Genomic DNA, 56840 nt, shown 5'->3' with positions numbered 1-56840 from the left:
TGTCGCGCCCAAGGCGCTGACCGGGAAACTTTTGCGTAATGGATCGGGCGATGCCGGCTTCGACACGGCCATGAAAAAATTCCGCCGCGCGCCGGGGACGATGATGATCCATCTGGCACTCGACGATCTGCCGGACTGGCGCGCCGGTGCCGAGCTTCGGCAGTTCGCCTATGTGCATCTGTCGCCGTCGCTCGATGCCATGTCGCGGACCTATCAACAGGCGATGTCCGGCATGCTGCCGGATGAACCGGTGCTGGTCGTCGGCCAGCCGACCGCGGTCGATCCCTCGCGTGCGCCAGACGGCAAGCACGTGCTGTGGGTGCAGGTGCGCATGCTGCCGGCCGAGATTGTGGGCGATGCGGCGGGCACGATCGCGGCGGCTCACTGGGACGAGGCTAGGGAGCACTACGCCGAGCGCGTCCTCGACATTATCGAGCGCTATGCGCCCGGCCTTCGCCGGAAGATCCTCGGCCGCGCCGTGTTCTCGCCCGTCGACCTCGAACGCGAGAACCCGAACCTCGTCGGCGGCGACCAGATCTGCGGCAGCCATCATCTGGCGCAGAATTTCCTGTTCCGGCCGGCGCGCGGTTACGCCGGCTGGAACACGCCGGTCGGCAATCTGCACCTGACCGGGGCGGCAACATGGCCGGGCGCCGGCACCGGGGCGGCGTCGGGCTTCATGCTCGCGCAACAACTTGGCGGGAGGTAGGCACCATTTTTCATCCAGGGGTGAAGGAGGACAAGGCGCGGTTGCCCAAGGAGCCTGAACCCACGAAACGACAACGACACCGCGCATAAAAGCAACAGGGGAACGACCATGACAATCAACAGACGAGAATTGCTCGGATATGGCGCGGCGGCACTTGGCGCAACGGCGCTCGGCCTGCCGCAAATCGCCAAGGCTGCCGGCGAACTGACCATCGCCTACAATGTCAACCTGCCGTCCTGGGACCCGACCACCGGGCCTTCGGCCGTCAACCCGACCATCCAGGGCCTCTACCAATCGGTGTTCGACCAGTTCATCCCGCAGAAGCCGGATCTTTCCTTCGCGCCCGGCCTGCTCACCGAATGGGGCTGGAACGAAGATCGCGGCAAGATCATGATGACGGTGCGCGAGGGCGTGAAATGGCATGACGGCTCGCCATTTACGGCCGAAGACGTGGTCTGGTCGCTGCAGCGGGCGGGCGACGAAAAGACCGGCAACCCGATCCAGTTCGTCTGGAAGAACGTCAACAACTTCAAGATCGACGGCAACAAGATCACCGGCGATGTCGTGCAGTTCGACCCGGTGTATTTCAAGTGGATGTCGTTCCTCACCGGCTACATCATGCCGAAGGCCTATTACGAGAAGGTCGGCGCCGAAGGCTTCGAGAAAGCTCCGATCGGCACCGGACCCTATATGGTCGACAAATTCGAGCGCAACGCCTTCCTGCGGCTTAAAGCCAACCCGAACTACTGGGGCGGCAAGCCGGCCTTCGAAAACGTGACCATCAAGTTCGTCACCGATGCGGCGAGCCGCGTCGCCGAGATCGAGTCCGGTTCCTCGCAGGTGACGCTGGAAATTCCTTACGAGGAATATGACCGCCTGATCGCCAAGGACGGGCTTGCCGGCTCGTGCAAGAATGTTTCCGACATCGGCATGATCTTCTTCAACGACATCGACGTGATGCTGGACAAGAACGTCCGCCAGGCAGCGGTGATGGCGGTCGACAAAAAGCTTTTGGTCGATCGGTTGCTGCGCGGCTACGGCCAACCCATAGATACGCTGGAGACACCGGAATACGCCGCCTACGATGCGTCGATCAAGGTCGAGCACAATCCGGAAAAGGCCAAGGAATTGCTGGCCGCATCCGGCTATTCGCCGGAAAAGCCGGTCAAGTTCACGATACAGACGACCAAGGGCTTCAAGCCCAAGGATTACGAGATGATCCAGGCGATCGTCGGCATGTGGCGCAAGGTCGGTATCGAGGCGAAGATCGAGGTCTACGAGATCGCCAAGCACTACGAGCTGCGCGCAGCCGACAAGCTGGCGCCGGCGGCCTTCTACAATTGGGGCAATGCCATCGGCGATCCCACGACGTCGACCGGCTTCGCCATGTATGGCCCAAGCCCGCATTCGGTATGGGACAGTCAAGACCTGATCGACATGATCAACCCGCTATGGGGCGAGAAGGACGAGGCCAAGCGCATCGCCGGCTGGAAGGCCGTCGACAAATACATCGCCGAACAGGCCTATGTGCTGCCGCTGATCCAGTATGCGCAGCCGATCGTGCATGCCAAGGGCGTCAACGTCGTACAGCATGTGTCGGGCGCACTTCTGCCGGCGCTGATGAGCCCGGCCTGAGATCAGCGCGAGGAGGCCCGCGGTCGCAAGATAGCGTGCCTCCTCTGCTTGCGCAGGCCCCCTCATCCGGCCCTTCGGGCCACCTTCTCCCCAGCTGGGGAGAAGAGACTGGCTCAGCCGTCAGCGACCTCTTCTCCCCTCGGGGAGAAGGTGGCCGCGAAGCGGCCGGATGAGGGGGCCTGTTCGTTCCATCAGTCACTGAAACGCATTAGGCTTAAGCCAGAATGCTGCTGCAAAGATTCCTGATCCGTCTTCTGACGATGGCGATCACGCTGTTCGGTGTGGCCGTCGTCGTCTTCGTCGTCATCCGCGTCGCGCCGGGCGACCCAATCGCGATGATGCTGCCGCCCGGCGCGACCGATGCCGACATCGCCCGGCTGCGCGCGCTTTACGGGCTCGACAAGACCATCGTCCAGCAGTTCTTCATCTGGCTGGCCGGTGTCGTCAGGGGCGATTTCGGCACGTCGATCTCACTGCGTCAGGACGTGCTTGGGTTGGTCTTCAATCGCCTCCCGGCGACGCTGGAACTCGCCACCGTCGCGCTCCTGATGGCGGTGGCGATCGGCGGCACGACGGCGATCCTCGGCGCGCGCGAGCGCGGCACAGCGGTCGAAGCCGGCATCGACATTGCGAGCGGTGCGGCGCTCTCGATTCCCGATTTCCTGTGGGGCCTGGTGCTGATCCTGCTGTTCGGCGTGCTGGTGCCCATCTTCGACATTTCCGGCCGGGTGTCGCCGCAGCTCGACCTGCCCTTCGCCACGCAATTCTATCTGTTCGAAAGCATCGTGCGACTGCGCTTCGACCTGACCAAGGATTTGCTGGCGCACGTGCTGATGCCGGCCGTGGCCTTGGCGCTGCCGCTGGCCGCCATCATCTCGCAGTTGCTGAAACAGTCGCTCAAGGAAGTGCTCGACCTCGACTATGTCGTGCTGGCGCGGGTAAAGGGCTTTTCGGAAACGCAGGTCATCCTGCGCGAGGCGCTGAAGAACGCGGCGCTGCCGACGCTGACGCTGGTCGGCGTGCAGTTCACCTTCCTGATCGGCGGTACGGTCATCGTCGAGCGGCTGTTTTCCTATGAAGGCCTCGGCAATATGGCGATCGATGCCGTCATCAACCGCGACCTGCCGCTGATCCAGGGCATCGTGCTGGTGTTCGCGCTGTTGTTCGTGCTGATCAACCTTGCCGTCGACATGATGTATGCGCTGCTCAATCCGAGGCTGCGCCATGGATGAGGCCCGTATTTCAAGACATGGCTCGCGGGCACGCCTGTGGCTGGCCGGCGGCTGGCTGCTGATTGCGCTGCTGGCCGCAATTTTCGCGCCGCTGGTCGCACCGCAGGACCCGCTGGCGCAGGATTTGATGCTGGAGCGGCTGCCGCCGATCTGGCTGACCGGTGCAGAGCCCGGCTACTGGCTCGGCACCGACAGCCTCGGCCGCGACCTGCTCTCCCGGCTGATCTTCGGCGGCCGCATCGCCTTCATCGTCGCCTTCGCCGCCGCGATCGCCGCCTGCCTGGTCGGCTCGACGCTCGGCCTGATATCAGGCTATTTCGGCGGCTGGGCCGACCGCATCATCTCGCGCATCGTCGATGTCTGGATGGCGTTCCCGCCGGTGCTGTTTGCCATCCTGCTGGTCGCCGTGCTCGGTACCGGCTTGAGCTCGGTCATCATCGCCATCGCCGTCATCGACTGGACGCGCTTCTGCCGGGTGATCCGCGCCGAGGCGATGGGCCAGTCGCGAATGGACTATGTCGAGAACGCCCGCATCGCCGGCTATGGCCGCATCGGCATCATGCTGCGCGAGGTGCTGCCCAATGTGGTGCCGTCGATCGTCGCACTGCTGTCGCTTGAGATGGGCATTGCCGTCATCGTCGAGGCGATCCTGTCCTTCGTCAATCTGTCGATCTCGACCGACGATCCGACCTGGGGCGGCATCATCGCCGAGGGCCGCCTGTCGATCCATCAGGCCTGGTGGGTGCTGGTGTTCCCGCTGGTCACCCTGATCCTGACGGTGCTGTCGTTCAGCCAGTTCGGCGAAGGTCTCAGGGCACGTTTCGATCCGGTGCTGCGATGAACGCGCCCGCGAAACCCTGCCTGGACATACGCAGCCTTAGCGCGGTGCTGCCTAATGGCTTGCGCGTGCTGCGCTCGGTGTCGCTAGCCGTCGGGCCCGGAGAAGTCCGGGCGCTGGTCGGCGAGAGCGGCGCCGGCAAGACGATGATCGGCAAGGCGGTGCTCGGCGTGCTGCCACCCAGCGTACGCATCGTCGAAGGCGATATGCTTTTCGAGGGCGAGGACCTCGGCAAGCTCCAGCCCAGGGCACGGCGCACGCTGATCGGCGCGCGCACGGCGCTGATCCCACAGGATCCCTTGACCGCGCTCAATCCGTCGCGCCGCATCGGCCCGCAGATGACCGACCGGCTGGTGCGCATCCTGCGCTGGAGCGGCGAGAAGGCCGATGCACGCATCCGGCAATTGCTGGACGAGGTGCAGATCCGCGATCCCGAGCGTGTCCTCAAATGCTATCCGCACGAGCTGTCCGGCGGCATGCGCCAGCGCGTGCTGATCGCCGCGGCGTTCGCAGCCGAACCAAGGCTGATCGTCGCCGACGAGCCGACCACGGCGCTCGACGTAACCGTGCAGAAGCAGATCCTGCGGCTGATCGCGCAATTGCAGCGCGAGCACGGCACGGCGATCCTGTTCGTCACCCACGATCTCGGCGTCGTCGCCAAGATCAGCCAGAAAGTTTCCGTGCTCTATGCCGGCAAGGTGGTGGAGGAGGCCGAGACGGCTGTCCTCTTCGCCGCCCCGCAGCACGCCTACACACGGGCGCTGATGGCGGCGACGCCGCGCTACACCGATCCGCTTGCATCGCTGAAACCGGTGGACGAGGCGGTATTGGCCGGGCTTGCTGCGGAGATCGCTTCTGCCGATCAGGCCTGGAGGCGACCGCATGACTGAGCCGCTGTTTTCCGTACGTGGGCTGAAGGTCGCGCTGCCCGACATGACGCGCAAGCCGCTGATCGGTCGCGCGCCAATGGCCGAGATCCTGAAAGGCCTCGATTTCGACCTGCCAAGGGGATCGGTAACCGGCATCGTCGGCGAATCCGGCTCCGGCAAATCGACGCTTGGCCGCGCGCTGGTGCGGCTTTTGGAGCCGAGCGCCGGCACCGTCACCTTCGACGGCCGCGACATCACGCATCTGGCGGAGAATGAGCTGCGGCCGCTGCGCCGCAATCTGCAGATGATCTTCCAGGATCCGATGTCGTCGCTCAACCCGCGCCGCACCATTGCCAGCATCATCGCAGCACCCCTCAAGCAGAACGGCCTTGGCGATAATCTCAAGGCGCGCGTCGCCGAGGCGTTGAAGCGCGTCGGGCTGCCGCAGAGCTTTGCCAGCCGCTACCGCCACGAATTGTCGGGCGGCCAGCGCCAGCGTGTCGGCATCGCCCGCGCCCTGGCGCTGTCGCCGAAATTCGTGCTGGCCGACGAGATCGTCTCCGGCCTCGACGTCTCGACCCAGGCGCAGATCCTCATGCTGCTGGAAAAACTCGCCGCCGAGATGGGCCTCACCATTGCCTTCATCAGCCATGATCTGTCGGTGATCCGGCGGCTCTGCAGGCAAGTGATCGTCATGCGCGAAGGCGCGATCGTCGAAGCCAGCGCGACGGATACTTTGTTCGAGAAGCCTCAGCAGGCCTACACGCGCGACCTCCTCGCCGCCATTCCGCTGCCCGAGATCGATGACGCTTGGTTGCTGCCCGCCGCAAAGGCGCCGGCATGAAACACAATCCTATTCGCACGCCGAAGGGCGGGCCTCGGACGTGCGTCGACAAGTCAGCTCGCGAAACGGAGGAGAACTGGAATGAAATACGCGATCAGAAACACGATGCTTGCGGCAGCTCTGCTCGGCTCGATGGGGACAGCCTCGGCTGATTCGATACCCGGCATGCGTGGCCACGACCACACCGGGGTCACCGTCCCCGACATGCAGCAGGCAGTCGAGTTCTTCACCGAAGTGGTTGGCTGCAAGAAGGCGATGTCGTTCGGCCCGTTCGCCGACGACAAGGGCACGTTCATGCAGGATCTGCTGGGCGTCGATCCCAAGGCGGTGATCGAGGAGATCACCCTGGTCCGCTGCGGACACGGGTCGAACATCGAGCTGTTCAAATACACTGCGCCGGACCAGAAGGACCTGACGCCTCGCAACAGCGACATAGGCGGCTTCCATATCGCCTTCTATGTCGACGACATCGCCGCCGCAAAAACCTATCTTGACGGCAAGAGCGTCAAGACGCGGATGGGGCCGCTGCCGGTTACCGAAGGCCCGGCCGCAGGCCAGACCATCCTCTACTTCCAGGCGCCTTGGGGCTTGCAGTTGGAAGCGATCAGCTATCCCAATGGCATGGCCTATGAAAAAGATGCGGAGACGGTGCTGTGGAGCCCGAAGAACCCGGAAAAATAGTCCGGGCGTCCCTGGCCTGCGCAAGCCGATTGCCGGCAAGCTGGGTTTCCGAGGCGGATTGTTTCAATCCTGAAACTTCAAGCTTGAATTAATCCGCCTCAGGCGTAAACTCGACGGACAGAAGCGAAGAGGAGATCGCACGATGAAAGTTGCGGTTCTCGGCGGCGGACCAGCCGGGCTCTACTTTGCCATCTCGCTGAAGCTCAGGGATGCCGCGCATGAAGTGACGGTGCTCGAGCGCAACCGTGCCGATGATACGTTCGGCTGGGGCGTCGTGCTGTCGGCCGAAACGCTGGAGAACCTGACCAAGAACGACCCGGTCAGCGCCGTCTGGATCCGCAAGCACTTCGCCTATTGGGACGACATTGCCGTCATCCATGACGGCGTGCGCACGGTCTCGACCGGCCACGGCTTTTGCGGCATCGGCCGCAAGCGGCTGCTCACGCTGCTGCAGCGGCGGGCGCGCGAACTAGGCGTCAAGCTGGTCTTCGAGACCGACATCGCCGATCCCAAGCCGTATATGGAGACGCACGATCTGGTCGTCGCCGCCGATGGGCTGAACTCGAAAGCGCGGGGCGCCTTCGTCGACGTGTTCAAGCCCGATATCGACATCCGTAAATGCAAGTTCGTCTGGCTCGGCACCCACCAGAAATTCGACGATGCCTTCACCTTCATCTTCGAAAAGACCGAGCATGGCTGGGTGTGGGCGCATGCCTACCAGTTCGACAGCGATACCGCGACCTTCATCGTCGAATGCAGCGAGCAGACCTGGCAGCGCTTCGGCTTCGGCGCGATGTCGCAGCAGGAATCGATCGCCGTCTGCGAGCGCATCTTCGCCAGGCATCTGGGCGGCCACGCGCTGATGACCAACGCCAATCATATCCGCGGCTCGGCGTGGATCAATTTCCCACGCGTCTTGTGCGAACGCTGGTCCTACAAGAACCTGGCGCTGATGGGCGACGCGGCGGCGAGCGCGCATTTCTCGATCGGCTCCGGCACCAAGCTGGCGCTGGAAAGCGCGGTTGCGCTGGCCGACTATGTCGAGTCCGAGCCGGGCCTCGATGCGGCCTTCCGCAAATATGAGGATGCGCGGCGCACCGAAGTGCTGAAGCTGCAGTCGGCGGCGCGCAATTCGCTCGAATGGTTCGAGGAGGTCGAGCGCTATCTCGGCCTCGATCCAGTGCAGTTCAACTATTCGCTGCTGACCCGCTCGCAGCGCATCGGCCACGAAAATTTGCGGCTGCGCGATGCCGAATGGCTGGCCGGCGCTGAAGAATGGTTTCAGCGCCAGGCCGGAGCCGGCGGCAACAGTCTTCGTCGCGCGCCGATGTTCGCGCCGTTCCGGCTGCGCGACATGACGCTGCAGAACCGCATCGTCGTCTCGCCGATGGCGCAGTACAAGGCCGTCGACGGCTGTCCGACCGACTGGCATTTCGCCCATTACGCCGAACGGGCCAAGGGCGGCGCCGGCCTCCTCTACATCGAGATGACCTGCGTCAGCCCGGAGGGCCGCATCACGCCTGGCTGCCCCGGTTTCTATGCGCCCGAGCATGAGGTCGCCTGGAAGCGGCTGGTCGAGTTCGTCCATGGCGAAACCGAGGCCAAGATCTGCGCCCAGATCGGCCATTCGGGTGCCAAGGGGTCGACCAGGCTCGGCTGGCAAGGAACCGACGTGCCGCTGCCCTCGGGCAATTGGCCGGTCATGGCAGCGTCTTCCGTGCCGTGGTCGCTGGAAAACCAGGTGCCGAGGGCGATGAACCGCGCCGACATGGATATGGTGCGCGACCAGTTTGTCGCCTCGGCCGAGATGGCGGCGCGCTGCCGCTTCGACATGCTCGAAATACACGCCGCGCACGGCTATCTCCTGTCCTCCTTCATCACGCCCCTGACCAACCGGCGTACCGATGCCTATGGCGGCTCGCTGGAAAACCGCATGCGCTATCCCTTGGAAATCTTTCATGCGGTGCGCGCCGTGTGGCCGGCCGAGAAGCCGATCTCGATGCGCATCTCCGCCAATGACTGGCTCGGCATCGAAGGCGTGACGCCGGCCGATGCCGTCGAGATCGCGCGGCTGCTGCATGAGGCCGGCGTCGACATCTGCGACGTGTCGGCCGGCCAGACTTCGGCCGTGGCAAGACCGGTCTATGGCCGCATGTTCCAGACACCGTTTTCCGACCGCATCCGCAACGAGGTCGGTATGGCGACGATGGCGGTCGGCAATATCTACGAGCCGGACCATGTCAACTCGATCCTGATGGCGGGCCGTGCCGATCTCGTCGCACTGGCTAGGCCGCATCTTGCCGATCCCTACTGGACGCTGCACGCGGCCGTCACGCTTGGCGATCGCGGCGTCAAATGGCCGGATCCCTATCTGCCCGGCCGCGACCAGCTCTACCGGCTGGCCGAACGCGAAGCGGCAGCGGGGCTGAAAGTATGAGTGCCGCGACGACGATTTCGGGGCGTCATGCGCTGGTCACCGGCGGCGGCTCCGGCGTCGGCCGGGCGATCGCGCTGGCGCTTGCCGGCGCGGGCGTTAACGTGACCATCTGCGGCCGGCGCGAAGCGGCGCTGGCTGCGGTTGCCGCCGAGAACAAGCGCATCTTCGCCAATGCCGCCGACGTCGCCGACGAGGCATCGATGGCGTCGCTCTACGAGGCCGCGGAAGCGGCACGCGGACCGTTCGACGTCGTCGTTGCCAATGCCGGCATGTCCGGCAGCGCCCCGGCGCAGCGGACCTCGCTGGCAGACTGGCAGCGCACGCTCGACGTCAACTTGACCGGTGCGTTTCTGACTGTGAAGCCGGCGTTGGCCGGCATGGCAGTGCGCAAGACTGGCCGTATCATCTTCGTCGCCTCCACCGCCGGACTGAAAGGCTATCCCTATGTTGCAGCTTACGTTGCCGCCAAGCATGGCGTCGTCGGCCTGATGCGGGCACTCGCCGTCGAGACCGCCAAGTCCGGCATAACAGTGAATGCCGTGTGCCCAGGGTTTGTCGAAACCGAGATGCTGGAGAGCGCCGTCCAGCGCATCGTCCAAACGACCGGCCGCTCGTCCGAGCAGGCACGGACAAGCCTTGCCGCGACCAACCCGCAAGGCCGCTTCATCCAGCCGGAAGAAATTGCGGCCGCGGTACTTTATCTGTGTGGCGACGCCGCCCGGTCGATTACCGGGCAGACGATTTCGATCTCCGGAGGTGAGACATGGTAGCCGGTCCCCTGCCTGCCCCGTCCGGACCCGGCAAAGACCGCCTGCGGCTGTGGATACGCCTGCTGCGCGCCTCGCGCACCATCGAGGCCGAGCTGCGCGAACGCTTGCGGCAAGAGTTCAACACGACGCTGCCACGCTTCGACGTGATGGCCGCGCTCTACAGGGCGCCTGAAGGCATGCTGATGAGCGACCTGTCGCGCTTCCTGCTGGTGTCCAACGGCAATGTCACCGGCATCATCGACCGGCTGGTCTCGGAAGGGCTGGTGATGCGGGCCCGACGCAATGGCGACCGCCGCACTTCGATGGTGCGGCTGACCGAGGAAGGGTCGAGGACTTTCGCCGTAATCGCCGCCGCGCATGAGAAATGGGTCGGCGAGTTGCTGGGCAATGTGAGCGAGGACGAGGCGCGCCGGCTGACCGGCATGCTGACCTCCTTCCGCAGCAATTGGGAGGGACGGGAATGACGAAGATGGCGGGCCGCAAGCCGAAGCATTTCCAATGGCAGGTCGAAGGCAAGGTCGCAAAGATCCGGCTCGACCGGCCCGAACGCAAGAACCCGTTGACCTTCGACAGCTATGCCGAATTGCGCGACACTTTTCGCGACCTCGTCTATGCCGACGACGTCGATGCAGTGGTGTTCCTGCCCAATGGCGGCAATTTCTGCTCGGGCGGCGATGTCCATGAAATTATCGGCCCGCTGGTCAAGATGGACATGAAGGCGCTGCTCGCCTTCACTCGCATGACCGGCGATTTCGTCAAGGCGATGTTGAATTGCGGTAAGCCGATTGTTGCGGCGGTCGACGGCGTGGCGGTCGGCGCCGGCGCGATCATCGCCATGGCTTCCGATATCCGCATCGCAACGCCACAGGCCAAAACGGCTTTCCTGTTCACCCGCGTCGGCCTTGCCGGCTGCGACATGGGCGCCTGCGCGATCCTGCCGCGCATCATTGGCCAGGGCCGCGCCGCCGAGCTGCTCTATACCGGCCGCACGATGAGCGCCGAGGAAGGCGAGCGCTGGGGCTTCTACAACCGGCTGGTCGATGCCGCAACGCTCGAGACCGACGCGCTCAACATGGCCGCGCGCATCGTTTCCGGCCCGACCTTCGCCCATGGCATGACCAAGACGCAGCTGAATCAGGAATGGTCGATGGGGCTTGACCAGGCGATCGAAGCGGAAGCCCAGGCGCAGGCGATCTGCATGCAGACCCGTGACTTCGAGCGGGCGTACACGGCTTTCGTCGCGAAGGAAAAACCGGTGTTCGAGGGGGATTGAGAATGATCGCTTCCATGGCCACGCTGGCGGGACAGCACCCCCCTCTGGCCTGCCGGCCATCTCCCCCTCAAGGGGGGAGATCGAATGTCGCTGCGGCTTTCGCCAATCGCCACCGCCGCAAGATAGGAGCCGACGCCGGAGCTGCCAATCTCCCCACTAGAGGGGGAGATGTCCGGCAAGACAGAGGGGGGCGCCGTGGAGCGGCAGGGCCGGAGAACTGTGGAGGCAGAAATGCCTGACCGTTCCTTCCTCTCCTGGCCGTTCTTCGAGGATCGTCACCGCGAACTGGCAGAGCGGCTGGAGGCATGGTGCGCCAAGAACCTGCCGGTCGCGCATGACGATGTCGACGCCGCCTGTCGCGAGCTGGTGACCAAGCTCGGCAAGGACGGCTGGCTGAAGCCGACGGGGCTCGATTCCGACAACCCTGCAGCACTCGACGTGCGCACGCTCTGCCTCACCCGCGAGACGCTGGCCCGGCATGACGGGCTGGCCGATTTCGCCTTCGCCATGCAAGGGCTCGGCACTGGTGCGCTCAGCCTGTTCGGCTCGCCCGACCAGCAGAGCTGGCTGGCGAAAACACGGGCCGGCAAGGCGATTTCGGCTTTCGCGCTGTCGGAGCCGCGCTCGGGCTCGGACGTTGCCAATATGGAAATGACGGCCACGCGTGACGGCGACAGCTATCTCCTATCGGGCGAAAAGACTTGGATCTCCAACGGCGGTATCGCTGACTTTTATGTTGTCTTTGCCCGTACCGGCGAGGCGCCCGGCGCCAAGGGGCTTTCCGCCTTTGTCGTGCCTTCCGAAACCGAGGGGCTGATCGTTGCCGAGCGGCTGGAGGTGATTGCGCCGCACCCGCTCGCCCGGCTGTCCTTCGACAATGCACGCATTCCAGCCTCGGCGCTGATCGGCAAACCCGGTGACGGTTTTCGCATCGCCATGTCCGTGCTCGACGTGTTCCGTTCGACCGTCGGCGCAGCGGCGCTCGGCTTTGCCCGGCGCGCGCTGGACGAAAGCATCACAAGAGTGGCCGAGCGCAGCCTGTTCGGTGCGCCGATGGCCGAGCTGCAGATGGTGCAGGGCCACATCGCCGACATGGCGCTGGATGTCGATGCCGCCGCGTTGCTGGTCTATCGTGCCGCCTGGACCAAGGACATGGGCGCGGCTCGGGTTACCCGCGAAGCCGCCATGGCCAAGCTGTTCGCTACCGACAAAGCGCAAGAGGTGATCGACAAGGCTGTGCAGCTGCATGGCGGCGACGGCGTCCGCAAGGGCCATATCATCGAAAGTCTGTATCGTGAGATCCGGGCGCTGCGCATCTACGAGGGAGCGTCCGACGTGCAGAAGGTGGTGATTGCACGGCAGGTGATGGGGGCGGCCTGAGACCGGAGTTGTGTGGAAGAATTGATTGTCTTTGAGTTTTAAGCGACCGGATTTGAGCATTGGGAGGTTTTGACATGCACACCATCCTGCAGCCGGAAGGCTGGGCGAAACCCGTCGGCTACGCCAATGGCGTTACCGCGCGTGGGCAGCTTGTCTTCGTCGGCGGGCAGGTCGGCTGGAACGGACAGGGCCGCTTCGAGACCGATGATCTTGTCGGCCAGGTGCGGCAGACGCTGGCCAATATTGTTGCCGTGCTCGCCGAGGCCGGCGCCACGCCTGATCATATCACCTCAATGACCTGGTACTTTACCGACAAGGCGGAATATCTGGCCAATCTCAAGGGGATCGGCGAGGTCTATCGCGAGGTGATCGGCCGGCATTTTCCGGCGATGGCCGCTATGCAGGTGATGGCGCTTGTCGAGGATCGCGCCAAGGTTGAGATCCAGGCCACGGCGGTTATTCCGGAGTGACGGCAACACGCGGCAATTTTTTAAGCTTAAAACTTTCGCCTTGAAAAGCACGGTACTTTGGATAGCATCGATCTTACGACTGCCGTGCCGGGAGGGCTTTCCGGCAGTCCGGTCACTTGGCGTATCAAAGCCGTGCGGGGCCAACCCGTCCGATCACAACCAGAGGGAACGAAAATGAACTTCACCCGTCGCAACCTGCTGCTTCTTGCTGCCGCCATCGGCATCGCCGGCGGCCCGGCCTATGCCGAAGGCACGCTGAATGTCGGCGCCTATCCGACCAATCCGCCTTTTGAATACAAGAACGAGAGCGGCACGTTCGAGGGTTTCGAAGTCGACATCATCAATGAGGCGGCAAAGCGTATCGGCATGACCACTGATATCGCCGACCTCGGTTTCCAGGCGCTGTTCGCTGCCACCACCTCGAAGCGCATCGACGTCGCCATCTCGTCGATCACCATCACGCCGGAGCGGCTGAAGTCTCAGTCGTTCACGCAGCCCTACTATGATTCCGACATGGGCATCGCCGCGAAGGCCGACAGCCCGATCAAAGCCGAGGCCGACCTCAAGGGCAAGATCGTCGGCGTGCTGTCCGGCTCGACCGGCGAAGCCTGGGTCAAGGCCCACCAGGAAGCGGACGGGTTCAGTGACGTCAAAGGCTACGACACGCAGCAGAATTTGCTGCTCGATCTCAGCTCCGGCCGCGTCGATGCGGCGGTCAGCGATATTCCGGGCCTGGAATATTCTTTCACCAGGATGAAGGATCTCGCCGTAAAAGAGCGCATCAAGACCGGCGAGCAGTACGGCCTGATGATGACCAAAGACCACCCGCTGCTCGGCAAGCTGAACGACGCGCTGACCGCGATGAAGAAGGACGGCACGCTGGCCGCGATCCACAAGAAGTGGTTCGGCAGCGACGCACCTGCCGAGTCCTCGACCGTCAAGGAAATGCCTATGCCGAAGGCCTGAGCGGCAGTTCGCGCTTAAATGTCGTGCCGGCTTTCGTGCCGGCACGATTTTCGGATTTCGGGCTCGGGCTCGAGCGTCGCGGGACGCCAAACGTTTCGGGAATGCTGCGATGTCGCTGCTGGACACCTTCTTCAACGCCGACGTCATGGTCTCCAGCCTGCCGGCGCTGCTGCGCGGTTTCCTGAACACGCTGTTGCTTGGAATCATGAGCATCGGCATCGGTATTCCCGTCGGCCTCGCGATCAGCCTGGTGCGGCTCTATGCGCCGAAGCCGCTTCGGTTACTGGCTGTCGGCTACATCGACATTTTCCGGGCGATGCCGGTGCTGGTCGTGCTGATCCTGATCTACTATGCGCTGCCGTTCCTCGGCATTCGCCTGTCATCGTGGACGTCCGCGGTGATGGCCTTCGCCATCATCATGGCGGCCTATTCGGCCGAGGTGTTCCGCTCCGGCATAGAGAGCATTCCGCGCGGCCAGTTCGAGGCGGCGCAGGCGCTCGGCCTGCCGTTCTTGCTGACATTGCGCAAGGTGGTACTGCCGCAGGCGATCCGCGTGGTCATTCCGCCAATGACGAGCAATTGCGTTTCGATGTTCAAGGATACTTCGCTCGCATCCACCGTGGCGCTGCCCGAACTGCTGAAGGAAGCGACCAACGCACAGTCGCTCTATGCCAACCCCTCACCGCTGATCGGCGCGGCGCTGGTCTACCTCATCTTTCTCTGGCCGATGGTCCGTCTCGTCAGCCTCCTTGAACGCCGCTTCCAAACCGAAAAGACCCGCTGAATCTGTCAGCGCACTTCGCAGGAGACGACCTTGAACCAGCATCAGATTTCGAAAACCGGCGATGCCGCAGCTTTCCCGGTCGAGACGATCCGCGCCATGTTTCCCGCCTTGCAGCAGGCGGGCGACTTCGTCTTCATGGACAATGCCGCCGGCGCGCAGATCCCGCAAAGCGTACTCGATGCGGTCACCAACCATTTGGTCGCGCATAATGTGCAGCGCGGCGGCCGCTATGGCCGCAGCGTCACCGTCGACCAAGCCGTCGCCGGCGCGCGCGAAAGCGTGGCCTTGCTGATCAACGCCGCCAACCCGGCGGAGATCTGTTTCGGCATGAACGCCACTTCGTTCATCCGCCTGGTCAGCCTCGGCATCGGCCAGATGCTTTCCGAGCGACCAAACGAGGAGCGTGATGAGATCGTCGTCACCGACATGGACCACGACGCCAATATCGCGACGTGGCTGGCGCTGGCGCCCGCCGGCGCCAAGTTCAAATGGTGGCGGATGCGCGAGGACGGCAATCTGCATGTCGACGATTTGCGCCCGCTGGTCTCCGAGCGCACCCGGCTCGTGGCCTGCACGGTGACGGCGCATTCGATCGGCTCGATTGTCGACGTTGCCTCCGTGGCTGGGATTGCGCATGCGGCAGGCGCTGAAGTGTTCCTCGACTGCGTGCATTACGGACCGCACGGGTTGATCGATGTGCAGGCTTGGGATTGCGACTATCTGGTCTGCTCCGGCTATAAGAATTTCTCGCCGCATATGGGCTTCCTGTGGGGCCGCTTCGAAACGTTGAAGCGCTTGCCGACCTTCCGCGAGGATTTCATCCCCGACGAGCCGCCCTACAAGATCGAGGCCGGTACCTTCATTTACGAGAACGTCTCCGGCATGGATGCCGCGGTGCGCTACCTCGAATCGATCGGCCGCAATTTTGCTCCAGCCAATAACCGGTCGCGCCGCGACAACATCGTCGCCGGCATGAATGCCATCCGCGACTACGAGCAGGTGCTGGCGCGCGAAATGCTGGCGGTGCTCAAAGATTGCGGCGCTACGATCTACGGCGTTGCCGAAGAGGCACGCCTCGGCGAGCGCGTGCCGACCTTCTGCTTCAACATCGGCACGCTGTCGCCGCAGAGGATCGTCGAGGAGATGGCCGAGATGCAGATCGGCATCCGCGACGGCCACATGTATGCGCCGCGCCTGATGAAGCGGCTCAATCTCAGCATGGACAGCGGCGCCGTGCGCGCCTCGCTGGTGCATTACAATACGATCGAGGAAGTCCGGCGCTTCGGCGAGGCGCTGCGCACCATCATCGCCCGGCTGTCCTGATCGGGCTGGCCGGCGGCGCCGGCGCGGTTCTCGTGAAGCGCGAAGGCGGTCGCACCCGGGTTCTCCAGGCCCGGGCGCAATTGCATGCTTGGGATCAAGTAATCGCCGCCATTCTGCTGCCGATAAGGAATGGGCCGGATTGTCTCGAGCGTCCGCATCCTCTCGCGCAGTCGCTCCGCGGCAGGCTCGAAATCGGCCTCCCCGAAACGGTCCACCCTGTAGACCACGAACGGCGGAAGCACGTCGTAGCCCGGATAGTAGAGAATCCCGTGATTGATCGGGAACAGCAGGTCGTCGATCGGGCCGTTGACGCCGCGGGCGGAATAATGCTCCTCCCAGCCGCCGGTGGTCACGATCAGCATTGCGCGCTTGCCGGCGAGCGTTCCCTCACCAAAGCGGTCGCCCCACCGCTTGTCGCTGTGCTCGCCGACGCCATAGGCGAAGCCGTAGGCGTACACCCGATCGACCCAGCCCTTGAGGATCGCCGGCATGGCGTACCACCACAGCGGGAACTGGAGGATCAGGGTGTCGGCCCATAGCAGCTTGCCGATCTCGGCTTTGACGTCATTGGTCAGAGTGTTCGTCGCGAAAGCCTTTTTGGAGGCGCCGGCCGGCAGGAAACGTGCTTCGGGCGGCCACGACGGAAAGTCGGCACGGTCTACCTCGGATTTCCAGCCATCGGCATAGAGGTCGGACACCCGCACCTCGTGGCCCTGGGCCTCGAGTTCCCTGATGGCGACGTCACGCAACGCGCCGTTGAGCGAACGCGGTTCAGGATGAGCAAAAACAAGCAGGACTTTCATGGGTCTACTCCGAAGAAGGGACGATAGACACCAAAAGTAGCCAGCCGTGGGCTGATCCACTATATGCAGGAAATGTATAATATAATGCCGAATAATGGATAGATCGGACGTCACTCTCGAGCGCATGCGCACCTTCGTTCGGGTTGCCGAGCGCGGTAGCCTCTCGGCTGTGGCGCGCGAACTCGGAGTTGGGCAGTCGACAATCACACGGCATTTGCGGGAACTCGAGGAGGCCGTCGGAGTACCCTTGCTCAGCAGGACCACCCGGCGCGTCACGATGACCGACGAAGGCAGCCGTTACTATGCCGACAGCGTCCAGATCCTGCGCCTCGTTGAGCAGGCCGGCGACGAGGCGCGAGGCACGCGCGGCGCATCGGCCGGCACGATCCGGATATCCTGCACGGCGGCGCTCGGGGTCTTGCATGTCAGCCGGCTGATCTTCGCCTTTCAGGACCGCTATCCCGACATCGGCATCGATCTCAGCCTCACCGACGACCGCATCGATCTTGTGCGGGAGGGCGTCGATATCGCGCTTCGCCTCGGTCCGCTCACCGACAGCTCGATGAAACTGCGGGCGCTCGGCCAGTCCCGACGTCTGCTGGTGGCGGCGCCGGCCTATCTGGCGGCGCGCGGCAGACCGGCTGTCCCGCAGGATCTGCCTGGCCATGAAGGCATCCGGATGTCGAACATCGCGGGAAGCGACATGCTCGTCCTGCAGGGGCCGGGCGGCGAGACCTTTGCGGTGCCCTTTGGCGGGCGATTTCGTGTGGACCATGGGCTTGCCGCGCGCGAAGCCCTTGTCGCCGGACGCGGCATCGCACCCGCGCACCACTGGCTTGTCGACGATCTCCTGGCGGCCGGCCGGCTGGAGGTGGTCATGCCGGGCTATTTTCCGCCTCCGGTCCCGCTGAGCATGCTGATCGTTCCGGAGCGTGCGGGCATTGCCCGGGTGCGGCTGCTGGTCGACTTTCTCGTCGAGCAGATCTCCGGCATTCCGGGGATCGAGAAGCGGTAGCCGGCCGGCAAACCTCGCCGGATCAGGCGGCCTTCTTTTTCGCCAACCTTGCCTTGATGCTGGCAACGTCGGCACGCGGCGTCGCCGCGAACAGCGTCCTGGTGTAGCTGTGCTTGGGGTCGGCGAAGACCTCGTCGCGCGCGCCGTATTCGACCGCTTCGCCGAAATACATCACCATCACGTCGTCAGCGATATAGCGCACCACCGACAGGTCGTGGCTGATGAAAACATAGGTCAGCTGAAACTCGTCCTGCAGGTCGGCGAGCAGGTTCAGCACCTGCGCCTGCACCGACAGGTCAAGCGCCGAGACCGGCTCGTCCAGCACCAGGAGGCTGGGGTTGAGCATCAGCGCGCGGGCGATGGCGATCCGCTGGCGCTGGCCGCCCGAAAACATATGCGGGTAGCGATTATAGTGCTCGGGGCCGAGACCGACCTTCTTCAGCATCTTCATGGCAAGATCGCGCCGCTCGTCAGCCGTGCTGTCGGTGTTGATGAGCAGCGGCTCGCCAAGCACGTCGCCGATCTTCTGGCGTGGATTGAGCGAACCATAGGGGTTCTGGAAGACGATCTGCACCTTGCGACGCATTTCCTTCGACAGGCCGTCCCTGGCGATGTCCACCTTCTTGCCGTCGATGAAAAGCTCGCCGGAGGTCGCCGGATCGATCAGGGTGATGATGCGGGCAAGTGTTGACTTGCCGCAGCCGCTCTCGCCGACGATGGCCAGCGTCTTGCCCTTGTTGACGCTGAACGAAACACCCTTGACCGCATGAACCGTACGGGAAGGGCGGAAAAGCCCGCCGCCGACATGATAGTCGCGCACGATGTTCTTGCCTTCGACTACCGTCACGCTCATGAGGCGGTTCCTCCTGCGGACCGGGCTGCGACTACAGATGGGGCCGGCTCGAACAACATGTCGGAAACAGTAGGCAACCGGTCGCCGACGGCGTTTTCCGGCAGCGCCGACAGGAGCGCGCGCGTGTAGTTGCTCTTGGGGGACTCGAACAGCGACAGCACGTCGGCCTCTTCCATCTTGCGGCCCTTGTACTGGACGATGACACGGTCGGCGGTCTCGGCAACCACCCCCATATTGTGGGTGATCATGATCAGGCCCATGCCATATTTGGCCTGCAGGCCGACCAGCAGATCGAGGATCTGCTTCTGGATGGTGACGTCGAGGGCCGTGGTTGGCTCGTCGGCTATCAAAAGCTTGGGATTGCAGGCGATGGCGATGGCGATCATGACGCGCTGACACTGACCACCCGACATCTGGTGCGGGAAGGAGCCCAGCCGTTCCTCGGGGTCGGCGATGCCGACGAGCTTCATCAGTTCAATGGCGCGCGCCCGGCGCTGGGCGCGGTCCATACCCATGTGGAAGCGCAGCACCTCCTCAATCTGGAAGCCGACGGTAAAGCACGGGTTGAGGCTGGCGACCGGCTCCTGGAAGATCATCGAAATGTCCTTGCCGACGATCTTGCGCCGCTCGGATGGGCCGAGCTTAAGCAGGTCGATGCCGTCGAAGGCCATGCGGTCGGCCCTCACCGTCGCCGTGTTGGGCAAAAGCCCCATCACCGCCAGCATCGCCACCGATTTGCCGGAACCGGATTCGCCGACGATCGCCAGCACCTCGCGCGGTTCGATCGACAGGTCGATGCCTTGTACCGCCATGAATGGTCCGGCGGCGGTGTCGAAGGAAACGGTCAGGCTCTTGATCTCGAGAAGAGGCATTGGATCATGACCTCTTCAGCTTGGGATCGAAGGCATCGCGCAGACCATCGCCGATCAGGTTGATGGCAAGCACAGTGATCAGGATGGCAAGGCCGGGGAAGGTCACCACCCAAGGCGCGCGCAGGATGAACTCGCGCGCCGAGGCCAGCATCGTGCCCCATTCCGGCGTCGGCGGCTGCGCACCGACACCGAGGAAGCCGAGCGCCGCAGCCTCGAGAATAGCGTTGGAGAAGGACAGCGTCGCCTGCACGATCAGCGGTGCCAGGCAGTTCGGCAGGATCGTCCTCACCATCAAGCGAAGATGACCGGCGCCGGCCACCTTGGCGGAGATGACATATTCGCGGTTCTTTTCGGCCATCACAGCGGCGCGGGTGAGGCGTGCGAAATGCGGCTGCAGCACCAGCGCGATCGCCAGCATGGCGTTGAACAGGCCCGGGCCGAGGATCGCCACCAGCACCAGCGCCAGAAGCAGCGACGGGAAGGCCAGGATGATATCCATGATGCGCATGATCAGCGTGTCGACCCAGCCGCGGAAATAGCCGGCGAGCACGCCAAGCACGATGCCGCTGGTGAGTGAGAAGACGACGACCACCAGGCCGATGAACAGCGAAAAACGCGCCCCGAAGATCAACCGTGAAAGCATGTCGCGACCGACGGCGTCGGTGCCGAGCAGGAACATCGATTTGCCGCCTTCCTGCCAGGCAGGAGGTGCCAGCAGCGCATCGCGAAACTGCTCGTCGGGCGAATGTGGGGCGACGAACGGCGCAAAGATCGCCACCAGCACCAGCGCCGAAAACACGACAAGGCCGATTACCGCGCCGGTGTTCATCGAGAAATAGTGCCAGAACTCGGCGAAAGCCCGTTGCCTGCCGCCTGTCGGGATGGAGGCAGCGGTGGCTTCGGCGGCGGATTCGTCGGTCATCTCACTGCACCCGGATGCGCGGATTGATGACGGCGTAGAGCACGTCGACGATCAGGTTCACCGCCATGACGATCAGCGCGATGATCAGCAATCCGCTCTGGACGACGACATAGTCGCGCTTGCCGATGGCGTCGATCATCCATTTGCCGATGCCCGGCCAGGAAAAAATGGTTTCGGTCAAAATGGCGCCCGCCATCAATGTGCCGACCTGCAAGCCAATGGTGGTGACCACCGGGATCAGCGCGTTGCGAAAAGCGTGCAGACCGATGACGCGGCGCGGCGCCAGGCCCTTGGCGCGCGCGGTGCGGACATAGTCCTCGCCCAGCACCTCGAGCATCGCCGAGCGCGTCTGACGCGCTATGACGGCAAGCGGGATCGTCGCCAGCACGATCGACGGCAGGATCAAATGGCTGACGGCGGATTTGAAAGCGCCGCTCCTGCCGGAGATCAGGCTGTCGATGAGCATGAACCCGGTCGTCGGCCTGAAGAAATACTGCAGGCCGATGCGGCCGGAAACCGGCGTCCAGCCGAGATAGCCGGAGAAGAAGATGATGAGCAGCAACCCCCACCAGAAGATCGGCATCGAATAGCCGGTCAGCGCGACACCCATCGTCGCCTGGTCGAACCACGAGCCACGCTTGACCGCGGCGAAGATACCGGCAGGAATGCCGAGCAGGACGGCGATGATCAACGCCACTGTCGCCAGTTCCAGCGTGGCTGGAAACAGCGCCTGGAATTCGCCGAGCACTGGCCGCTTGGTGGCAATGGATATGCCGAAATCGCCGGTCAGGACCCTGCCGATATATTCCAGGTATTGGATGACATAGGGCCGGTTGTAGCCGAACTGCTCGATGAGCCGGGCGTAGCGCTCGGGGCTGACGCCGCGCTCGCCCGCCAGGGCCAGGATAGGATCGCCAGGCAGAAGCCGGACGAAAGCGAACGCCGCCAGCGATATGCCGAACACGGTCGGGATGATCAAAGCGAGCTTGTGGAAGAGATAACGGAGCATCTTGCTTCATAGAACGGCGGCGCGGGAAGTCCAGCGCCGCCGTTCAATTTCTCAGGACTTATTCGGTGACGTCGACGCCGTCAAACCGATGAATGCCGAGCGGGTCCATAACGAAGCCCGACACCTTCTTGTTCATCGGCATGAAGACCTTGGAGTGGGCGATGGTCAGCCACGGAGCCTCACGCTTGAACACCACCTGAGCTTCCTCGTAGATCTTGGTGCGCTCGGCGACGTCGGTCGTCGCCTTGCCCTTCTTCAGCAGATCGTCGAACTCCTTGTTGCACCAGATCGCATAGTTGGACTGGCCGATAGCATCGCAACCGAGCAGGAACAGGAAATTGTCCGGGTCGCCATTGTCACCGGTCCAGCCCAGTTCAAAGGCGCCGTCACGATCCTTGGCCTTGCCGCGCTGGCGGTATTCGGTCCATTCGTAGCTGACGATCTCCGCCTTGACGCCGACGGCGGCATAATCGGCCTGGATCAGTTCGGCCACGCGCTGGGCGTTCGGGTTGTAGGGACGGCTGACCGGCATTGCCCAGATCTTCATCGACAGATCCTTGACGCCTGCATCGGCCAGCATCTTCTTGGCCGCCTCGGGATCATAGGGATCGTCCTTGATGTCCTTGTTGTAGGACCACATGGTCGGCGGAATCGGGTTGACGGCAACCTGGCCGGCGCCCTGATAGACGGCGTCGATGATCGCCTTCTTGTTGACCGCCATGTTGAGGGCCTTGCGGACCTCGACCTTGTCGAAGGGCGGCTGCGTGGTGTTGTAGGCGAGATAGCCGATGTTGAGGCCTTCCTGCTCGTCGACCTTGAGGTTCGCGTCACCCTGCAGTCCGGCAATGTCGGCCGGCGCCGGGTATGACATGATATCGCACTCGCCTGCCTTCAGCTTCTGCGCGCGTACGGCGGGATCGGGTGTAATGGCGAAGATCAGATCGTCGATCTTCTGGCGGCCGCCAAAGTAGCCGTCCCATGCCGCATAGCGCACGACCGCATCGACCTGATAGTCGACGAACTGGAACGGACCAGTGCCGACCGGCTTCTGGGTGAACTGCTGCCTGGTGCCGGCCTTGTCGAGCTGGTCGGCATATTCCTTGGAAACGATCGAGGCGAAATCCATGCCGAGGTCCGGCAGGAACGCGACTTCAGGCTTGTTCAGCACGAATTTCACCGTCAGGTCGTCGACCTTGACGATTTCCTTCAGGAGATCGGGGAAGCCCATGCCGGTGAAATATTCCCAGCCGGTGCCTTCCAGATAGCTGTACCACGGGCTTTCTTTCTTCCACTGGCGTTCGAAGGAAAAGATCACGTCGTCGGCGTTGAGGTCGCGCGTCGGCGTGAAATAATCCGTCGTCTGGAATTTCACACCCGGGCGAAGCTTGAAGGTGTATTCGAGACCGTCGTCGGAAACCGTCCAGCTCTCGGCCAGGCCGGGCGAGATGGTGGTCTTGCCATGCTCGAACTCGACAAGGCGCGAATAGATGGTGCGCGACGAGGCGTCGAAGTCGTTGCCGCCGCTCCATGGCGACGGGTCGAAGCCGGCCGGCGAAGCCTCCGAGCAATAGACCAGTTGTTTTGCATTGGCCATGCCGCCGAGGACGCTTGCAGCCAGCAACGCGGCTGCAAAAGTCAGTTTCTTTTTCATTGAGCACTCCCTGATGTTCTTCCAAGCCCCTCTGTCAGGCTCGCGAAGGCCGCATATAAGCACCGTTTTTCTAGCTTTGGAACTGCTTGTTTGCCTAACCCACGGGAAGCAGAAAAAGAATTCCGGCACGCAGCAAATTGTGGAAAAAACGAGCCGAATCCGCAGATCACGACATTATTAGCGACTTCAATTTTTTGTTGATCTGCGATGCCGCCAATTGGGGGAATCGAGCCGTTCGGTTCAAGAGATGCGCGTCCAAAAACCGGTCGCGGCCGAGAGGTTTGACAGCAAGTCTTGCCGCACTCCAGGTGGGCGAGGCTTGCACGGCCGCCGCGTGTGGCAATACATAGATAGATGGACAGCGTGCTGGATTTCCCAGGTTCCGGACATGGCCGCAAGCGTGGGATACCTTTGTTCGTCAGGGGCGGCGGCGCGCAAGCGTACCGACACAATAAGAACGATTGAGGGAGCGACAGGTGGCAAAACCGGCAAAGACAACCAACGCGGCGAAAGCAAAGGCCGAGGCAACATCGAAAGCGGTCAAGCCAAAAGCGGCCGCCGCCAGGCCGACGGCTACCGCGAAGGCAAGCGCGAAGCCGGCGGCGAAGACCGGGGCTGGAACGGCTGCTAAACCGGCAACCGGCAAGACGGCGTCTGCAGCAAAATCTGCCGCCAAGCCGGCGGCGAAGGCAGTGCCGACAGCGCCACGACCGCCGGCAGGTCCGGCCAAGAGATTACCGAAGGCGATCACCGCACTGGCCGCCGGCCTGCCTGAAAAACCATGGCTCCAGAGTTACCCAAAGATCGTGCCGGCCGAGATTGGCGCCCTGCCCTCCAGCTCGATCGGCGACTTTCTCGTCGCCGTGTGCAAGCAGTTTGCGAATCGGCCGGCCTTCGTCTGCATGGGCAAATCGATCACCTATGCCGACCTCGAGCAACAGTCGGCCGCCTTCGGCGCCTATCTCCAATCAACGGGGCTGCAGAAGGGCGCGCGCGTCGCGCTGATGATGCCGAATGTGCTGCAATATCCGGTGGCGATTATGGCAGTGCTTCGCGCCGGCTATGTCGTGGTCAACATCAATCCGCTCTACACGCCGCGCGAGCTGGAGCACCAGCTCAAGGATTCCGGCGCTCAAGCCATTGTCATCCTCGAAAATTTCGCCTGCACCCTGCAGGCGGTGATCGCCAGGACGGCGGTCAAGCATGTCGTGGTCGCCTCGATGGGCGACATGCTCGGCGGGGTCAAGGGACCAATCGTCAACTTCGTTGTACGCCGCGTCAAGAAGATGGTGCCGGCATGGTCACTGCCCGGCCATGTCAAATTCAACGCCGCATTGAAGGCCGGCTCCGGCGTGACCTTCAAACCCGCCGAGGTCGTGGCCGACGACATCGCCTTCCTGCAATATACGGGCGGCACGACCGGCATCTCCAAGGGCGCGATGCTTTTGCACAGCAACATTTTGGCGAACGTCGCGCAGAACGCGTTATGGGCCGAAGACGCCTTTACCGTCAAACCGAAGCCGGCCCATATGAACTTCCTCTGCGCGCTGCCGCTCTATCACATTTTTGCGCTGACGGCGAACGTGCTGGTAGGCATGCAGCAAGGCGCGCAGAATGTCCTCATCCCCAATCCGCGCGACATTCCCGGCTTCGTCAAGGAGCTGCAGAAATACCCGATCCACATCTTTCCGGGCCTCAACACGCTGTTCAATGCGCTGCTCAACAATGAGGATTTCCGCAAGCTCGATTTCAAGCCGCTGATCCTGACGCTGGGTGGCGGCATGCCGGTGCAGAGGGCCATCGCCGAACGCTGGAAGGCGCTGACCGGCTGCCCGATCAGCGAAGCCTACGGGCTCACCGAGACCTCGCCGGGGGCAACCATCAACAAATTCAGCGACGGCGTTTACACCGGCACGATCGGCCTGCCGCTGCCCTCGACCGAGCTCGCCATCCGCGACGACGACGGCAACAATTTGCCGCTCGGCGAAGTTGGCGAAATCTGCATCCGCGGACCGCAGGTGATGGCCGGCTACTGGAACCGGCCGGACGAGACCGCCAAGGTGATGACCGAGGACGGCTTCTTCAAGTCGGGCGACATGGGCTTCATGGACGAGCGCGGCTACACCAAGATCGTCGACCGCAAGAAGGACATGATCCTTGTTTCCGGCTTCAACGTCTATCCGAACGAACTCGAGGAGGTGGTGGCGCAGCATCCGGGCGTACTCGAAGTGGCGGCGATCGGCGTGCCGGACGAGCATTCGGGTGAAGTGCCGAAGCTGTTCGTCGTCAAAAAGGACCCGGCACTGACCGCCGAGATGCTGACGGCTTATTGCCGCGAGAACCTGACCGGCTACAAACGCCCCAGATATATCGAGTTCCGCACCGAACTGCCGAAGACACCGGTCGGCAAGATCCTGCGCCGGGCGTTGCGGGGCTAGGCGCAGCTTGAGTCATTGCATCGCCGACGCCCACGCCATGGATACAGGTGCGCGTCCGGACCCGGCAGAGTTCATCCGGGCGAACATGCGGATCGCGGCAGTGCCTGCGATTCCCGATATTCGGCTTTACACCGCCCATCCGGGAAGCGGACTCAGGCGGCTTGTCGAGTGGAGCCAACACGCGACCGAAGAAGACGGGCCTGAACCGGAGCCACCGTACTGGGCCTATGTCTGGGCCGGCGGCGCGGTGCTCGCCCGCTACATATTCGACCGGCCGGAGACCGTGGCCGGCCGTCGCGTGCTCGACCTCGGCGCCGGTTCGGGTCTGGTCGGCATCGCAGCGGCAAAAGCCGGCGCCAGCGAGGTCGTCGCGGCCGAGATCGATCGCAATGGTGTGGTTGCGCTCGGCCTCAACGCCGCGGCGAACGGCGTCGTGATCGCGACGATCGGCGAGGACATCACCAACGGTCCGCCGCCACCTGTGGATGTCGTGGTGGTCGGCGACCTGTTTTACGCCCATGATCTTGCGGGCCGGGTCGTTCCCTTCCTCGACCGCTGCCTTGAGGCCGGCATCGCCGTGCTGGTCGGCGATCCGGGCCGCGCCTATCTGCCCCGCTCGCGGCTTCGCCTGCTGGCCGAATACGAGGTGCCGGATGTCGGCGAAGGCAGGAATGCGGCGATGAAGCCGAGCGGCGTGTTCTCGTTCGGACCAGCCAGCTGCGAGTCTAGACCGTCGCGCTGACTCGGGCGGAAAGAAAATCGGGCAGATCGGCAACTGAATCCAGGATGACGTCGGCGATCTGCGACAGCGATTCACGTGTGCCGGTGCCGGACAGCACGCCAATCGCCAGGCCACAGCCGCCGGCCCGCGCCATCTCCAGATCGTGGCGATTGTCGCCGACCATTGCGATCGTCGCCGGCCTGAGCCCTGTCAGGTCCGAGAAGGCAAGGATCGTATCCGGCGCCGGTTTTGGATTGGCCACCGCATCGTAACCATAGGCGGCGTCGAAAAGCTGCGCGACGCCCAGCGTGACCAAGGTCTTTTCCGCACCGCTGGTCGAGTCGTTCGTGGCGACGCCAAGCCGGTAGGATTTTCTGTGAAGCAGGCCAAGCGTCTCGACCACACCCGGCAGCGCCACCGCCATTGCCGATCCCTGCGCCGAAGTGATGGCGTTGAAGCGGGCAACGGCAAGCATCTGGTCCTCGTCGGACAGCCGTGGAAACCACAGCTCGACGACGTCCATGTTGGTACCGGAGGCAAAAATCGAATCCGGCTTGAAGCGCTTGGTGGCGAAGTCGAAGCCCGCCGCCGCAAGCAGCCTGTCTGCTTTCCAGCGATCGCCTTCGGCCGCGTCCATCGCCATGAAATCGGCGATGCCCAGCCATGTCGCATTGAAATCTACGAGCGTGCCGTCCTTGTCGAACAATATTCCCTTGATGTCCGCCAAGCTTTTCACTCCGGGCCGCGCAAGCGGTGAATGTATTCCACCAGTCCGGCAGTCGAGGCATCTCGCTTTGCGGCGTTCTCCTTGCCTTCAACGACGGGCAGCAGCCCGGTCGCCAGTTCCTTGCCAAGCTCGACGCCCCACTGGTCGAAGGAGTTGATGTTGAACAGCGTGCCTTCGACGAAGACGCGGTGCTCGTAGAGTGCAATCAGCCGTCCGAACGTGTGGGGGTCGAGTTTCCTGTAGAGGATCGTCACCGAGGGGCGGTCGCCGGAGAAGACGCGGTGCGGAGCAATCCTGTCGACATCGGCCGGCTTCATGCCTTTCGCCAGCATCTGCGCGCGGGCTTCCTCAAGCGTGCGGCCCTTCATGAAGGCTTCCGACTGCGCCAGGCAATTGGCGAGCAGAAGGTCGTGGTGATGCTTCAGTTCCGGCTCGTGGCCCACGGCAGCGGCAAGGAATTCGACCGGAATGAAATCGGTGCCCTGATGCAGAAGCTGGAAGAAGGCATGCTGGCCATTGGTGCCGGGCTCGCCCCAGACCAGCGGGCCGGTCGGCGTCGTTACAGCGCCGCCGTCCAGGGTGACGCTCTTGCCATTCGATTCCATGTCGAGCTGCTGCAGATAGGCCGGCAGCCTGGACAGACGCTGATCGTAGGGGATGACGGCGCGAGCGGGGTATTTGCAGACCACCCGGTGCCACCAGCCGATCAGCCCCATCAGCGCCGGCAGGTTCTTTGGCAGCGGCGCGGTGCGGAAATGCTCGTCCATCTCATGGGCGCCGTCGAGAAAGGCGCGAAAATTCCGCGGGCCGACGGCAATCATCACCGGCAGGCCGATCGCGCCCCAGACGGAATAGCGGCCGCCGACCCAGTCCCAGAAGCCGAAGACGCGATCGGGCGCGATGCCGAATTTGGCGACCAGGTCGAGCGCCGTCGAGACGGCGGCGAAATGCTTGCCGACCGCTTCCTTGCCGAGCGCCTTCTCGACCCATCCGCGCGCCGTCTCGGCATTGGTCATCGTCTCGACCGTGGTGAAGGTCTTGGAGGCGATGATGAACAGGGTGGTTTCGGCGGAAAGACCCTTCAGCGTGTCATGGATGTGGGCACCGTCGATATTGGACACGTAATGCGCGCGCGGCCCGTCGTGATAGGGCGCCAGCGCCAGCGTCGCCATGGCCGGGCCAAGATCGGAGCCGCCGATGCCGATGTTGACGATGTCGGTGATCTTCTTGCCGGTCGCGCCGGCCGCCTTGCCGGAACGCACCGCGTCCGCGAAGGCACCCATCGCGTCGAGTACGGCAAGGACTTCCACCTTCACGTCCTGGCCGTCGAGCACGATGCCCTTGCCGGTCAGGTTGCGCAGCGCCGTGTGCAGCACGGCGCGGCCTTCGGTGACGTTGATCTTCTTGCCAGCAAACATCGCATCGCGCCGGCCTTCGAGGTCGGCGGCCTCAGCCAGCTTCTCCAGCAACTCCATCGTCCGCGCATCGACCGCGCATTTCGACCAGTCGAGCAGCAGGTCGCCGTCGCTGGCGGAGAATTTCTCGAAGCGCTGCGGATCGGCGGCGAAAGCCTCGCGCATCGAGCCCGATTTGGCCGCACGATGATCGCGCAATGCGTCGAGCTGCTTTTGAAAGGACGGTTGATCCACTGCCTCGCTCCGGTTCTTGAGGTGCATCTTATCAGGCCGGATGTTTCCGGCGCGTGTCGTCGCGGCAAACTATCGGGTCGAATTCCATCTGTTTCAATGCGCAGCGATGCCGCAGCGCAGCGTGGGCCGGCGCAAAGGATCACTGGCATAAATCCCAGCGATCAGAAAAATTGATTGGCGCAACACCTTGTGCCACCGGTACATTCGACTGGTCCAGCCAAGTGAAAAAAGCTGGCCATCGAGGAACATCTCCCATGCCACAGCGAAACGACACGGCCATATGGTCCGGCCTGTTCCGGATTTCGGCGGAATCCGGTCAGACCCTGCAGGCGCAGATCCGTCAGGCGATCGTCGCCGCCATCCTCGACCGGCAGATCGCGGCTTCCATGCCGCTTCCGTCCTGCCGGATTCTTGCCGAAAAACTCGGCGTAGCGCGCGGCACCGTGGTGCTGGCCTTCCAGCAGCTGGTCGACCAGGGCTTCCTGGTGGCGCGCGAGCGCCGCGGCCATTTTGTCAATCCCGAAGTGCTGGCGACGCCAGCCAAACCGCACCAGAAGGCGCCCGACCAGGCCAATGAGATCGACTGGAAGGCGCGCCGGCAGATCGCGGCGAGCGACATGCCACCGCCGGCCAAGCACGACAACTGGATCAAGTCGTCCTACCCCTTCGTCTACGGCCAGTTCGACCCGGCGCTGTTCCCGACCGCCGAATGGCGCGAGTGCAACCGCATGGCGCTGGCGGTGCTCGAAATCCGCAACTGGGCGTCTGACATGGTCGACCGCGACGATCCGCTCCTGATCGAGCAGATCCAGGCACGGCTGCTGCCGCGACGCGGCATCTTCGCTAATCCGGACGAGATCATCGTGACGCTGGGCGCGCAGAACGCGCTTTACATGCTGGCGACGCTGTTGATGACCAAGGGCTCCAAGGTGGCGATGGAGGACCCGGGCTATCCCGATGCGCGTTCGATCTTCCGGCTGGCCGGCGCCGAGATCCAGCCGGTTCCGGTCGACCACTCCGGCATCGTAACCTCGGCCATTCCCAATGATTCCGGCTTCGTCTTCGTCACGCCCAGCCATCATTGCCCGACCATGGTGCCGCTGTCGGCAGAGCGTCGGCAGGATCTTTTGGCGCGTGCCAACCGGCACAACCAGATCATCATCGAGGACGGCTATGACAGCCAACTCCTGGACGAGGCGCCGCAGCAGGCGCTGAAGAGCCTCGATCGCTCCGGCCGCGTCGTCTATGTCGGCTCGATGTCGAAGACGCTGGCTCCCGGCCTCAGGCTCGGTTACATCGTCGCCTCGGCCGGGCTGATCTCCGAGCTTCGGGCGCTGCGCCGCTTCATGCTGCGCCATCCGCCGGCGAACAACCAGCGCGCCGTCGCGTTGTTCCTGTCGCTCGGCCATCACGAAGCGCTGGTGCGGCGGCTGTCGAGTGCCTTCGACGAGAGGCGCAAGCGTCTGGTCCATGCGATTTCCGCCTTCCTGCCGGAATGGCGCTCGACCGATTCGGCCGGCGGTACGTCGCTCTGGCTCGAGGGGCCGCGCGGCACCGATTCGCGCGGACTGGCGGAGGCCGCAGCCTCGCGCAGCGTCATCATCGAGCCTGGCGACCGCTTCTTCGACCGCACTGAAAAACCATCGCGTTTCATGCGCTTGGGCATTTCCTCGATCGCTTTGCAGCACATCGAACCCGGCATCCGCGAACTGGCGACGGCAGCTGGGCGCAGGCCGGCAGCGGCCTGATCTCCCTTCCCCGATCGGAGCCGGCGCATGTTGTGCGGCTCCGGTTCTTTAGCACCTTGGCATATGCGACGGGACCGGCTGGCACATAGGCTGTGCCAATGCCGGCGGCATAGTCGGCGTATAGGGGACGAAGCAGGCAGATGGTGGACCAACCGCCGCGCCCGCTCCGCAGCTAAGTTGGAGTGCCTTCATGCCAGTGGCCCATGAGAAGCAGGACGTGTCCGCAGACCAGCGTTCGCGGCGGTCCGGCGGGCGCGAGGCGCGCCGCGCCATGCGGGCGGCACCGCTCGCCGACGACGTGAAGCCGGTGCGCGCCGGCCTCGAAGGCGGGAGCTACAGCCCGCTCAGCGGCAATGATTGCGAACGTATCCACGAGGCCGTGCTTACCCTTCTGGAGACGGTCGGCTTCGCCAACGCCATCCCCTCCTGCATCGAGGCGCTGACCAAGGCCGGCGCGACCTTCAGTGAGGACGGCCGCCTGCGCTTTCCTCGCGGCCTTGTGCTCGACACCATCAAGAAAGCGGCGCGCCATTTCACCCTCCACGGCCAGGATCCGAAGCACGACATGGTGATCCAGGGCAAGCGTGTGCATTACGGCACAGCTGGTGCTGCGGTGCATCTCGTCGATGTCGAAAAGCGTGAGTATCGCGAGTCGCTGCTGCAGGATATTTACGATGCCGCGCGCCTGGTCGAAGGGCTCGACAACATCCATTTCTTCCAGCGGCCGATGGTGCCGCGCGACATTCCCGACCCGCTCGATATGGATTTCAACACGCTCTACGCCTGCGTCATGGGCACGTCGAAGCATGTCGGCACCTCGTTTACCGTGCGTGAGAACGTCAAGCCGGCGCTCGACATGCTCTATGCGATCGCGGGCGGCGAAGAGAATTTTCGCGCGCGGCCTTTCGTCTCCAATTCCAACTGCTTCGTCGTGCCGCCGATGAAGTTCGCCGAGGACGCCTGTGGCGTGCTCGAGGCCTGCGTCGAGGGCGGCATCCCGATCCTGCTGCTGTCGGCAGGCCAGGCGGGTGCGACGGCACCGGCGGCGATTGCCGGCGCCGTCGTGCAGGCGGTCGCCGAAGTGCTCGTCGGCCTCATCTATGTCAACGCCATCAAGCCAGGCCATCCGGCGATTTTCGGTACCTGGCCGTTTGTCTCGGATCTCCGGACCGGCGCCATGTCGGGCGGTTCGGCCGAGCAGGCGGTGCTGACCGCGGCCTGCGCGCAGATGGCGCAATTTTACGACCTGCCGGGCGGTTCGGCCGCCGGCATGACAGATTCGAAACTGCCTGACATTCAGTCCGGCTACGAAAAGGGCATAACCGACGTGATGGCCGGTCTTGCCGGCCTCAACCTGGTCTATGAATCGGCCGGCATGCACGCCTCGCTGCTCGGCTTTTGCCTTGAGAGCCTGATCATCGACAACGACATGCTCGGCCACTGCCTGCGCTGCGTGCGCGGCATCGAAGTGACGGACGAATCGCTGTCGATCGACACCATTGCCGATGTCTGCCTGAAGGGCCCGGGCCATTATCTCGGCAACGAGCAGACGCTGCGGCTGATGCAGACCGAATATTTCTATCCGGCCGTCGGCGACCGCTTTTCGCCGAAGGAATGGAATGAGAAAGGCAGGCCCGATATCCTGCAGCGGGCGATCATCGAGAAGAAACGCGTGCTTGCCGAACGCTTCCCGCGCCATGTGCCGAAGCCGGTCGACGACAAATTGCGCGCCCGCTTCGGCGATATGATCAAGCTGCCGCGCGGCAGAATGGGCGGCTGAGCGTTACCCACTTACCGCCAGCAACAAGACACCGGCCAGCGCCGATCCGGCGAGCGTCGGCAGCATACCGATCTTCAGCTTCAGAATGGCGATCATCGAGGCACAGGAAAGCAGCGCCGCGCGCCAGTCTATCGATGAAAGCACCGGCACGTCCATTCCAAGCCCGACATTGCGCACTTCGCCGAAGATGACGTGCAAGCCGAACCATAGAGCGAGATTCATGATGACGCCGACGACGGCGGCGGTGATTGCGCCGAGCGCCGCCGACAGCGCCTTGTTGCCGCGCAGCGCTTCGATGTAGGGCGCGCCAAGGAATATCCACAAGAAGCACGGCGCAAATGTCGCCCACAATGTGAGCAATGCCCCAAGCGCGCCGGCGAGCAGCGGAGCAAGCGCGCCGGAGTGGCGGAAGGCGGCAACGTAACCGACGAACTGCAAGACCAGGATCAACGGGCCGGGCGTGGTTTCGGCAAGCCCAAGGCCGTCGACCATTTCACCGGGTGCGAGCCAGCCGAAGGACTCGACCGCTGCCTGCGCGACATAGGCAAGCACGGCGTAGGCGCCGCCAAAGGTGACGACCGCCATGACACTGAAGAAGCCACCGATTTGCGTCCAAACGCTGGCAGGACCGGTGACAGCCCAGACCAGCAGAACAGGCCCCAGCCAGATCGGCAGCCAGATCGCCAAAGTGCGCGGCGCATGCCATCGCGTCGGCCTGACGTGGGTCAGTTCACCGCGCTCGAACATCAGATCGACCGCGCCCTTGATGTCGGGAACATCGCCCTTGCCCTGCGATGCCCCTGAAAAAAATGCCGGCGCACTACGGTTGCCGATCCAGCCTGCCAGGCCGGCAAGCAGGACGATCAGCGGAAACGGTACGTTCAACGCGTAGATAGCGATGAAGGCGGCGAGTGCGATCGACACCATGACGGGGTTCTTCAGCGCGCGTCTGCCGATCCGGATCACCGCCTCGATGACGATGGCGAGCACCGTTGCCTTGACCCCGAAAAACAGCGCCGCGACGAGTGGTAGATCGCCATAGAGCGCATAGAGGCTGCTGAGGACGAGCATGACAAGCGCGCCCGGCACGACGAAGAGAATGCCGGCAACAAGGCCGCCGACCGTCTTGTGCAGCAGCCAGCCGATATAGATGGCGAGTTGCTGGGCCTCGGGGCCAGGCAGCAGCATGCAGTAGTTCAACGCATGCAGGAAGCGCTGTTCGCCGATCCAGCGCCGTTCCTCGACCAGTTCCTTGTGCATGAGCGCGATCTGCCCGGCCGGGCCGCCAAAGCTGAGCACGCCGATTTTCGCCCAGACCTTCACGGCCTCCCGGAAGCTCGGCACAGCGGGCTCCCGGATCTCCGCCGGCTTTTTCGAAAGGACGGCGCTCACGATGGTTTGCCTGCGCCGAGACTGACTGCGCCGGCCGCCGGCCAGTTATGCGTCTCCTCGGTGGCATCGCGGCACCAGCGGAAGAACGCATCGTAAAGCAGCATGCCGGCCTCGAGCTGCTCCAGATCGTCGCGAAACATCCGCGACAGGCCAAGCGAGGCGGCCAGGAACCCGGCCGCCTGCGGAACAAGATCGAGGCTGGCAGTATCGGCAGCGCGTATGATCGTGGCCAGGCGATCGAGCGCTTCGGATCTAAGCCCGAACTCCTCGATCATGGTGTCGAAAGTGCAGCGTTCTCCGCGGTGGCTCCAGAACACGTTCTCGATGTCGAAAGGCACGGCCTGAAAGCGATCGGCGACGGCCGCCACTTCGGCCGGCTCGACGAAGAGAAAGACCGCGTGAGGATCGATGAAGCGCCGGATCAGCCAGGGGCAAGCGATGCGGTCGACCTTCGGGCGCGTACGCGTTACCCAAACGGTGCGGCCCTTGGCATCGACGGGCGGCATCTTGTCGGCGTAAACGAGAAGGCCCTTGGCATCGCGCCATGCTTCAAACCCGCCGTCGAGCGACTCGGCGGCAATGCCCTCGTACCGCAGCCACGCGACTACGCCTTGCGAGAGCTTTTTTCCCTGCTGGCAGACGACTGTCACTTGCCTGCCGGTGAAGTCGGCAGCCCAGTTCGAGACAGTCCTGAAATCACGACGATCCGACCCCGGCAGCAGGCGCGGATCGTCGTTGTAGTCATCATCGATGCGGACGTCGATGATTGCGGGTGCACCCGGCAGCCCAATCAGACGGGACAGTTGCGACACGGTGATAGCGGTTGTTGACGGCATGGCGTCCACCTCCTTGAATGAGAAGCTTGGACGCGAACGTTGGGCTGACGCCTCACGGGGTCGTCGCGATGCACCCCTTGCGATGATCGTGGATTTGTCACGCCCGCTTGTCAAGCATTCCCGTTCTCGCGGGCGCAATCGCTTTTGACAAATGACCGCGTCCAACCCTGTGCCGGGCATTTCTCCCCGTTAGCGGGCTGTTAACGGGGAGAAATGAGGTGACCACAACATTGGCGACCTGACGGCCGCCTCATGCGACGGATCCTGGTCAGTGATTGTCCCTCGGTACGCCGCTCGTATGAGCCACATCCTGGTATTTCACCGCCGGCTTCAGCACCATGCCTTCGGAAAACTGGTCGACCATGCCGCGCTGGATTTCCTGCCAGGGCGTCTGATGCTTCGGATAGTGATAGCCGCCCTTGTTTTGCAGCTGGGCGCGGCGCCGCGTGATCTCGTCGTCGCTGACGAGGATGTCGGCGGTACCCTTGCGCAGGTCGATGCGGACGCGGTCGCCGGTCTTCAGCAGCGCCAGGCCGCCGCCGATGGCGGCTTCCGGCGAGGCGTTGAGGATCGATGGCGAGCCCGACGTGCCCGACTGGCGACCGTCGCCGATGCAGGCCAGCGCGTGGATGCCCTTTTTGATCAGATAGGCAGGCGGCTGCATGTTGACGACTTCGGCGCCGCCGGGATAGCCGATCGGGCCGGCGCCGCGCATGAACAGGATGGTGTGCTCGTCGATGCCCTGTGCCGGGTCGTCGATGCGGGCGTGATAGTCCTCGGGACCGTCGAAGACCATGGCGTTGCCCTCGAACGCTTCGGGGTCCTTCGGGTTCGACAGATAGCGCTCGCGGAATTCGGGCGAGATGCCGCTAGTCTTCATGATCGCCGAATCGAACAGATTGCCCTTGAGGTTGATGAAGCCGGCATTGGCTTTCAGCGGCTCGGCAACCGTGCGGATGACGTCGAGGTTCTCGTTGACGGCGCCGCTGCAATTGTCGCCGATGGTCTTGCCGTTAGCGGTCATGGCTTCCGGATAGGGCAGCAGGCCGCCCTTCATCAGTTCGGCGACCACGGCCGGCACACCGCCGGCATGGTGATAGTCCTCGCCAAGATATTCGCCCGTCGGCTGCAGATTGACGATGAGCGGTATGTTGAGGCCGACCTTCTGCCAATCGTCATTGTCGAGCGGTACGCCGAGATGGCGGGCGATGGCGTTGAGGTGGATCGGCGCATTGGTCGAGCCGCCGATCGCCGAGTTGACGACGATGGCGTTCTCGAAGGCCTTACGGGTCATGATGTCGGAGGGCTTCAAATCCTCATGCACCATGTCGACGATGCGCTTTCCGGTCTCGTAGGCGATCTGGCCGCGTTCGCGATAGGGGGCGGGGATAGCGGCCGAGCCCGGCAATTGCATGCCGAGCGCCTCGGCCAGCGAATTCATCGTGGTTGCGGTGCCCATCGTGTTGCAATAGCCGGTCGACGGCGCCGAGGAGGCGACGATATCCATGAACTCGTCATAGCCAATCTCGCCGGCCGACAGGCGCTGGCGCGATTCCCAGACGATAGTGCCGGAGCCGGTGCGCTTGCCCTTGTGCCAGCCGTTGAGCATCGGGCCGACCGAAAGCGCGATAGCCGGAATGTTGACGGTGGCCGCGGCCATCAGCATGGCCGGCGTCGTCTTGTCGCAGCCGATGGTGAGCACCACGCCGTCGAGCGGATAGCCGTAGAGCACCTCCACCAGGCTGAGATAGGCAAGGTTGCGATCAAGTGCAGCAGTCGGCCGCTTGCCGGTCTCCTGGATCGGGTGGCAAGGGAACTCGAAAGGAATGCCACCCACCGAGACGATGCCTTCGCGCACGCGCTTGGCCAGTTCGATGTGATGGCGGTTGCAGGGCGACAGGTCCGAGCCGGTCTGGGCGATGCCGATCAGCGGCTTGCCGGACATCAGTTCGGCCCGCGTCAGCCCGTAATTCAGGTAACGTTCCAGATAGAGTGCCGTCATGCCCGGATTGTCGGGATTGTCGAACCACTCCTGCGAGCGAAATTTTTTCTTGTGGGTGGGGGCGCCTGCCATCGTGGTCTCCGTATTTGTATGACAAATCGATATGACAACGCGCGGGAGCAGGCAAGGGGCACGCGCCATCCGAATCCGCTCTTTGGTACGAAAGACATACATCTGCCTCCGCGCTAGACGGGATCGTGGTTTGTCAGCCCGCCATCCGGAAAAGTCGGAGCGCGTCGCCACGGACCTCACCCCGCCCTTCCGGCCACCCTACCCCTCAGGTCCACTTGGGGGAGGACATCCGTATCACTCGAATACGATGCTCGGCACCGCAGCCTCGGCCGCGCCGCGCTCTTCATTGACGCGGTCCCAGACCTTGGCGGCGATGTCGCGGTAGATTTTCGCCTCGGCGCCATCGGGTTTCGAGACCACCACCGGCGTGCCGGCATCGGAGCTTTCGCGGATGCCCATCTCGAGCGGCACTTCGCCAAGGAAGGTGACGCCGAGACGCTCGGCCTCGCGGCGCGCGCCGCCATGGCCGAAGATGTCGTAGCGTTTTCCCGTATCGGGGGCGAGAAAATAGCTCATGTTTTCGACTATACCCAATAGCGGCACGTCGACCTTTCTGAACATGTTGAGGCCTTTGCGCGCATCGATCAGGGCCAGGTCCTGCGGCGTCGAGACAATGACGGCGCCAGCCAGCGGCACCTGTTGGGCCATGGTCAGCTGGGCGTCGCCGGTGCCGGGCGGCATGTCGACGACGAGCACATCAAGCGGTCCCCATTCGACCTCGCGCAGCATCTGCGTCAATGCCGACATCACCATCGGCCCGCGCCAGATCATCGGCGTCTCCTCATCGACGAGGAAGCCCATCGACATGACCTTGAGGCCATAGTTCTGCATCGGCTTCAGGATCTTGCCGTCGACGGTCTGCGGCCTGCCACGAATGTTGAGCAGACGCGGCATGGAAGGGCCATAAATATCGGCATCGAGCACACCGACCCGCAGCCCGTTGGCGGCAAGCCCAAGGGCGATATTGACGGCGGTGGTCGACTTGCCGACGCCGCCCTTGCCGGAAGCGACGGCGATGATCGCCTCGATGCCGGGTACGCCGCGCTTGCCGTGGCTGTGCGAGGCGGGCGCCTGCGGCGCGGGACGCGCAGGTGCGGCCGGCGGAGCGGGCCTCTGAGCCGGTCTTTGCGGAACCGGCGCCTCCATGCCACCGCCCTTCTTTTCAGCCGTCAGCGCGACCACGGCGCCGGCAACACCGGGAATCGCCTTGACGACGCGCTCGGCCGCCGCACGCAGCGGTTCCATCTCCTGGGCACGGGCAGCGGGAACGGTGATCGAAAAGAACACCTTGGCATCGGCAATGAAAATCTCGGAAACCAGGCCGAGGTCGACGATATTGCCGGTGAAATCCGGCCCATTGACCGTCTTCAGGCGCTCGATAACGATTTCCTTGGTCACGTTTTCATTAGCGGCGGGCATGAGTTCTTTCCTCTACTTTTCCGCTCCAGATAATGCAGTTCCGGAACAGAACCAAGCAATGGACCAACAGTTGCAGCAGCGTATCAGGGAGGCGGCGACCATATGACGGCATTTCCAGTGGGAGTGGCCGTCGCCAAATCGTCAACGCAGCCTATTTCAATGGACAGGGAATGACCGCCAGGGAAGGAGACGAACCATGCTCGCAAACAGCAACGCAACGGCCAATCTCGCTGTGAAGGACCTGGCCAAGGCCAGGGCTTTCTACGAAGGGGTGCTCGGCCTGAAAGAGGTGCACAATGAAGGTGGCGAACTGATCGTCTATAAAAGCGGCGATACCAGCATCAACGTCTACCGTTCGAACTTCGCTGGAACCAACAAGGCGACAGCTGTGACCTGGACGGTCGGCGATGAACTCGGCAAGATCGTTGAGGCATTGAAATCGAAGGGCGTGACCTTCGAGCATTACGACATGCCAGGCCTGACGCTGGAGGGTGACGTTCATGTCGGTCAGGGCATGAAGGTCGCATGGTTCAAGGATCCGGACGGCAACATCCTGAACCTTGTGGATAGGTAGATACGGCGCATCGCCTGCCGCGCAGTGCTACGGTGCTGTCACCTTGCCAGGCCGAGCGCAAGGTAGGTGAGAGCCGCGATCGCCGCGGTTGCCGGCAGGGTGACGATCCATGCCACCACGATGTTGCCGGCAATGCCCCAGCGAACGGCGGAGACGCGGCGGGCGGCGCCGACGCCGATGATGGCGCCGGTGATCGTATGGGTAGTCGATACCGGAATACCGAGCCAGGTGGCGGCAAACAGCGTGATCGCTCCGCCGGTCTCGGCGCAGAAACCCTGCATCGGGTTCAGCCGGGTGATCTTCGAGCCCATTGTGTGGACGATACGCCAGCCGCCGAGCAACGTGCCCAGCGCCAGCGCCGACTGACAGGTGATGACGACCCACAGCGGCACGTAAAAATGCGCGCCGAGCATGCCTTGCGAATAGAGCAGCACGGCGATGATGCCCATGGTCTTCTGCGCGTCGTTGCCGCCATGGCCGAGCGAATAGAGCGAGGCGGAAAAGAACTGCATGACGCGGAAGGTGCTGTCGACGGCGAATGGTGTCTGCCGCAGGAACAGCCAGGAGACCGCGAGGATCAAGACGAGCGCCAGCAGAAAGCCTGCCGCCGGCGATAGCACGATGGCCGCCGTGGTCTTGCCCAACCCGGCCCAGACGATGGCGCCGGTGCCTGCCTTGGCAACGCCGGCGCCGACCAAACCGCCGATCAGCGCGTGCGAGCTGCTGGACGGGATGCCGACGAGCCAGGTGACGATATTCCAGACGATGGCGCCGACAAGTGCTGCGAAGATCACTGCCGGCGTGACGATGCTGGCGTCGATGATGCCGGTTCCCAGCGTCTCCGCCACGTGAAGACCGAAGAACATGAAGGCGATGAAATTGAAGAAAGCCGCCCAGAACACCGCATAATGCGGCCGCAGCACCCGGGTGGAGACGATGGTGGCGATCGAGTTGGCGGCATCATGCAGGCCGTTGAGGAAATCGAAGAACAGCGCGACGACGACAAGGCCGACCAGCACGGGAAAGGCTATTGCGGCTTCCACTATACGTTCTCGATGACGATGCCGCTGATTTCGTTGGCGACGTCCTCGAAGCGGTCGACCACCTTTTCCAGTTGGCCGTAAATCTCGCTGCCGATCAGATAGGCCATCGGGTCGCTGCGGCCGTGCCGCTTGAACAGGTCCTTCAGGCCTTGCTCGTGCAGGTCATCGGCCCGGCCTTCGGCGCGCATGACTTCCTCGGCGATGGCATTGAGGCGCACCGTATGCGCCCCGACCTTGCCGAGCAGCGGGATCGCCTCGGCCACCAACTTGGCGGCCTCGACGATGACGCCCCCCATTTCCTGCATCAGCGGGTCGAATTCCTTCTTTTCGAACAGCCTTACCGTCTTGACGGTCTTGTGCATCATGTCGATGGCATCATCCATCGACTGGATCAGGTCCTTGATGTCGCCGCGATCGAAGGGCGTGATAAAGGAGCGGCGCACGGCCAGCAGCACTTCCGCCGTGATCTGGTCGGCTTCGTCCTCGAGATCGATGATCGTCTGACACCAGCGGTCGATGTCGTTGCCCTGCAAAAGCTGCTGCAGTGCCTCGGCGCCGCCGACCACGGTGCGGGAATGCCGCTCGAACAGGTCGAAGAAGCGATCTTCGCGCGGCAAAAGCTTGCGGAACCAGCCCAGCATGTTCGGTCTCCCGTCGTGTCCAGTCCACGACCCGTCTCATCCACATAGCGCCGCATTCCATCGCGGGAAACAGTAAGCAGGCTGAAAGATGTGGATGCGGACGATTTACAGAGGCGGCTTGCGGCCGAAGGCGATTTCCACGACGTTGCGCGCTACGATCGGACACAGCGTCCGTGACAGGCTCCCGACGGCATGATCGACAAGCTGGAATTCTTCATAGCACTTGCCAGGGAAGAACATTTCGGCCGGGCGGCGGAGGTGTGCGGCGTCACCCAACCGACGCTTTCGGCCGGCATCAAGCAGCTGGAGGGCCAGCTCGGCGTGATGCTGGTGCTGCGCGGCTCGCGCTTCCAGGGGCTGACGCCGGAAGGCAAGCAGGTGCTGGTTTGGGCGCGCCGCATCGTCGGCGACAGCAGGACCATGCGCGAAGAGATGCGGGCGGCACGCCACGGCCTGTCGGGGCGCATCCGTATCGCGGCGATCCCGACGGCGCTCGCCATGGTGGCGCGATTGACGACACCGTTTCGGGCAAAGCACCCCGGCGTCACCTTTTCGGTGCTGTCGCGGACCTCGATCGAGGTGCTGTCGCTGCTCGGCAATTTCGACATCGACGCCGGCATCACCTATCTCGATAACGAGCCGCTCGGGCGCGTCACCAGCGTGCCGCTATACGACGAGCGCTACCAGCTGATCACCGCGGTCGGGAACCCCTATTTCGACCGCGACAAAGTGACATGGGCGGAACTCAGCCAGCTGCCGCTCTGCCTGCTGACGCCGGACATGCAGAACCGCCGCATCATCGACCAGCATCTGGCCGAAGCCGGCGTGCAGGTGCGGCCGACATTGGAATCCAACTCGATGATCGTGCTGTTTTCGCATATCCGCACCGGCAAATGGTCGTCGATCATGCCGCTTAACCTTGCGGAAACGTTCGGCTTTTCCGAGCCGATCCGGGCTATCCCGATCGTCGAGCCGGATGCCAGCCACACCGTCGGGTTGGTGGCGGCGCCGCGCGAGCCGCACACGCCGCTGGTCTCGGCGCTGTTGGACGAGGCAATGGCGCTGGCGGACGATTTCCGCGCCCGTCGCTAGGCTAGAAAATGCTGGTGACCGCCAACGATAGAAAATTTCTATCGAGCAACGGATCGGCTTTATTGATTTAGCGGGTTTCCTCTGATTTCCTAAGCACTTAGCGGAAGACCGCCACGACCAGGGAGGGCGCTGCATGACGATGCAGCCTGCAAGTACCGAGATCGCATCGCGCACGGCGGCGATCATCCACGAGCTAAAAAGCCTCGAAGGCCCGCTGTTGCCGATCCTGCACGGCATACAGGAAGAGTTCGGCTATGTGCCGCAGGAGGCGCTGCCGGTCATCGCCGAGGCGCTGAACATCTCCAGGGCCGAGGTGCATGGCGTCGTCACCTTCTATCATGATTATCGCAGCCAGCCGGCCGGCCGGCATGTGCTGAAGCTTTGCCAGGCGGAAGCCTGCCAGTCGATGGGTTCGGATGCGATTGCCGCCAAGCTCAAGCAATTGCTGGGCATCGGTTTTCACGAGACAACCCGCGACGGTTCGGTGACGCTGGAGCCGGTCTATTGCCTCGGCCTTTGCGCCTGCTCGCCGTCGGCGATGCTGGACGGCGAGGTGATCGGGCGGCTCGATGACGAAAAGCTCAATGAAATCGTTGCCGAGGTGCGCTCATGATCCCGCGTATCTACATTCCCGGCGATTCCGGCGCGCTGGCGCTGGGTGCGGAAAAGGTCGCCAAGGCGGTTCGGGCGGAATTGGCCGAGCGCGGCATCGAGGCCAAGATCGTGCGCAACGGCTCGCGCGGCGCCTATTTCCTCGAGCCGATGGTCGAAGTGGCGACAGCCACTGGCCGCGTCGCCTACGGGCCGGTGAAGCCCTCCGACGTCAAAAGCCTGTTCGACTGCGGCTTCCTCACCGGCGGCCACCACAAGCGCTGGCTGGGCGCACCGGACAAGATCCCGTTCCTTGCCAGGCAGACGCGGCTGACCTTTGCGCGCTGCGGCGTCACCGATCCGCTGTCGCTAGACCACTACAAGGCGCATGGCGGACTGAAGGGCCTGCAGAATGCAGTGGCGATGACGCCGGCCGACGTCGTCAAGCAGGTGACCGAGTCCGGGCTGCGCGGTCGTGGCGGCGCCGGCTTCCCGACCGGCATCAAGTGGAAGACGGTGCTCGATACGTCGGCCGACCGCAAATACATCGTCTGCAATGCAGATGAAGGCGATTCCGGCACGTTCGCCGACCGCATGATCATGGAAGGCGACCCCTTCGTGCTGATCGAAGGCATGGCGATCGCCGGCATCGCCACCGGCGCGACCAAGGGCTTCATCTATATCCGCTCCGAATACCCGCATGCGGTGGCGGTGATGCAGAAGGCCGTCGAGATCGCCCGCAAGGCCGGCGTGCTCGGCGTCAATGTGCTCGGCTCGGCCAATTCATTCGACATGGAAGTCCGCATCGGCGCCGGCGCCTATGTCTGCGGCGAGGAGACGGCCCTGCTCGACAGCCTCGAAGGCAAGCGCGGACAGGTGCGGGCCAAGCCGCCGCTGCCGGCGCACAAGGGCCTGTTCGGCAAGCCGACGGTAATCAACAACGTCATCTCGCTGGCCTCGGTGCCGGTGATCATGGACAAGGGCGCCGCCTTCTACAAGGATTTCGGCATCGGCCGTTCGCGCGGCACCATCCCGATCCAGATTGCCGGCAACGTCAAGTATCCCGGTCTCTACGAGGCCGCGTTCGGCATGACGCTGGGTGAGATCGTCGACGACATCGGCGGCGGCACGGCGACCGGGCGTCCGGTCAAGGCGGTGCAAGTGGGTGGCCCGCTCGGCGCCTATTTCCCGCGCGCCCTGTTCGACACGCCGTTCGACTACGAGGCGTTTGCCGCCAAGGACGGGCTGATCGGCCATGCCGGCATCGTCGTTTTCGACGACAGCGCCGACATGCTGAAGCAGGCACGCTTTGCCATGGAATTCTGCGCCATCGAGAGCTGCGGCAAGTGCACGCCGTGCCGCATCGGCTCGACGCGCGGCGTCGAGGTGCTGGACCGGCTCGCCCAGAACGTCGAACCGGAAAAGCAGATCGCGCTGGTCACCGACCTTTGCAACACGATGAAGTTCGGCTCGCTTTGCGCTCTCGGCGGCTTCACCCCATATCCAGTGATGAGTGCACTCAACCATTTCCCGGACGACTTTCGGCCGACGCCGGTCGCCGAAGCAGCGGAATAGGAGCGGACAGGCATGAACGCGGCATTCGACATCAAATCGCTGGTCCAGGAAATCGACTACGGCACGCCCGCCTCCGACGCTGAACAGCAGGTGACGCTGACGGTTGACGGCAAGTCGGTAACGGTGCCGGCGGGGACCTCTATCATGCGCGCTTCGATGGAAGCGGGCGTCGAAATCCCGAAACTCTGCGCCACCGACATGCTGGACTCGTTCGGCTCTTGCCGGGTCTGCCTCGTCGAGATCGATGGTCGCGGCGGCACGCCGGCCTCGTGCACGACGCCGGTCGGCGAAGGCATGGTCGTGCATACGCAGAGCGACCGGCTAGACGCCATCCGCCGCGGCGTGATGGAACTCTACGTCTCCGACCACCCGGCGGCGTGGGGCGAGAAGGCCGGCACCGGCGCCAGCGAGTTCGACAAGGTCGCCAGGACGGTCGGTCTGACCGAGAACCGCTATGGTGTGGACGGCCGCAACCACGTCAAACAGGAAAACGGCGTGGCGCCCGGCCATGGCTCGCTGACCATCGACTACATCGCCCGCGATGAATCGAACCCCTATTTCACCTACGATCCGGCGCAGTGCATCGTCTGCTCGCGCTGCGTGCGCGCCTGTGAGGAGGTGCAGGGCACGTTCGCGCTGACCATCGAGGGCCGCGGCTTCGAATCCAGGGTCTCGGCCGGTATGCACGAGGCGTTCGTCGATTCCGAATGCGTTTCGTGCGGGGCCTGCGTGCAGGCCTGCCCGACCGATGCGCTAAGGGAAAAGACCGTGCTGGCCAAAGGCCTGCCCGAGCGCTCAACCGTCACCACCTGCGCCTATTGCGGCGTCGGCTGCTCGTTCAAGGCCGAGGTCAAGGGCGACGAGGTCATCCGCATGATGCCCTACAAGGCAGGCAAGGCCAACCACGGCCACTCCTGCGTCAAGGGCCGCTTCGCCTATGGCTACGCGACGCACAAGGACCGTATCCTGAAGCCGATGATCCGCGAGCGGGTCAGCGATCCGTGGCGCGAAGTGTCGTGGGAAGAGGCGCTCACCCATACGGCGAATGAATTCCGCCGCATCCAGTACCAGTACGGCCGCACCTCGATCGGCGGCATCACCTCCTCGCGCTGCACCAACGAGGAGACCTACCTCGTCCAGAAACTGGTCCGGCAGGGCTTCCGCAACAACAATGTCGACACGTGCGCCCGCGTCTGCCATTCGCCGACCGGCTATGGCCTCGGCCAGACCTTCGGCACCTCCGCCGGCACGCAGGACTTCGATTCGATCGAGCAGACGGACGTCATCCTGCTGATCGGCGCCAATCCGACCGATGCGCATCCGGTGTTCGCCTCGCGCATGAAAAAGCGCATGCGCCAGGGCGCCAAGCTGATCGTGCTCGATCCGCGCCGCACCGACATCGTGCGCTCGGCCCATGTCGAGGCGCAGTTCCATCTGCCGCTGAAGCCGGGCACCAACGTCGCCATGCTGACCGCACTTGCCCATGTCATCGTCACCGAAGGCCTGTTCGACGAAGCCTTCATCCGCGAGCGCTGCGACTGGGACGAGTTCCAGGACTGGGCATCGTTCGTGGCGCTGCCGGAAAACAGCCCGGAAGTCGTCGGCCAGCTCGCCAATGTCGATCCCGACGACATACGCGGCGCGGCGCGGCTTTACGCCCGCGGCGGCAACGGCGCGATCTATTACGGCCTCGGCGTGACCGAGCACAGCCAGGGCTCGACCACCGTCATCGCCATTGCCAATCTCGCCATGGCGACCGGCAATATCGGCCGGCCGGGCGTCGGCGTGAACCCGCTGCGCGGCCAGAACAATGTGCAGGGCTCCTGCGACATGGGCTCGTTCCCGCACGAGCTTCCCGGCTATCGCCACATCTCAGGCGACGCCGTGCGCGCCATCTATGAGAGCCTGTGGGGCGTCAAGCTCGACCACGAGCCCGGCCTGCGCATCCCCAATATGCTGGATGCAGCTGTCGACGGCTCGTTCAAGGGGCTCTATGTGCAGGGCGAGGACATCCTGCAGTCGGACCCCGACACCAAGCATGTCGCGGCGGGTCTCGCCGCGATGGAATGCGTCGTCGTGCACGACCTCTTCCTCAACGAGACGGCCAATTACGCGCATGTGTTCCTGCCCGGCTCGACCTTCCTCGAGAAGGACGGCACCTTCACCAATGCCGAGCGCCGCATCAACATGGTGCGCAAGGTGATGGAGCCGAAATGCGGCTATGCCGACTGGGAAACGACGCAGGAGCTCGCCAAGGCGCTCGGCCTCGGCTGGAACTACACGCATCCGTCGCAGATCATGGACGAGATCGCCAAGACGACACCGAGTTTCGCCGGCGTTTCCTTCGACCTTCTCGACCGGGTGGGCTCGGTGCAGTGGCCCTGCAACGAGAAGTCGCCGGAAGGCACGCCGATCATGCATATCGGCGGCTTCGTGCGCGGCAAGGGCAAGTTCATCCGCACTGAATACGTCGCGACCGACGAGAGGACCGGGCCGCGCTTCCCGCTGCTGCTGACCACCGGCCGCATCCTGTCGCAATACAATGTCGGCGCGCAGACCCGGCGCACGGACAACGTGGTCTGGCATAGCGAGGACCGGCTGGAGATCCATCCGCACGACGCCGAAAATCGCGGCCTGCGCGACGGCGACTGGGCGCGGCTGACCAGCCGCTCCGGCGAGACGACGCTGCGCGCGCTGATCACCGAGCGGGTGTCGCCGGGCGTCGTCTATACGACCTTCCACCATCCCGACACCCAGGCCAACGTCATCACCACCGACTTCTCCGACTGGGCGACCAACTGCCCGGAATACAAGGTGACCGCGGTGCAGGTGGGTGCATCCAACGGCCCGTCGGAATGGCAGCGCGACTATGACGAGCAGGCGAAGCAAAGCCGCCGCATCGCGAAGCTGGAAGCGGCGGAGTAGTCTTTGACCGCGCGCCGCAAAGCCATTGCGCAGATCAGCCGCCTCGCGCGCCGCGCGGGCGGCACCGCGGCCGCCAACCGGATGGTGCCGGAAGAGACGCCGGTGGCATTCTCCTTTGCCGGCACCACGCATGCGGTGATGATGGCAAGCCCGGCCGATTTCGAGGATTTCGCGCTCGGCTTCTCGCTGACCGAAGGCATCATTGCCTCGCCGGACGAAATCGAAGCGATCGAGGTCGAGGACCACGGCGCCGGCATCGATATCCAGATCCGGCTGAAGGATAGCGCCAACACCCGTTTCGAGGCGCGTCGCAGACGGCTGGCCGGCCCGGTCGGCTGCGGGTTGTGCGGCATCGAATCGATCGAGGAGGCGATGCGCTCGGTAAACCCGGTCGGTGCGTCGCAACTTACACTTCAGGCCGATGACATCGTCCGCTCGGTCAAGCTTTTGTCGAAGCTGCAGCCACTGCACGCCGAAACCGGTGCCGTCCACGCCGCCGGTTTTTACCTTCCCGGCAAGGGCATCGTCATGGCGCGCGAGGATGTCGGCCGCCATAACGCGTTGGACAAGCTGGCCGGCGCACTGGCCAGGACCGGTATCGACGGCGCCGGCGGTGCGGTCGTCGTCACGTCGCGCGTTTCGGTCGAGATGGTGCAGAAGACCGCGGCAATCGGCTCGGCCGTCATCATTGCCGTCTCGGCGCCGACCGCGCTTGCCATCCGCACCGCGGACGATGCCGGCATGACGCTGGTGGCGCTGGTGCGCGGCGATGATTTCGATATTTTCACCCATCCTGACCGCGTGGTTTCCGGAGTTGCCAAGCATGTCGCATGACGAAGGCCACCTCATGAGCACCAGCGAAAAGCTGGTTCGCATGGCCAACCAGATCGCCGCCTTCTTCCACTCCAAGCCGCGCGAGCAAGGCATTGCCGGCGTCGCCGAGCACATCAACAAGTTCTGGGAACCGAGGATGCGCCGGCAATTGTTCGAGATGCTTGATAGCGGCGGCGAAGGGTTCAATGAGCTTGTCGTCGCGGCTGCGCCACACATCAAGCGGCCGGGCGCGCCGGAGGGCGCAGGTTTTAGCGTCGGCGGAGCGAACACCGAGACCGCCGCGTCACAGAAGTAGGTGCCGCGGGCCTACATTCACTCGCTCTAAAGTTTCATCTGCCGCAAGCTGCGCGGCTCTGCTATGATCCGGCGATAAGAAATCGTCGGGTCGGGCGGACAACTCGTGAGGCCGATCGAAACTCGATACGCGCTTAGCGGCGACGTGCGGATCGCCTATCAGGTGGTCGGCCAGGGATCGCTCGATCTCGTCTTCGTGCCGGGTTTCATTTCCAATCTCGACCTGCACTGGGAAGACGAAGGCTACACCCGGCTGTTGAGGCGGCTTTCCGCGTTCTCACGGCTGATCCTGTTCGACAAGCGCGGCACCGGTCTGTCCGACCGCGTCGATGTCCACCACCTGCCCAGCCTCGAAACCCGTATGGACGATGTGCGCGCGGTGATGGACGCGACCGGCAGCGGCCGCGCCGCCTTGCTCGGCGCTTCGGAAGGCGCGCCGATGGCAATGCTGTTCGCCGCCACCTACCCCGAGCGGACGCGGGCGCTGGCGCTTTATGGCGGCTATGCGCATTTCCACAAATGGGTGATGCCGCCGGAGCGCCTGGAGGCCTTCATCGCGACGGCGGAGACCGCATGGGGCACCGGCGCCACCCTGCCGCATTTCGCGCCCGGACGCGTCGACGATCCGCGTTTCGCCACATGGTGGGCGCGCTTCGAGCGGCTGTCGGCGAGCCCGACGGCGGCAATCGCCCTGGCCCACATGAATGCGGCGATCGACGTGCGCGGCGTACTGGAAGCGATCAGCGCACCGACACTGCTGATCCATCGCCGCAACGACGCACGCGTCGACCCGGAGGCCAGCCGCTTCCTGGCAAGGAAGATCCCGAATTCGCGGCTGGTCGAGGTGCCCGGGCGCGACCACCCGATCTGGACCGGCGATGTCGACCGGGTGGCCGATGTGATCGAGGAGTTCCTGACCGGAGCGCGAGCGGTAGCCGAGGTGGAACGCGTGCTAGCGGCACTGCTGGTCACCCGGATCTACGACACGGCGCGGCTTGGCGACCGCATGTGGAGCGAGCGCAGCCAGCGCTTTCAGGAAACATGGCGCCTGCTGGTCGGACGCCATGGCGGCCGCCCGGCCGGCACGCATGGCGAGCTGATGATGGCGCGCTTCGACGGCCCAGCGCGGGCCGTACGCTGCGCGGCGGCGCTGCGCGATGCGGCGCAGGAAATCGGCGTCGCCAGCGCGCAGGGCGTGCATGTCGGCGAGGTCGAGTTGCGCGGACCGCCGACGGGATTGACGGCGCGCGTGACGATGCAGCTCGCCACGCATGCCGGGCGCGGCGACATCCTTGCGTCGCGGCTGGTCGCCGAACTTGCCGCCGGTTCAGGCCTTCATTTCAACGACGCCGGGCGCATCGCGCTTGACGAGCTGGATGAACCGCTTGCGCTGGTGCAGGCGACCTCGGAACAGCATCTGGAGCCTGCCTGCCGCCCAAAGGCCAAGGCGACCGAGCCTGCCGCGTTGACGGCGCGCGAAAGCGAGGTGGTGAACCTGATCGCCGATGGCAAGAGCAATGCCGCGATCGCCGCCGAACTCGGGCTGAGCGAACACACGGTCAAGCGTCACGTCGCCAACATTCTGCTCAAGCTGGACCTGCCGTCGCGGGCGGCGGCGGCGGCGTTCTCGGCCCGGCACGCTGGCCCGCACGGGCCATAGGCGCCATGGCGCTTTCGGGCGAAGCGGCCGGGCATGCGTAAGCGCTATCACTTCGTCCCATGCAGGCCAGGCGGATATCGCCGGGAAAGGCCCTGCGAAGGGAGAAATAAAATGCTGAAGTCGACACTCAAATCGCTGCTGCTGGCGGCAGGCGTTGGCGCGCTGCTGGCGATAGTTCCTGCCAAGGCCGAGGACGCCTCGGCGACGGCCGCCTACAAGGACATCCAGGCCACGCTTGGCTCGGTGCCGGACATGTTCAAGACGCTGCCGGATGTCGCCGTTGCCGGCGGCTGGGCCGAGATCAAGGGCGTACAGCTCAACCCGAACACCGCGCTCGACGGCAAGACCAAGGAATTGATGGGCCTCGCCGTCGCCTCGCAGATCCCATGCCAATACTGCATCTATTTCCACACGCAGGCGGCCAAGCTCAATGGCGCCAGCGATGAGGAGATCAAGGAGGCGGTGGCGATGGCGGCGATCGTGCGCCACTGGTCGACGATGCTCAACGGCAGCCAAGTCGATCTCGCCACCTTCAAGAAGCAGTCCGACGAGGTGTTTGCGGCCGTCAAGGCAAAGTCGCAGTGAAAGATCGCTGCCCGACGGCGAGCGCCGGGCAGCGCCTGATCAAATAAACCGCCCGATCGAGAAGAAGGGCCTGTGGAGGGTAAAATGCTGACCAAGACACAGACGATAGACGGCGCTGCGATCAAGAAGGCGATCGAGGGCCGTGACGGAAAATTGCTGGCGAGCTTCTATGCCGACGATGCATTGGTGCGGGTGATCGACCGCAACAACCCGCCGAGCAAGCCTCGCGAAATCCGCGGGCGCGCTGCGATCACTACGTTCTGGGACGACATCTGCAGCCGGGCGATGACCCACAAGGTCGACACCACCATCGCCGACGGCAACAATCTCGCCTTCACCCAGGCCTGCGCTTATCCGGACGGGACCAAGGTGTTCTGCGCGGCGATGCTGGAGCTGAAGAACGGCCTGATCGCGCGGCAGACTGTGGTGCAAGCCTGGGACGAGTGAGGCGGCCATGTTCGCCAAGATCGACGCGCGCGCCAATGGGTCAAGGAGATGGAGCCCTACCGCATCATGGAATAGCTTCTCTCTGGTTTGCTCCCTTCTCCCCGTCACTTACGGGGAGAAGGTGGCGGCAGCCGGATGAGGGGCAGCGCCGCATCTACAATTACGCGGAGTGCAAAGCCTACTCGCTCTCACCCTCCAGCGCCGGCACCGACACGCCGGCAAGCTCGGCCGCCAGCAACCGCGCAGCACCGGCGCGGGCGATCCTCAACATCAGCGCCTTGCGCGTCGCCGCCGCCATCCGGTGTTCGGGCGCATCGCGCAGAATCTCAGCACCATAGCCGTCCGAGAGAATGAAGCCGCATTCCTCCGGAAAGATTTCCTGGGGCACGCCGGGATGCGTGGCGAAGAAGAAGCGGTCGGAATGCAGGCGGTAGTCCGGCCATTTGCGGTCGACCCTGAAATCCTCGACCGAGGATTTGATCTCGATGATCCAGATGTCGCCCTGGCGGGTCAGTGCCACGAGATCGGCGCGGCGCCCGGTCGCCAGCGACAGTTCGGGCAAGACATGCGCGTCCATCTGCTTGAGCAGCCGCTGGACGCCACGCCTGACCAGCATGGCACGCTCCGACTGGCGACCGTCGATAAGCGGGTTGAGGGGTAGAGGTGAGATGATCGGCATGACCGCACCATGCCAGATTTTGTTCACGGTTTGAACGCGGTTTTTTGGGGCGATTATGTACTTTACAAACAGGAAGGTCTGAAGACGCGGGTAGCCCCCTCTTCGGGGTCGATCACCAACACAACGTTTTCTGGGTTTTGCCAAGGCAGCGACATCACGTAGGCCGCAAAGTCGTCTTCGGAGAAATGGTTGAAGCCGCCGCCAGCTACAAACATTTGCGGATGCTTGCTGCCGCCGAAGCTAGCCTCGACGCTGTTAAGTTGTTGGAAGGGGCCGGCGCGCTCCGCCAGCCATTCCTGTATGCGCCCAAAAAGAACGAGCTGACCGTTCGGGCTCGAACAATCTTCAGCAATAGATGTACAAAGCACCACACCGCTGACGACGCTCATTGTGACTCATCCATTGCCTAACGGGCCTCCTTGCCTTTCGGCTTTGGTTTTGGGGCGAGCGGCATGTGCGCCAGCTTGCCCATCAACGTGTACATAATCGCCTTTTTGGGGGCGATTACCGGGCTGACGAACCTATCTGCAAAATACTGTGGAGCGGGCGCTACAAGGCCCGCCCTTCCACAAGGCGGGCTGCTCGCGTTATGAATGCGGTTCCTACTAGCGAGGGGAGCTATGTTTTCGCGAGGCGTCGCGGTTGATCTAATATTCACCGCTGCATGCCCGATAGTGGTCGCAGCGTAATCAAAAAGGTGGCGAAGCATGGTTACTGAGAATGCAAGTTTGACGGTCGAGCAGACTAGGCTCAATAGGATGCTCACGCGGGGCGTCGTATTTTCCGTCATTTGGCTCGCCGGTTTCGGGTCTTCTTATGCACTCTACCAGGGGCTTCTGGCGCGACGGATGATAAAAATGAATCCCGTGCTTCGGGGAAATGGCCGCGCCTGGTGGTGCATCATTGTGGGAGGGCTTGGGGCCGCAGTCTTATGTGCGATAGTTGGCGCCGGCATTTTCAACGCCATGACACAACCCTAGGTCTGCCGATCCGGTGTGGGGCCATATTGATATGTAGGTCTCGTTCAATGAGTGCTGCCGGCGTCATCCCCCCATCATTGGCCGTCATTTCCCGCCCGCAAGTTTGAAGCTTGCTGATTCATATCCTGTCCTGTCGCCGGACCGCACCAGATATGGCAACTCAGATTTACCATTGTCATCGACCCGGCCCTCTAACTAACCGGCATCATGCCCTCCAGTGCAATAATCCTCGTCTTTGCGCAGCGTTCGCGGATGGCTTTGAGGCGGCCGTATTCCGGAGAGTCGTACCATGCTAGGAGGGAAGCCATGTCTGGGAATTCGACAATGACGAGGCGATGAGGTTCCCAATCACCTTCCAGAACTTTGGTGGCTCCGCCGCGAGCTATGTATCTGCCCCCGTAGCGGGCTTCGGTTGCCGGCACGTCCCGGCGGTATTCCTCGAAAACGGCGGCGTCGGTTATGTCGACATCAGCAATGAGATATGCGGCCATTGACCTTACTCCCCTTGGGAAAGGCAATTGAAACAGGTCTATTAGCGGCCCCGCAACTAAGCCAGCGGTACTACGCCTCGGAAACGACTCGCCTTCTCCCGGATTGCGGCGCTTAACTATCCTCGTGGGGGCAGCTCTGGGAGGAGACGAACCATGCCGATGTATCTTACGCGATTCAGCTACAGGCCCGAAACCTGGGCGCGCTTGATGGATAATCCCGAGGATAGACGCGAGGCTGCCCGTTCTTACATCGAGTCGGTCGGCGGAAAGCTGCACGGGTTCTGGTATGCCTTCGGAGAATACGATGGCTGGAACCTATGGGAGGCGCCGGACAATGTGTCCATGGCATCCGTCATGCTCGCCATCGGTGCGGGAGGCGCGCTCAGCTCTTACGAGACCACCGTCTTGTTAAGTGTCGAAGAGACGATGGACGCGCTTGGGAAAGCCAAGTCGATCCGGTACCGCCCGCCGGGATCGTGACCGCCGCCCCTGCCTTGCGGCGTGTCGAAGGCTGGGGAACGCTTGCTCTCGAACGGCGCAGGTTCCTAAACTTTTGAGCGCTGGGCAGCGTCACCGACATTCATGGTGATTTCCTCGTCTTCCGGTTGTTGTTCTTGTCCCATTGATTTTGCAGCATAATCCTGCTGGGGCTGTTGCCGAAATGCCATAGTCGCAGGTTTACCAACACGCGAGGCCAAGGATATAGGCATCGCCCGCTTGGCAAGCAAAGCAAATGCCAGCATGAATGAAGATGAAAAAAGCGGCCGACTCGAGCCGCTGTTGTTTGGGCAGGCATCGGACCTTTTCATGCGCATGAAGTCACTTGCAATCGTCGCGGCCCTGGCGCTGTCGACGGCTGTCGCCGGTTGCAGCACCATCGGCTCGCAGATCTTCACCAACAACTATGGCGCGGTAACCGACGCCGGCTATCATCTGCCGCGCGTTCCGATCGAAAAGGTGCCGTTCAAATACCGCCGGCAGATCGTCGACTACGACACCAAGGAAAAGCCGGGCACCATTATCGTCGATACGCAGAACAAGTTCCTCTATTTCGTCATGGGCAACGGCGAGGCGATGCGCTACGGCATCGGCGTCGGCCGTGAGGGTTTCGAATGGCACGGCACCGCCCATATCGCGCTGAAGCGCGAATGGCCGACCTGGACACCGCCTTCGCAGATGATCAGGCGGCAACCGGAGCTGGCCAAGTTTGCCGGCGGCATGGAGCCGGGGTTGAAGAACCCGCTCGGCGCGCGCGCCATGTACCTGTTCAACAAGGGCGGCGACATGGGCTACCGCCTGCATGGCAGCCCGGAATGGAATTCGATCGGCAAGGCGATGTCGTCGGGCTGCATCCGGCTGATGAACCAGGACATTATCGACCTCTACGACCGCACCTCGGTCGGCGCCAAGGTCATTGTGATATAAAACCCTTATACGCGGACCGTCTAGGCAACAACACAGACGTCGCAAACAGAAAACCGGGCACTTTGGCCCGGTTTTTTGTTGTCTATCGACGTTGACGATGGAACGGTGCGTCAGGAGACCTGTTCGACATGCTGCACTTCCGGCACAAAGTGCCGGAGCAGGTTCTGGATACCGTGCTTCAGCGTCGCCGTCGAGGACGGGCAGCCGGCGCAGGCGCCTTTCATGTGCAGGAACACGGTGCCGTTCTCGAAGCCGCGGAAAGTGATGTCGCCGCCGTCCTGGGCCACCGCCGGGCGCACCCGCGTATCGAGCAGCTCCTTGATGGTGACGACAAGCTCCTCGTCGGCCTTGTCGTAGAATTCGCCGGTCTGGCTGGTCTCGGCGGCGGGGCCGGCCTTGGCCATCACCGGGGCGCCGGACATGAAATGCTCCATGATGGCGCCGAGGATAGCCGGCTTCAGATGCTGCCAGTCGGGGCCGTCCTTGGTCACGGTGATGAAATCATAGCCGAAGAAGACGCCGGTGACGCCGGGGATCTCGAACAGCCGGCCAGCCAGCGGCGAAGCCGTCGCGGCGCTGTCGGCATCGCGGAAATCGGCAGTGCCTTCTTGCAGCACTTCCTTGCCGGGCAGGAATTTCAGCGTCGCCGGGTTTGGCGTCGACTCGGTCTGGATGAACATGGCCGTCTCCGTGCCCGTTTCGGGCAGCTAGTTTGGAATAATTCTAATTAGGCTTTATCCGCCCGACATTCAAGCGAAAGGCATCGCGGGGAACGGCTGGCTGGCGGAATGTTTTGCTAGCGCTCTGAAACGCTTGGAGATGTGTTGAGATTCAGGTCAGGCCGAGCCGGAGTCGAAGACGGGCGCGAAGCGACCAAACTGGGTGGGTTCCGAGAACCGGAGCGGAGCGTACTTTTGGGTACGTGAGCACCGGAAGCGGAGGAAGCCGCCATTTGCAGGCCGGCCTCACCTGAATATCGACACATCTCAGGCTAGGCTGTCGATCTCCTCGTCGGACAGGTTCTGCGGCACCACCGTGACCGGGATGGGAAAGGCGGCGCCCTTGCCGGCGACCGCGCCGACCAGCGGCCCGGGCCCTTCCTTGCCGGCGCCTGCCGCCAGCACCAGGATGGCGATGTCCTGGTCTTCCTCGATCAGCTTGTGGATCTCTTCGGTCGGCTTGCCTTCGCGCACCACCAACTCCGGCTCGATGCCGAGCTTCTGGCGCACCTTGTTGGCGTAGCTGTCGAGTGCCGCGCGCGCCGTGGCGTTCGCCTCCTCGCGCATGATCTTCTCGACGCCGAGCCAGTGCTGGAAATCATCCGGCTCGATGACATAGAGCAGCACCAGCACGCCGCCCGTGCTTTGCGCCCGCTTCGAGGCGTAGGCGACGGCGCGCTCGCATTCCGGCGTGTCGTCGATGATCGCCAGGAACTTGCGGCGATGACCGGCTTCGCGGCTGAGGCGTTTGGAGACCATATTCACCCTGTTCGATGGTTTCGGTCGCAATCTGCCACCGCCACAGCCCGCCCGCAAGCGACCGGCGGCTGTGGCGATATTGGTGCAGCTCAGCCCTGCAGCAGGCCAATAATGTCGCGCACGGTCTTCATCGTCGTTTCGGCCAATGTGCCGGCACGCTCGCCGCCATCCCGCAGCACCGCGTCGACATAGGCGCGGTCGCCGGAGATGCGGCGCATCTCGCCGGCGATCGGCGCCAGCTTTTCCACCGCAAGGTCGGCCAGTGCCGGCTTGAACACCGAAAACTGCTGGCCGCCATATTCCTTCAGCACCGCCTCTTTCGATATTTCGGCGAGGCCGGCATAGATGCCGACGAGGTTTTCCGCTTCCGGCCGGCCGGCAAGCCCGTCCAGTTCGCCGGGCAAAGCCTCCGGGTCGGTCTTGGCCTTGCGGATCTTCTTCGAAATGGCATCGGCATCGTCGGTCAGATTGATGCGCGACAGGTCCGACGGGTCCGACTTCGACATCTTCTTCGAACCGTCGCGCAGCGACATGATGCGCGCCGCTGGGCCGCCGATGACCGGCTCGGTCAGCGGGAAATAGCCGTTCACCGTTTCCTCGCCGACCTGCATCTCGACGCCGACGCCAAGCGCTGCGATCCGGTCCGAAAAGTCGTTGTTGAATTTCTGCGCGATGTCGCGGGTCAGCTCCAGATGCTGCTTCTGGTCGTCGCCGACCGGCACGTGGGTGGCGCGGTAGACGAGGATGTCGGCGGCCATCAGGGAGGGATAGGCGAGCAGGCCGAGCGAGGCGTTCTCGCGGTCCTTGCCGGCCTTGTCCTTGAACTGCGTCATGCGGTTCATCCAACCGATGCGCGCCACGCAGTTGAAGATCCAGGCAAGCTCGGCGTGCTGCATCACCCGCGACTGGTTGAAGACGATGTGCTTGGTCGGGTCGATGCCCGAGGCGAGAAACGCCGCGGTGATCGAACGCGTCTGGTCCTGAAGATCCTCATGGACGAGCTGTGCGGTCAGCGAATGCAGGTCGACGACGCAATAGATGCAGTCGGAGGTGTCCTGCAGGGCGACGAATTTCTTGATGGCGCCGAGATAATTGCCGAGATGCAGATTGCCGGTTGGCTGGACGCCGGAAAAAACGAGCGGCTTGAAGGGGGGCTGATCGGTCATGGTGTTTCCCTGGCTTGTGGAGGGCCGTTTCGCGCGCGGCGAAAGTCTTGCGACGGCGCGCTTATGGACGAGAGCGAGGAGACGATCAAGAGGGGCGTTGGCCAGAGCGCGGGGCTTTGGCTTCGGCCGAACAGAAGGCTGTTTGAGGGGATGGCGCCGACCAGAATCGGGATAGGGGGGAGCTTCGCAGTTCCTCCCCTCCCACACCACCCTGCGTACGGGTCCGTACAGGGCGGTTCG

Annotated in this window: 54 protein-coding genes (1 of these 54 running past the window's edge); 33 read left to right on the top strand and 21 right to left on the bottom strand. The window is 63.4% G+C overall.

All coding sequences use genetic code 11. The features are described from left to right. The 16 genes from AC0L2Y_RS27040 to AC0L2Y_RS26965 all read left to right on the top strand — a co-directional run. Positions 1-709, top strand: the 3' portion of a protein-coding gene (locus AC0L2Y_RS27040) for a phytoene desaturase family protein (RefSeq protein ID WP_473560678.1). Its footprint begins 866 nt before the window's first position; the window shows 709 of its 1575 coding nt (coding positions 867-1575); its start codon lies beyond the left edge, outside the window; it ends in the stop codon at positions 707-709. Between the two features lie 108 nt (positions 710-817). Further along, positions 818-2344, top strand: coding sequence for an ABC transporter substrate-binding protein (locus AC0L2Y_RS27035; protein WP_473560676.1), 1527 nt, complete (start codon positions 818-820; stop codon positions 2342-2344). 224 nt (positions 2345-2568) lie between these two features. Next, entirely contained in the window at positions 2569-3576 is a 1008-nt protein-coding gene (locus AC0L2Y_RS27030) for an ABC transporter permease (RefSeq protein ID WP_473560674.1), read from the top strand. Continuing rightward, the gene (locus AC0L2Y_RS27025; protein WP_473560673.1) at positions 3569-4417 is read left to right on the top strand and encodes an ABC transporter permease; all 849 of its coding nucleotides are present in this window, start codon (positions 3569-3571) and stop codon (positions 4415-4417) included. The genes AC0L2Y_RS27030 and AC0L2Y_RS27025 overlap by 8 nt, the downstream gene beginning before the upstream one ends. Then, on the top strand, positions 4414-5304 hold the full coding sequence (locus AC0L2Y_RS27020) for an ABC transporter ATP-binding protein (protein WP_473560672.1): 891 nt from the start codon (positions 4414-4416) through the stop codon (positions 5302-5304). The genes AC0L2Y_RS27025 and AC0L2Y_RS27020 overlap by 4 nt, the downstream gene beginning before the upstream one ends. Next, positions 5297-6127, top strand: coding sequence for an ATP-binding cassette domain-containing protein (locus AC0L2Y_RS27015; protein WP_473560670.1), 831 nt, complete (start codon positions 5297-5299; stop codon positions 6125-6127). Before AC0L2Y_RS27020 ends, AC0L2Y_RS27015 begins: the two co-directional genes overlap by 8 nt. 81 nt (positions 6128-6208) lie before the next feature. After that, a complete protein-coding gene (locus AC0L2Y_RS27010) occupies positions 6209-6808 on the top strand; it encodes a VOC family protein (protein ID WP_473560669.1) in 600 nt (199 codons plus the stop codon). 142 nt (positions 6809-6950) lie between these two features. Continuing rightward, on the top strand, positions 6951-9245 hold the full coding sequence (locus AC0L2Y_RS27005) for a bifunctional salicylyl-CoA 5-hydroxylase/oxidoreductase (RefSeq protein WP_473560666.1): 2295 nt from the start codon (positions 6951-6953) through the stop codon (positions 9243-9245). After that, positions 9242-10015 carry an SDR family NAD(P)-dependent oxidoreductase gene (locus tag AC0L2Y_RS27000; protein ID WP_473560665.1) on the top strand — a complete coding sequence of 258 codons (774 nt, stop codon included), beginning with the start codon at positions 9242-9244 and terminating at the stop codon, positions 10013-10015. Before AC0L2Y_RS27005 ends, AC0L2Y_RS27000 begins: the two co-directional genes overlap by 4 nt. After that, positions 10009-10479 carry a MarR family winged helix-turn-helix transcriptional regulator gene (locus tag AC0L2Y_RS26995; protein ID WP_473560664.1) on the top strand — a complete coding sequence of 157 codons (471 nt, stop codon included), beginning with the start codon at positions 10009-10011 and terminating at the stop codon, positions 10477-10479. The genes AC0L2Y_RS27000 and AC0L2Y_RS26995 overlap by 7 nt, the downstream gene beginning before the upstream one ends. Next, the gene (locus AC0L2Y_RS26990) at positions 10476-11288 is read left to right on the top strand and encodes an enoyl-CoA hydratase family protein (RefSeq protein WP_473560662.1); all 813 of its coding nucleotides are present in this window, start codon (positions 10476-10478) and stop codon (positions 11286-11288) included. Before AC0L2Y_RS26995 ends, AC0L2Y_RS26990 begins: the two co-directional genes overlap by 4 nt. Before the next feature lie 231 nt (positions 11289-11519). Continuing rightward, positions 11520-12668, top strand: a complete 1149-nt coding sequence (locus AC0L2Y_RS26985; RefSeq protein ID WP_473560661.1) for an acyl-CoA dehydrogenase family protein — start codon at positions 11520-11522, stop codon at positions 12666-12668. Positions 12669-12742: 74 nt separating this feature from the next. Continuing rightward, positions 12743-13138 (top strand): RidA family protein, encoded by a 396-nt coding sequence (locus AC0L2Y_RS26980; RefSeq protein WP_473560659.1) that lies wholly within the window; start codon positions 12743-12745, stop codon positions 13136-13138. A 174-nt stretch (positions 13139-13312) separates the two neighbouring features. After that, complete coding sequence (locus AC0L2Y_RS26975; protein ID WP_352565195.1) at positions 13313-14104, top strand: ABC transporter substrate-binding protein; 792 nt, start codon at positions 13313-13315, stop codon at positions 14102-14104. A 109-nt stretch (positions 14105-14213) separates the two neighbouring features. Then, entirely contained in the window at positions 14214-14888 is a 675-nt protein-coding gene (locus AC0L2Y_RS26970; protein WP_292656040.1) for an amino acid ABC transporter permease, read from the top strand. A 30-nt stretch (positions 14889-14918) separates the two neighbouring features. Next, the gene (locus tag AC0L2Y_RS26965; RefSeq protein ID WP_473560657.1) at positions 14919-16211 is read left to right on the top strand and encodes a cysteine desulfurase-like protein; all 1293 of its coding nucleotides are present in this window, start codon (positions 14919-14921) and stop codon (positions 16209-16211) included. Here the strand turns inward: AC0L2Y_RS26965 and AC0L2Y_RS26960 are convergent. Continuing rightward, positions 16142-17014, bottom strand: coding sequence for an NAD(P)H-dependent oxidoreductase (locus AC0L2Y_RS26960; RefSeq protein WP_473560656.1), 873 nt, complete (start codon positions 17012-17014; stop codon positions 16142-16144). The genes AC0L2Y_RS26965 and AC0L2Y_RS26960 overlap by 70 nt on opposite strands. A 94-nt stretch (positions 17015-17108) precedes the next feature. Between AC0L2Y_RS26960 and AC0L2Y_RS26955 the strand changes: the two genes are divergently transcribed. Beyond that, the gene (locus tag AC0L2Y_RS26955; RefSeq protein WP_473560655.1) at positions 17109-18029 is read left to right on the top strand and encodes a LysR family transcriptional regulator; all 921 of its coding nucleotides are present in this window, start codon (positions 17109-17111) and stop codon (positions 18027-18029) included. A 22-nt stretch (positions 18030-18051) separates the two neighbouring features. Here the strand turns inward: AC0L2Y_RS26955 and AC0L2Y_RS26950 are convergent, their stop codons facing one another. Genes AC0L2Y_RS26950 through AC0L2Y_RS26930 form a run of 5 tightly spaced genes read right to left on the bottom strand, consistent with a single transcriptional unit; the run spans position 18052 to position 23336 of the window. Further along, the gene (locus AC0L2Y_RS26950) at positions 18052-18882 is read right to left on the bottom strand and encodes a dipeptide ABC transporter ATP-binding protein (protein WP_473560653.1); all 831 of its coding nucleotides are present in this window, start codon (positions 18880-18882) and stop codon (positions 18052-18054) included. Further along, positions 18879-19754, bottom strand: a complete 876-nt coding sequence (locus tag AC0L2Y_RS26945) for an ABC transporter ATP-binding protein (protein WP_473560651.1) — start codon at positions 19752-19754, stop codon at positions 18879-18881. The genes AC0L2Y_RS26950 and AC0L2Y_RS26945 overlap by 4 nt, the downstream gene beginning before the upstream one ends. A 4-nt stretch (positions 19755-19758) precedes the next feature. After that, positions 19759-20676 carry an ABC transporter permease subunit gene (locus AC0L2Y_RS26940; RefSeq protein WP_023676823.1) on the bottom strand — a complete coding sequence of 306 codons (918 nt, stop codon included), beginning with the start codon at positions 20674-20676 and terminating at the stop codon, positions 19759-19761. A gap of 1 nt (position 20677) precedes the next feature. After that, on the bottom strand, positions 20678-21685 hold the full coding sequence (locus tag AC0L2Y_RS26935) for an ABC transporter permease subunit (protein ID WP_473560649.1): 1008 nt from the start codon (positions 21683-21685) through the stop codon (positions 20678-20680). 58 nt (positions 21686-21743) lie between these two features. Further along, positions 21744-23336 (bottom strand): ABC transporter substrate-binding protein, encoded by a 1593-nt coding sequence (locus tag AC0L2Y_RS26930; protein ID WP_473560647.1) that lies wholly within the window; start codon positions 23334-23336, stop codon positions 21744-21746. Between the two features lie 476 nt (positions 23337-23812). Here AC0L2Y_RS26930 and AC0L2Y_RS26925 point away from each other — a divergent pair, with 476 nt between their 5' ends. Further along, positions 23813-25774 (top strand): long-chain-fatty-acid--CoA ligase, encoded by a 1962-nt coding sequence (locus tag AC0L2Y_RS26925; protein WP_473560645.1) that lies wholly within the window; start codon positions 23813-23815, stop codon positions 25772-25774. A gap of 37 nt (positions 25775-25811) precedes the next feature. Further along, a complete protein-coding gene (locus AC0L2Y_RS26920; RefSeq protein WP_473560717.1) occupies positions 25812-26516 on the top strand; it encodes a class I SAM-dependent methyltransferase in 705 nt (234 codons plus the stop codon). Here the strand turns inward: AC0L2Y_RS26920 and AC0L2Y_RS26915 are convergent. Together AC0L2Y_RS26915 and pgi are read right to left on the bottom strand one after the other, a co-directional pair. Beyond that, positions 26500-27222, bottom strand: a complete 723-nt coding sequence (locus AC0L2Y_RS26915) for an HAD family hydrolase (RefSeq protein ID WP_473560643.1) — start codon at positions 27220-27222, stop codon at positions 26500-26502. The genes AC0L2Y_RS26920 and AC0L2Y_RS26915 overlap by 17 nt on opposite strands. A gap of 5 nt (positions 27223-27227) precedes the next feature. Beyond that, the gene (gene pgi, locus AC0L2Y_RS26910; RefSeq protein WP_473560641.1) at positions 27228-28871 is read right to left on the bottom strand and encodes a glucose-6-phosphate isomerase; all 1644 of its coding nucleotides are present in this window, start codon (positions 28869-28871) and stop codon (positions 27228-27230) included. A gap of 254 nt (positions 28872-29125) precedes the next feature. Between pgi and pdxR the strand changes: the two genes are divergently transcribed. Further along, positions 29126-30619, top strand: a complete 1494-nt coding sequence (gene pdxR, locus AC0L2Y_RS26905) for a MocR-like pyridoxine biosynthesis transcription factor PdxR (RefSeq protein ID WP_352665367.1) — start codon at positions 29126-29128, stop codon at positions 30617-30619. 190 nt (positions 30620-30809) lie between these two features. Next, positions 30810-32399 carry a trimethylamine methyltransferase family protein gene (locus AC0L2Y_RS26900; protein WP_473560639.1) on the top strand — a complete coding sequence of 530 codons (1590 nt, stop codon included), beginning with the start codon at positions 30810-30812 and terminating at the stop codon, positions 32397-32399. Positions 32400-32402: 3 nt separating this feature from the next. Here the strand turns inward: AC0L2Y_RS26900 and chrA are convergent, their stop codons facing one another. From chrA to AC0L2Y_RS26880, 4 genes are all read right to left on the bottom strand, one after another. Beyond that, positions 32403-33791, bottom strand: a complete 1389-nt coding sequence (chrA, locus tag AC0L2Y_RS26895; protein ID WP_473560638.1) for a chromate efflux transporter — start codon at positions 33789-33791, stop codon at positions 32403-32405. Then, complete coding sequence (locus tag AC0L2Y_RS26890; protein ID WP_473560637.1) at positions 33788-34627, bottom strand: chromate resistance protein ChrB domain-containing protein; 840 nt, start codon at positions 34625-34627, stop codon at positions 33788-33790. Before AC0L2Y_RS26890 ends, chrA begins: the two co-directional genes overlap by 4 nt. A 268-nt stretch (positions 34628-34895) precedes the next feature. Next, positions 34896-36701, bottom strand: a complete 1806-nt coding sequence (locus tag AC0L2Y_RS26885) for an IlvD/Edd family dehydratase (RefSeq protein WP_473560636.1) — start codon at positions 36699-36701, stop codon at positions 34896-34898. Positions 36702-36935: 234 nt separating this feature from the next. After that, positions 36936-38120 carry an Mrp/NBP35 family ATP-binding protein gene (locus AC0L2Y_RS26880; protein ID WP_352488071.1) on the bottom strand — a complete coding sequence of 395 codons (1185 nt, stop codon included), beginning with the start codon at positions 38118-38120 and terminating at the stop codon, positions 36936-36938. 196 nt (positions 38121-38316) lie between these two features. On the opposite strand from AC0L2Y_RS26880, the gene AC0L2Y_RS26875 reads away from it, so the two are divergent. Further along, positions 38317-38694 carry a VOC family protein gene (locus AC0L2Y_RS26875; RefSeq protein WP_352448526.1) on the top strand — a complete coding sequence of 126 codons (378 nt, stop codon included), beginning with the start codon at positions 38317-38319 and terminating at the stop codon, positions 38692-38694. Positions 38695-38732: 38 nt separating this feature from the next. On the opposite strand, the gene AC0L2Y_RS26870 is transcribed toward AC0L2Y_RS26875, so the two are convergent. Together AC0L2Y_RS26870 and AC0L2Y_RS26865 are read right to left on the bottom strand one after the other, a co-directional pair. Further along, on the bottom strand, positions 38733-39737 hold the full coding sequence (locus AC0L2Y_RS26870; RefSeq protein ID WP_352488068.1) for an inorganic phosphate transporter: 1005 nt from the start codon (positions 39735-39737) through the stop codon (positions 38733-38735). Beyond that, positions 39737-40378: a DUF47 domain-containing protein gene (locus AC0L2Y_RS26865; RefSeq protein WP_254816177.1), complete on the bottom strand. Its 642-nt coding sequence runs from the start codon at positions 40376-40378 to the stop codon at positions 39737-39739. The genes AC0L2Y_RS26870 and AC0L2Y_RS26865 overlap by 1 nt, the downstream gene beginning before the upstream one ends. A 192-nt stretch (positions 40379-40570) precedes the next feature. On the opposite strand from AC0L2Y_RS26865, the gene AC0L2Y_RS26860 reads away from it, so the two are divergent. The 9 genes from AC0L2Y_RS26860 (at position 40571) to AC0L2Y_RS26820 (ending at position 50381) form a co-directional block, all read left to right on the top strand. Then, positions 40571-41470: a LysR family transcriptional regulator gene (locus AC0L2Y_RS26860; protein ID WP_023717897.1), complete on the top strand. Its 900-nt coding sequence runs from the start codon at positions 40571-40573 to the stop codon at positions 41468-41470. 133 nt (positions 41471-41603) lie between these two features. Then, entirely contained in the window at positions 41604-42083 is a 480-nt protein-coding gene (locus AC0L2Y_RS26855) for a formate dehydrogenase subunit gamma (protein ID WP_352488066.1), read from the top strand. Beyond that, entirely contained in the window at positions 42080-43636 is a 1557-nt protein-coding gene (locus tag AC0L2Y_RS26850) for a formate dehydrogenase beta subunit (RefSeq protein WP_473560633.1), read from the top strand. Before AC0L2Y_RS26855 ends, AC0L2Y_RS26850 begins: the two co-directional genes overlap by 4 nt. A 12-nt stretch (positions 43637-43648) precedes the next feature. Beyond that, the gene (gene fdhF / locus AC0L2Y_RS26845) at positions 43649-46561 is read left to right on the top strand and encodes a formate dehydrogenase subunit alpha (RefSeq protein ID WP_473560632.1); all 2913 of its coding nucleotides are present in this window, start codon (positions 43649-43651) and stop codon (positions 46559-46561) included. A 3-nt stretch (positions 46562-46564) separates the two neighbouring features. Further along, the gene (gene fdhD / locus AC0L2Y_RS26840) at positions 46565-47395 is read left to right on the top strand and encodes a formate dehydrogenase accessory sulfurtransferase FdhD (protein WP_473560630.1); all 831 of its coding nucleotides are present in this window, start codon (positions 46565-46567) and stop codon (positions 47393-47395) included. Next, positions 47385-47690 (top strand): formate dehydrogenase subunit delta, encoded by a 306-nt coding sequence (locus AC0L2Y_RS26835; protein WP_352488059.1) that lies wholly within the window; start codon positions 47385-47387, stop codon positions 47688-47690. The genes fdhD and AC0L2Y_RS26835 overlap by 11 nt, the downstream gene beginning before the upstream one ends. Before the next feature lie 105 nt (positions 47691-47795). Continuing rightward, a complete protein-coding gene (locus AC0L2Y_RS26830) occupies positions 47796-49349 on the top strand; it encodes an alpha/beta fold hydrolase (protein WP_473560627.1) in 1554 nt (517 codons plus the stop codon). 111 nt (positions 49350-49460) lie between these two features. After that, positions 49461-49934 carry a carboxymuconolactone decarboxylase family protein gene (locus tag AC0L2Y_RS26825; RefSeq protein ID WP_473560625.1) on the top strand — a complete coding sequence of 158 codons (474 nt, stop codon included), beginning with the start codon at positions 49461-49463 and terminating at the stop codon, positions 49932-49934. An 84-nt stretch (positions 49935-50018) separates the two neighbouring features. After that, the gene (locus AC0L2Y_RS26820) at positions 50019-50381 is read left to right on the top strand and encodes a nuclear transport factor 2 family protein (protein ID WP_352836830.1); all 363 of its coding nucleotides are present in this window, start codon (positions 50019-50021) and stop codon (positions 50379-50381) included. A gap of 178 nt (positions 50382-50559) precedes the next feature. Here AC0L2Y_RS26820 and AC0L2Y_RS26815 read toward each other — a convergent pair whose 3' ends face one another. The 3 genes from AC0L2Y_RS26815 to AC0L2Y_RS26805 form a co-directional block, all read right to left on the bottom strand. Then, complete coding sequence (locus AC0L2Y_RS26815) at positions 50560-51060, bottom strand: MmcB family DNA repair protein (protein ID WP_352488561.1); 501 nt, start codon at positions 51058-51060, stop codon at positions 50560-50562. Positions 51061-51122: 62 nt separating this feature from the next. Beyond that, positions 51123-51449 (bottom strand): hypothetical protein, encoded by a 327-nt coding sequence (locus AC0L2Y_RS26810; protein WP_473560623.1) that lies wholly within the window; start codon positions 51447-51449, stop codon positions 51123-51125. A gap of 782 nt (positions 51450-52231) precedes the next feature. Continuing rightward, positions 52232-52531, bottom strand: a complete 300-nt coding sequence (locus AC0L2Y_RS26805; RefSeq protein WP_023717905.1) for a DUF1330 domain-containing protein — start codon at positions 52529-52531, stop codon at positions 52232-52234. Between the two features lie 153 nt (positions 52532-52684). On the opposite strand from AC0L2Y_RS26805, the gene AC0L2Y_RS26800 reads away from it, so the two are divergent. After that, positions 52685-53011, top strand: coding sequence for a GYD domain-containing protein (locus AC0L2Y_RS26800; RefSeq protein WP_023717906.1), 327 nt, complete (start codon positions 52685-52687; stop codon positions 53009-53011). Between the two features lie 65 nt (positions 53012-53076). Here AC0L2Y_RS26800 and AC0L2Y_RS26795 read toward each other — a convergent pair whose 3' ends face one another. Further along, on the bottom strand, positions 53077-53346 hold the full coding sequence (locus AC0L2Y_RS26795) for a hypothetical protein (RefSeq protein ID WP_473560621.1): 270 nt from the start codon (positions 53344-53346) through the stop codon (positions 53077-53079). On the opposite strand from AC0L2Y_RS26795, the gene AC0L2Y_RS26790 reads away from it, so the two are divergent. Then, the gene (locus tag AC0L2Y_RS26790) at positions 53339-53956 is read left to right on the top strand and encodes a L,D-transpeptidase (RefSeq protein WP_473560620.1); all 618 of its coding nucleotides are present in this window, start codon (positions 53339-53341) and stop codon (positions 53954-53956) included. The genes AC0L2Y_RS26795 and AC0L2Y_RS26790 overlap by 8 nt on opposite strands. 110 nt (positions 53957-54066) lie before the next feature. On the opposite strand, the gene AC0L2Y_RS26785 is transcribed toward AC0L2Y_RS26790, so the two are convergent. The 3 genes from AC0L2Y_RS26785 to trpS all read right to left on the bottom strand — a co-directional run bounded on the left by AC0L2Y_RS26785 (position 54067) and on the right by trpS (position 56600). Then, positions 54067-54636: a NifU family protein gene (locus AC0L2Y_RS26785; protein ID WP_023676386.1), complete on the bottom strand. Its 570-nt coding sequence runs from the start codon at positions 54634-54636 to the stop codon at positions 54067-54069. A 306-nt stretch (positions 54637-54942) separates the two neighbouring features. Then, the gene (locus AC0L2Y_RS26780; protein ID WP_352469977.1) at positions 54943-55434 is read right to left on the bottom strand and encodes a universal stress protein; all 492 of its coding nucleotides are present in this window, start codon (positions 55432-55434) and stop codon (positions 54943-54945) included. An 89-nt stretch (positions 55435-55523) separates the two neighbouring features. Beyond that, positions 55524-56600, bottom strand: a complete 1077-nt coding sequence (trpS, locus tag AC0L2Y_RS26775) for a tryptophan--tRNA ligase (protein ID WP_473560618.1) — start codon at positions 56598-56600, stop codon at positions 55524-55526. Positions 56601-56840 lie beyond the last annotated feature (240 nt).

The sequence above is a fragment of the Mesorhizobium sp. WSM4830 genome, assembly GCF_055811495.1.
Note: the sequence above shows the minus strand (reverse complement) of the source record. Positions and strands in the feature narration are given on the sequence as shown.

Coding starts and splice junctions, on each gene's coding strand:
- AC0L2Y_RS27035 (WP_473560676.1), top strand. CDS start 818: ATGACAATCAACAGACGAGAATTGCTCGGATATGGCGCGGCGGCACTT.
- AC0L2Y_RS27030 (WP_473560674.1), top strand. CDS start 2,569: ATGCTGCTGCAAAGATTCCTGATCCGTCTTCTGACGATGGCGATCACG.
- AC0L2Y_RS27025 (WP_473560673.1), top strand. CDS start 3,569: ATGGATGAGGCCCGTATTTCAAGACATGGCTCGCGGGCACGCCTGTGG.
- AC0L2Y_RS27020 (WP_473560672.1), top strand. CDS start 4,414: ATGAACGCGCCCGCGAAACCCTGCCTGGACATACGCAGCCTTAGCGCG.
- AC0L2Y_RS27015 (WP_473560670.1), top strand. CDS start 5,297: ATGACTGAGCCGCTGTTTTCCGTACGTGGGCTGAAGGTCGCGCTGCCC.
- AC0L2Y_RS27010 (WP_473560669.1), top strand. CDS start 6,209: ATGAAATACGCGATCAGAAACACGATGCTTGCGGCAGCTCTGCTCGGC.
- AC0L2Y_RS27005 (WP_473560666.1), top strand. CDS start 6,951: ATGAAAGTTGCGGTTCTCGGCGGCGGACCAGCCGGGCTCTACTTTGCC.
- AC0L2Y_RS27000 (WP_473560665.1), top strand. CDS start 9,242: ATGAGTGCCGCGACGACGATTTCGGGGCGTCATGCGCTGGTCACCGGC.
- AC0L2Y_RS26995 (WP_473560664.1), top strand. CDS start 10,009: ATGGTAGCCGGTCCCCTGCCTGCCCCGTCCGGACCCGGCAAAGACCGC.
- AC0L2Y_RS26990 (WP_473560662.1), top strand. CDS start 10,476: ATGACGAAGATGGCGGGCCGCAAGCCGAAGCATTTCCAATGGCAGGTC.
- AC0L2Y_RS26985 (WP_473560661.1), top strand. CDS start 11,520: ATGCCTGACCGTTCCTTCCTCTCCTGGCCGTTCTTCGAGGATCGTCAC.
- AC0L2Y_RS26980 (WP_473560659.1), top strand. CDS start 12,743: ATGCACACCATCCTGCAGCCGGAAGGCTGGGCGAAACCCGTCGGCTAC.
- AC0L2Y_RS26975 (WP_352565195.1), top strand. CDS start 13,313: ATGAACTTCACCCGTCGCAACCTGCTGCTTCTTGCTGCCGCCATCGGC.
- AC0L2Y_RS26970 (WP_292656040.1), top strand. CDS start 14,214: ATGTCGCTGCTGGACACCTTCTTCAACGCCGACGTCATGGTCTCCAGC.
- AC0L2Y_RS26960 (WP_473560656.1), bottom strand. CDS start 17,014: ATGAAAGTCCTGCTTGTTTTTGCTCATCCTGAACCGCGTTCGCTCAAC.
- AC0L2Y_RS26955 (WP_473560655.1), top strand. CDS start 17,109: ATGGATAGATCGGACGTCACTCTCGAGCGCATGCGCACCTTCGTTCGG.
- AC0L2Y_RS26950 (WP_473560653.1), bottom strand. CDS start 18,882: ATGAGCGTGACGGTAGTCGAAGGCAAGAACATCGTGCGCGACTATCAT.
- AC0L2Y_RS26945 (WP_473560651.1), bottom strand. CDS start 19,754: ATGCCTCTTCTCGAGATCAAGAGCCTGACCGTTTCCTTCGACACCGCC.
- AC0L2Y_RS26940 (WP_023676823.1), bottom strand. CDS start 20,676: ATGACCGACGAATCCGCCGCCGAAGCCACCGCTGCCTCCATCCCGACA.
- AC0L2Y_RS26935 (WP_473560649.1), bottom strand. CDS start 21,685: ATGCTCCGTTATCTCTTCCACAAGCTCGCTTTGATCATCCCGACCGTG.
- AC0L2Y_RS26930 (WP_473560647.1), bottom strand. CDS start 23,336: ATGAAAAAGAAACTGACTTTTGCAGCCGCGTTGCTGGCTGCAAGCGTC.
- AC0L2Y_RS26920 (WP_473560717.1), top strand. CDS start 25,812: ATGGATACAGGTGCGCGTCCGGACCCGGCAGAGTTCATCCGGGCGAAC.
- pdxR (WP_352665367.1), top strand. CDS start 29,126: ATGCCACAGCGAAACGACACGGCCATATGGTCCGGCCTGTTCCGGATT.
- AC0L2Y_RS26900 (WP_473560639.1), top strand. CDS start 30,810: ATGCCAGTGGCCCATGAGAAGCAGGACGTGTCCGCAGACCAGCGTTCG.
- AC0L2Y_RS26890 (WP_473560637.1), bottom strand. CDS start 34,627: ATGCCGTCAACAACCGCTATCACCGTGTCGCAACTGTCCCGTCTGATT.
- AC0L2Y_RS26885 (WP_473560636.1), bottom strand. CDS start 36,701: ATGGCAGGCGCCCCCACCCACAAGAAAAAATTTCGCTCGCAGGAGTGG.
- AC0L2Y_RS26880 (WP_352488071.1), bottom strand. CDS start 38,120: ATGCCCGCCGCTAATGAAAACGTGACCAAGGAAATCGTTATCGAGCGC.
- AC0L2Y_RS26875 (WP_352448526.1), top strand. CDS start 38,317: ATGCTCGCAAACAGCAACGCAACGGCCAATCTCGCTGTGAAGGACCTG.
- AC0L2Y_RS26865 (WP_254816177.1), bottom strand. CDS start 40,378: ATGCTGGGCTGGTTCCGCAAGCTTTTGCCGCGCGAAGATCGCTTCTTC.
- AC0L2Y_RS26860 (WP_023717897.1), top strand. CDS start 40,571: ATGATCGACAAGCTGGAATTCTTCATAGCACTTGCCAGGGAAGAACAT.
- AC0L2Y_RS26855 (WP_352488066.1), top strand. CDS start 41,604: ATGACGATGCAGCCTGCAAGTACCGAGATCGCATCGCGCACGGCGGCG.
- AC0L2Y_RS26850 (WP_473560633.1), top strand. CDS start 42,080: ATGATCCCGCGTATCTACATTCCCGGCGATTCCGGCGCGCTGGCGCTG.
- fdhF (WP_473560632.1), top strand. CDS start 43,649: ATGAACGCGGCATTCGACATCAAATCGCTGGTCCAGGAAATCGACTAC.
- AC0L2Y_RS26835 (WP_352488059.1), top strand. CDS start 47,385: ATGTCGCATGACGAAGGCCACCTCATGAGCACCAGCGAAAAGCTGGTT.
- AC0L2Y_RS26825 (WP_473560625.1), top strand. CDS start 49,461: ATGCTGAAGTCGACACTCAAATCGCTGCTGCTGGCGGCAGGCGTTGGC.
- AC0L2Y_RS26820 (WP_352836830.1), top strand. CDS start 50,019: ATGCTGACCAAGACACAGACGATAGACGGCGCTGCGATCAAGAAGGCG.
- AC0L2Y_RS26815 (WP_352488561.1), bottom strand. CDS start 51,060: ATGCCGATCATCTCACCTCTACCCCTCAACCCGCTTATCGACGGTCGC.
- AC0L2Y_RS26810 (WP_473560623.1), bottom strand. CDS start 51,449: ATGAGCGTCGTCAGCGGTGTGGTGCTTTGTACATCTATTGCTGAAGAT.
- AC0L2Y_RS26805 (WP_023717905.1), bottom strand. CDS start 52,531: ATGGCCGCATATCTCATTGCTGATGTCGACATAACCGACGCCGCCGTT.
- AC0L2Y_RS26800 (WP_023717906.1), top strand. CDS start 52,685: ATGCCGATGTATCTTACGCGATTCAGCTACAGGCCCGAAACCTGGGCG.
- AC0L2Y_RS26790 (WP_473560620.1), top strand. CDS start 53,339: ATGCGCATGAAGTCACTTGCAATCGTCGCGGCCCTGGCGCTGTCGACG.
- AC0L2Y_RS26795 (WP_473560621.1), bottom strand. CDS start 53,346: ATGCGCATGAAAAGGTCCGATGCCTGCCCAAACAACAGCGGCTCGAGT.
- AC0L2Y_RS26785 (WP_023676386.1), bottom strand. CDS start 54,636: ATGTTCATCCAGACCGAGTCGACGCCAAACCCGGCGACGCTGAAATTC.
- AC0L2Y_RS26780 (WP_352469977.1), bottom strand. CDS start 55,434: ATGGTCTCCAAACGCCTCAGCCGCGAAGCCGGTCATCGCCGCAAGTTC.
- trpS (WP_473560618.1), bottom strand. CDS start 56,600: ATGACCGATCAGCCCCCCTTCAAGCCGCTCGTTTTTTCCGGCGTCCAG.